The following is a 51926-nucleotide window of genomic DNA, read 5'->3' as shown; positions in this document are numbered from 1 at the left end:
GAACTCAAAGCATTTGACCAAATCCCTCTCAAAAACAGAGCAAAAAGAGGACAATACAGACTAAAAAGCCCAGCAATATTCCGACAGAAAATATACATAAACAGAAACAATATAGAAAGCATATTTTCAGCAATAAAGAGAAAATTTAACGGTACAAACTATAGTAGAAGCACACAACTATCAAACAAAGAAACCAAACTCAAAAACACGATATACAACATCTACAGATCAACACAAATCAACTAAAAAAAGGGTTTCTACAAAGCCAAAAATTTTAAAAAATTCTTGAATATTTTTTTAATTAAAATTAAGTCTTAAATTATGACAAATTCTCTTTATTAATCACATTCGAAGTTGAGTATTAATCGTAGATTGAATTCCTGATTTTTTATTGAAATGTATAAAATTTCTTAACGATAAATAAATATTTGTAAAAAAGATCATATTGATCATAAAATTACATTATAATCATTATAATTCGGATATTTTCGATACGTTTATATTATCCTATCGATATAGAGTTATGAACATAATAAAAAAAATAAAAAAGAGGTGAAAATATGAAAAAACAAATTATGATGATTTTGGTGATGTTAACTTGTACCATAACTATATCTGGAGTCGTTTCAGCAGCAGATCCCTATGATATTGGTGTTAACGTCACACAACAAGCAATGGCAAACACGAACCTAGGATTAAACACATCAGAAAGCAACTTACTAATCACCACAGCCAGCACCGCCCACCTAAACGGACAAACAACCGAAGACAGTGTACAAGGAATAGTAGACACCGCCAACACCCTGCCAAAAAATAGCCAAAAAATCACCTACGGCCAAGGAAACTTACTCGTCCTTAACGACCCTAACGGACCATTAGAATTCACTTTCGTCTCAAAATCTACCAACCAAGCCCTCAGAGCACAAAAATACACTGTAGACTCAACAGGAACAATAAACTTTGGAGACGTAGTTTACATCCTTACAGACCCTAACATGAGCCAAGAAGCATGGAATTACGCCATCCAACAACTCGGAAACAATGCATACGACATAATGGCAATAGCCAACCTATGGTCACAAGGAGCACCTGCAGACCTACTAGCAACTACCTACAGCACCAAAACCATTGGCCAGGGAAATATGATCAACTACGCAATTGTCAAACAATTCCAACAAAATTATCCAGTCAGCACGGGAAAATGTAACTACATTTTCAGCAGTGCCGGCGGTTATAATGACGAAGCAGCGCTTCAAGGAGAGTTTGATTTCAGTTATGAATTATATCTCCTTAATGGCGGTGATCCTAATAAAGTTGGTATAATGCAGTACGACAGCGACACTAAAACTGGTCTTTTTGCCTTGCTGAAAATGAATGATCTAAGAAGCACTTATGGTACCGTAGTTAGTGGAACTTTAAGCGAACTTTTATTCAACAACTGGCTCTATAACAACTATCTGAAGGCCAACCGCTTAGATCAGTTATACAATGTTTTGATGTTGAAACAGATTGGGGAATCTGACTACAAATATCTCTGGTACGATCCAATAACAGGATCTGGTCATGGACTCGATGAAGCCTACATTTCCAAGCTTGGTAACTTTGCAGGTACCTTTGATCAAAGCAAAACTGTAATACCAATAACTGACATCAACACAATGAATCAGATTGGAAAGAATTCATTCACACTAGCATCAACTGACCCGGCCTACCTTGCAAACCTTGGATACACTGGTACACTTGTAGAAATGCAAACAACGTTTATGAAAGACCTTGTAAATGGCAAAATTGGCGTTATTGCAACTCCTTACTACCAAAATTTCAACGGAGTGTCCTTAGTGGGATTATTGGATGGAATAAATCAGGACAATGTATTCAACATACACACCCTAATGACCGATACCCACCCCTGGAACCATGCTCAGGGATATTTAGGTATACTGTTCTTCAGACTCGTCAATGTTGATCCTATCAACTCTGCTAACACTGTGATTAATAAATTGATGATCAAAGTCGAACCAGATGGTTTTGGAGGATTCACATACACCAATGGTACAAGCGGACCCGGATATATTAACATGATGCCCCTTATGTTTGCTCAGAAAGCACCATGGAACTTTTTAAGAGTGTTCATGAAAGTCGGTTGTCCAAGATGTTTGCAGGAGGATTTAGACGCAGCAAAGTTTGGTCTTGGAAAATATCCCCTACAACAGTTCGAACAGTACATTCTAATGAGTATACCTGTAACTGCTGCCAGTTCTTCAGAGGGAAATTGGGGTAAAAACGCTGCAGTTAGAATGGGATTATTTGGTGTTTCACCATCATTAGGCACCTACCTATCATCAGGAGGCCCAATGACTACTACAAACCAACCAACTCAATATCCAGAGTACATACTCATTAAATGGAATTACAGGACCAGTACCGGAATCGCAGCACTAATACAATACGATTTGTCAGCGATGAATGTGTTAATGGCTGCAGATGGTTACAGCAACAGTGGAAATTGGCATTTAGATAAGGTTTACCATGACACGGGTAACAATTACTTGAATGCCATGTTCTGTGTGGTCCGTGAAATACCATTGACCCAGGATTCCTACGAAGCTTTGACTGCAGTTGGTGGTGACCCAGTTGATTTCCTGTTGAACTACGTAGTACCTGTAACCCCAACCCCAATTACACCAACACCATCTACTCCAGGAACTTCTGGAAATGGATTCAACACAATCAACGGGGCATTAGCAAATGTGTGGAACAGTTTAGAAAGTTCCAGTACATCAACCAATGAAATCACACCAAGATTACCATTAGAACAGAACATTCCCGCAACAACTACAACAACTAATTCATCAACTGCAAGTTTACCTATTGCTACAATATTAGGAATTATATTCCTCATTATCGCAGCGATACTCGTTTACTTGGGAAAAGACATCATTGTTGCAACCTTTAAAGGACACAAAAGACCTGGAAAATAAAACTTTCCCCCCTTTTTTTTCAAAATCGTTCTTTAAACATTATAGAGGTGAGAATAATATGAATAAAAACGCAAATATCGATTTAAAAAATGATATATCTCAAATTGATTTTCCTGAAGAAATTTCTATGATAGATTCTATAATGGATGGATATAAATACTACCAGATGATATATTCAGCATTAAAACTTGGTTTTTTTGATAAAATGATTGAAATGGGGCCTGCATCCCCACGTGAGATTGCAGAAACTGCTTCTGTAAATGGAATGTTTGTTAGAAGCATTCTCAGTGCATTGGAAGATATTAGTTTTGTTAAATCCGATGAAGACGGTTATATGCTAACTGAACAGGCAGAGACATTTCTTTCCAAGAAAAGCCTCTTTTATCAGGGAGATTTAATCATGGATCTTGGGAGAGATGAATCACCATGGAATGATTTAGAAACCGTGCTAGAGAGGAAAGGATCTCCAAAATTAATCCAAAAAGAAGTTGATGAACTACAAATCCGATCCCTAGCCCAACAATGTATTAGAGGAGAAGTTCAGAATGTATTACGTGGCATAGTTTCACGTCCAGAATTTTCAGAACATGAAAAACTTTTGGATATAGGTGGAAGCCATGGTCTTTACTCCATAGGCCTTTGTCAGGAAAATAATGCCCTTTCAGCCACAATCATAGAACATCAAGAAGTTGTGCCTTTAACTTCGTCTTCTATATCTGAATACTGGATGGATGATAGGATTACAGTACAGGAAGGAGATATTGAAAACTTGAAGGCTGTACCTGAAGATGGATATGATATTATTCTCCTTTCCCACCAACTGTACCAGTATCGTAGAAAAATGGATGAAACACTGGAGAAAATTGTGGAAATGTTGAATCCTGGAGGTACCCTAGTGCTTAACCATCGTTTTTGCAGCCCTCAATGTGAAATTAAACCCGGTGATGGTATTCGTGAAATTGATCGGGCTTTAACCAGTTTTGGCCATCCATTATGCCATCCCGAAGGCCTTAAGGATGTTTTAGAAAAAATAGGATTCGTTAATGTATCATTAATCCCACACGAAACAGCTTTGGGATATGCAGTTCTCTGTATTGGAACTAAAGAAGGTAAACCCTTGGAAAAAACATTAGATGCAGAAAAAAAACTTGTTTCTAATTATTCATCAAATGGGGAGGATAGATGTTGTTAAATAAAACAATTAAACCTTCAAAAATTCTTGAAGAAACAATAAATTATGTTAAAAATGGTTTAAACGATATTATCTATGATATAACTATTGAAAGAGCAGTTATTGGCATATTTTTTTCTGGAGTAATTCTTAACACCGGTCACGCAGGTATCAGCGCCACACCCATAAAGGAAATTCCTGAAGCAGTTTGCTGCCCCAGTTCAGCCCGATCAATGCCCAATGCTGGACACTTAACAGAAAGATCTGTAGATAGATACCTCAAAGATGCCACTTCCAATATACCCATGAAAAAAGCCATGGGAATAGCTGTCCTATCCGCACTCTCAAGTTACTGCCGAGAAATAGGGTTAACTGAGGATTATGATATGAAAGTGGGTGTTGACGCATTAGACTGTGTTGATTTAAAAGATGATACTTACCCCGTGCTTATCGGTGCAATAGGACCCTTTTTAAAGGTTTTAAAAAGTAGAAAAAAACCTTTTTCAGTTGTGGAACTTGACACTAAGACTCTCAAACCTGATGAATTACCTTTTTATGTCCCACCAGATAAAACAGGAGAAATAGTACCCAAAGCAGATGTGCTAGTGATAACTGGAACCACACTGATTAATGGAACATTAGAGGGAATATTAGAAATTGCCCGTCCTGATACCAAAGTAGTGGTGGTTGGGCCCACTGCAAGTATTCTCCCGCATGCTTTCTTTAAAAGAGGTGTTGATATTCTGGGTGGTGATATCATCACCCACCCCCAAAAAATGCTTGACACACTAGCAGAGGGAGGTTCAGGATACCATCTTTATGGACACTCCGCAGAACGTGTGCTGGTAACACCAAAATCCCCTGGTTTTAATCCATAAAATCTGCCAACAATTCAAAAATGGGAAAAAGTAAGGACAAATACGGATTTAAATATTGCATAATTTCTACCTCAAAAGTCAAAATTAATTATTGGACAGCCCCTAACAAAATAAATTGAGTACTATTTTTTAATAACTCGGAATATTACTTATTGCTTTTTTTGTATATTTATCGAATTTTACGCGATTCTAATCAGTATAAACATATAAATAATTAGATTACCAATACCAAAACGAGATGTTTATATAGTCATTTCGAATAATGTGAATAGTGTTATTTAAGGAGGTGAAAAAATAAAAAAAATAGGAAAAAACGTTAATAATCCTTTAAAAATAAATTGGAATTATTTATGGGATGAATCATTGAAAAAATTGCCTGAAAAAAAAAATTCAGCTACTTGGGATGATATAGCCCCTAAATTCAACCAATGGATGGAAAAAGATGATTATCCTAAGAAGGTTCTTCAAAGAATAAAATGTGACGCGAATGATAGTGTTTTAGATATCGGATGTGGTAATGGAGTTATCACTATTCCTCTTGCTAAAAAAGCAAACAATGTCACTGCAATGGATATTTCTGGCAAAATGCTAGAAATACTGACTCAAAAGGCTGAAAAATCAGGTATTAAAAATATAAACACCATAAAAAAGCGTTTAGAAGACACAACCGTAGATGAAATTGGTAATCATGATGTAGTAGTTGCTTCACGCTCTCTAAACGGTGTTTCAAACATCCAGAAAGAACTTGAAAAAATAAATGAAATAGCCGAAAAATATGTTTATATCACTATTTGGGGCGTTGATAACCGGAAATTTGAAAGAAAAATATCTGAACTTTTAGGAAAAGAGTCACACAGCCATCCAGATTATATTTATGTCTATAATATGCTCCATCAAATGGGAATTTATGCTAATGTTGAGATGCTAAAATGTAACACTCGCAACCATTATTCAAATATCGAAGAAGCCGTGGACAGGCTCAGGTGGAGAATTGGAGACTTAAATAAGGATGATGAATCCATTTTGAGAGAATATCTAGAAAAAACTATGATCAAAACGTCTGACGGGACCATGAGTTATGTTAAAGGGAAAGCAGACTGGGTTTTGATCTGGTGGGAAAAATAATTGAAAAAATTTTCATTAAATCGAGGTGAAACAATTGAATAGTAAAAATAAGACCATAATCGCCATAATTGTTGTTATTGCCATTCTTGGCATTATAGGTACTTATATAACATATTATGCACCGAGTAGTGGTGGTACAAAACAGCTGACGGACATGGTGGGGAGGAATGTCACTGTTCCTACGCAGATTAACACCGTGGTGGCTACATCACCCCCTACTACAAATATGATCTACATATTAGCTCCTGATAAGTTAGCAGGATGGAATTTCAAGCCCACTGGGCAATACATGGACCCTAAATACAAAAACCTTACAGAAGTGGGTGGTTGGTTTGGGAAACAGACTGGGAATTACGAAACCTTCATTTCAATAAAACCAGACATTGTATTGGAAGGTTCCAGCCCTCTTGCAAATGCCAATGATACAGTAAACGAAAGACAAACCAAATTTGGTGCTATACCAGTTGTAGCAGTTCTGGATGTTTCAAATGTTACCAAATTTACTCCATCAATTAAATTCATGGGACAGGTCTTAGGGGTTGAAGATAGGGCAGATAAATTAAACTCTTTCTATGAAAAGGTTTACAATAAAGTTAACAGCACTGCATCCCAGATTCCGGACAATCAAAAGAAAAAAGTGTATTATGCCGAGGGTCCAGAAGGATTACAAACTGATCCTAGCGGTTCACAGCATTCACAGTTAATCGAACTGGCTGGTGGCATAAACATTGCTGACGTTCCACTAAAACAAGGCATGGGCATGTCAGATGTTTCTATGGAACAAGTACTGAAGTGGAATCCTGATGTTATTCTGGTAGGAGATCCTTCATTCTACAAGAAAGTCTACATCGACACTAAATGGCAGAATGTAAAAGCTGTTAAGGAAAAACAGGTTTTCTTAATACCTCAGGATCCTTTTAACTGGTTTGACAGACCTCCGGGTGTTAACATAATTCTGGGAATACCATGGACTGCTAAGACATTGTATCCAGATAAATTCCAGGACTTGGACATGAACAGTTTGACCAAAGAATTCTACTCTGAATTTTACCATTACCAGTTAACTGATGAAGAATTGAACAATCTGTTAAATCCTCAGCCATAATCAATTAACAGGTGATGGAAAATGGCTATATATAGGAAAATCTGGCAGAATATGCCTCTTACTACGGTCATAGTAGCTCTGCCAATTTTCTTATTTTTTATTTCTTTTCTTATTGGACGATACCCCCTATCCCCTGCTGAAGTACTTATCGCATTATTATCAAAAATTTTACCAGTCAAAGCAGCTTCACCGGCAGTATATTCTATTGTTTGGGAGATACGACTGCCCCGCATAATGGCCGCCCTTTTGGTAGGAGCTGCACTGTCCATATCAGGAGCTTCCCTCCAGGGAATATTCCAGAACCCCCTGGTTTCTCCAGATATATTGGGAGTAACCTCTGGAGCTGGTTTTGGTGCTGCTTTAGCTCTTCTTCTATCAGGCAGCCCGTTTATAGTTCAATTATCTGCATTTTGTTTCGGTTTAATTGCCGTGACTCTTACCTATACTATAGGTAGTAGTTTCAGAGGATCGAAAACCTTGGTTATGGTTCTCTGCGGAATAGCGGTAGCTGCCTTATTTTCAGCTTTTATATCCATAACCAAGTATTTAGCTGACCCTTACGATAAGTTACCAGCAATTGTATACTGGTTAATGGGCAGTCTTTCCAATACTTCTTTAGATGACCTCTATCTAGTATCAATTCCTATGATTATTGGATTTTCATTACTTTTAATTATACGTTGGAGGATTAACATCCTGGCCATGGGAGATGAAGAAGCCAAATCCCTGGGAATTGATGTTTCAAAACTCAGAATGATTATTATTATTTGTTGCACGCTTTTAACCGCAGCAGCAGTAAGTATCAGTGGAATTATTGGTTGGGTTGGACTGGTTATTCCCCATGTAACTCGAATAATAGTTGGACCGGACTATAAAAAATTATTACCTGCTACTATATGTACAGGGGGTTTTTTTCTTCTTTTAGTAGATGATGTAGCTCGAAATCTGTCTCAGATGGAAATTCCTCTGGGAATATTAACTGCCCTGATAGGAGCACCTTTCTTCTTATATCTTCTTAGAAAAGGAAATGAGGGTTGGTCATGAAAAGTCATGTCAAAGTAGTTGATGCTAGTTTTGCCTATAATGGCAGTGGAAATGTTTTTGAAAATATCAATTTCTCCATTGGAAAGGGAGAAGTTTTGTGTATACTTGGACCCAATGGCACTGGTAAAACCACGTTAATTAAATGTTTAAATCGTCTTTTAAAACTTAATTCTGGTGATATTTTCTTAAAAGGTGAAAATATTTACTCCTTAAACAGTAAAGATCTGGCACGGCAAATTGGATACATACCCCAAGGACATAGGCCTGTTTTCCCATTCAAAGTTTTGGATGTGGTTTTAATGGGCCGAGCACCCCATTTAACATCTTTATCTTCACCATCAGAAGCTGATTTGGTAATTGCCCAGAAAGCCTTGGAAAAACTGAACATTGACCACATGACAGATAAGCCCTACACCGAATTAAGTGGAGGAGAAAAACAGCTAGTATTCTTTGCACGTATTTTAACCCAGAAACCTGATGTTTTACTGCTGGATGAACCAACATCACACTTGGACTTTGGAAATCAGATGCGCACCCTTAATATTATTGATAAACTGGCTGAAGAGGAATTTACAGTCGTTATGTCCTCTCATTTCCCTGATCATGCATTTATATCCGCAGATAAAGTAGCTATAATGAAAGATTGCCATATTATTGATTATGGGACTCCAAATGAAGTTATTACGGAAAAAAACTTAGAAAAAGCATACAATATTGGAGTTAAGATTATGGACCTTGAAGAAGAACGAAAAATATGTATTCCTCTCGTTTAATCATGTTTTTTGAGTTATTAATTCATTAATTTCATTACAAGACAAATAAGGAGATAAATTATGGATAATATAAACCGCTATTTAGATAAAGGAAAAGAATTTCATGGTGATGTTTGTGCAGGGATAGTTATTGGCACTAAAATTGCATTGACAGGCTTGAAAGAACTGGGAATGAATCCTGATGAGCATAATCGAGATTTGATGGTGTACGTGGAGATAGATCGTTGTATGGCTGATGCTGTTCAAGCAGTAACTGGGATTACCATGGGACATCGTACCCTTAAATACAAGGATTACGGTAAATTTGCTGCTACTTTTCTGGATCTATCAAATGGAAAGGCAGTACGAGTTTCTGCAATTGAAAATCCACAATCAACTCAATCGAATGAAAAATCTGATGATGAAAGACCAGATATGAAGAAAATGGTTGAAAAACTCATCAAAACCCCAGAAAAAGATTTATTATTGATTGAAGAAGTTGAAGTTGATGTGGGTGAGCATGAAATTCCAGGATTCCCGAAATTCCGAGCATACTGTGAAGAGTGCGGTGATAAAGTGATGGATCGTAGGGAAGTGATAGTTGATGGGCGAACACTATGTAAAGCTTGTGCAGAAGGTCCTTACTACCGTAAAATATCAGAAAGTAAGTGAAATGTGTTGAACAATTTATGTGTTTGCAAATTTGGACAACATTAAATGTGTGAATAAATAAAATTGAGTGAATTTATGAAACTAATTAACGAATTGCTGGAAGTTTCAAGTGAAAATGATTCAGATGTGAAGGATGTGCGAGTTGGAGTATCCTGGACTGGTGTTCATGGAAAATATGGCGGAATCTCCAAAACATACGGCATCCCTGTAGTTCATGGCAACTATACTCGAAATATGGGTGAATTAAGCAATACAACAACCCTGAAATTGGCAGAGTATGTTAAATCTTGGAATTTGGTTGAGGCAAGTATTGGAGTGGCTGCCCTGAATTCTATGATGAAACCTCGTGGAAAAAAGGATTTCAATGCCCAGGATTGGATCATTGAAGATAGCCATGGAAAAAAAGTGGTTATGGTGGGTAAATTTCCAAAAATAGATGAGATAAGGGCCGTTGCCAAGGAGTTTTGGGTATTAGAATCTAATCCAAATCTCACCAACCCCAAAGAAAGAATTGTCACTGATGCAGCTGCTGAATACGTGTTTCCAGGAAGCGATATAATCATTATTACCGGTTCCACCCTTATTAATAAAGGATTAGAACGTTATTTGAGATTGGCCAAGCAAGAAAATGCCTACACCATAATTATGGGACCCAGTACAACAATGTGTGATGTGTTTTTCGATTATGGTGCTGATATGTTAGCAGGAGTTGAAATATTAGATTCTGAAGCCCTTCTCCAGAAGATCAGCCAAAGTGGTGGGATGATCAACGCTAGAGTTTGCAAGAAGGAAATAAGGTATAGGGTGCTGGAAAGTTAATTATTATTCACAGTTTTGAAACCTTATTAAATGATTATTCCAAATTTGATGATTCTATGTTAATAAATAGGACCCGTGTACCTATATATCCCTTGATAGCCAATCAAATCACCCGTAAATTCAACATAACAGAGGGAACTGCCATTGATGTAGGTGCGGGTCCTGCATCCCTATCAATTGCAATGGCAAGAATAACGCATCTTGACATATATGCAATGGATATTTCCAGAGAAATGTTAGAAATTGCACAAAAATCAATTGAAAAAAATTCTCTCAAAAAACGAATAACCTTAATAGCAGGCGACGTTAACCAGATGCCTTTTCAAGACGAATTTGCTGACCTCATTTTCAGCAGAGGTTCCATGTTTTTCTGGAAAGATTTGTCTAATTCGTTTAAGGAAATATATCGAGTTTTAAAGCCTGGCGGTGCAGGATACATAGGTGGGGGATTTGGTAGTGCTGTGTTGCGGAGAAAGGTTAAAGAAGAATTTAAACACACAGAAGGCAAAACATGCCAAAAACCTCCAAAAATACAAGTTGATGCTCTTGAAATAGCAGTTTTAGAAGCTGGAATTACCGATTATCTTCTAATTAATGATGAATCAGGATTATGGGTTTTATTTGAAAAAACAGGATAATTTTATTCTATAAATCTATTGAAAGAATGTTTTTATTCATAACTCAAATTAAATTGAAGTAAGTAATTTCGAAAATGCCTATAAAAAATGAGGGTTATTAATTCTGAAGAAAAATCCTGCAAAGCTCATATATTGATAAATAGAAATTATTAATTGAAATTACTTGGAGTGAAAAAAATGTCAAATGATACTGGATTGTACCCATCCAATGGCCATCGTATCAAAGGGAGAACTAGTGAATCTTTTATAGATGCAAGAGACGTTATTTCTAGACTAAATCTTAAAGGAAATGAAGTATTCATGGATGCAGGTTGTGGTGATGGTCATGCAGCTATGATAGCTTATGATATGATGGATTCTGAGGCAACGATATATGCTGTGGATGATTACCAACCTTCCATTGATGATTTAAAAAAAGATCTAGAAAAAGATGGGATAACCAATGTTATTCCTATTCAGTCTGATATAACCAAAAAAATCTACCTTGATAACGACACTGTGGATGTATGTCTATTAATCAATGTTTTCCATCATTTTGTAGCCACAAAAAGCACTGATGAGGCCATTAGTGAGCTTAAGAGGATCATGAAGCCAGATGGTAGGATAGCTGTTATGGATTATAAAAAAATGGATACTGGATATGGGCCTCCAGTAAAATTCAAAAGAAGTCCAGAAGAAATTGAAAAAATGTTCCTTAAACATGACTTAACAATGGTTCAATTGGACACGGAAACCGGCGAAGATTTGGAAGATGGGACAAAATCCCATTATTTAATAGTATTCAAAAAATAGGTCTAGAAAGAATCTAAAAATTGTTGGTGTTAAAAATGGACGAAATTATTGCTAAAATAGACGACCAAGAAATGTTATCCCAGATAGAAAAAGTGGTCCCTTTTCATGGTTATCTCAGTACTGGGGCCTTTATAGGCTTACAGATGCTAGAAATAGCCAAAAGATTATTGGACATTAAAGATGGGGAGAGAATTTTCGTGACTTGTGAAACTCTTAATTGTTTGCCTGATCCATTTCAGATTCTTTGTGGGTCTACCATTGGCAACAAGGGACTCAAAATCCTTGATTATGATAAAATGGCCATTACCATTAATAAAGGAGCTAAACCAGGGCAAGACCATGTTAAAGGTGTGAGGATATTCTTAGACGCTGCAAAAACTGTTAAATATCCAGTATTCCATGCATGGTACATGAATGAGAGAAAAGTCCCCCATGAAGAGGCTATTTCAGAACTTATCCGGGCAGGGGATGATGTTTACTCTTGGGAATTTGTGGATGTGATTGTTCCAGTAAAGGCCAAGAAAGATGTTCGTTTATGCAAAGTTTGTGGAGAATCATTCGTAAGTAAGGACGGATCTGATGTCTGTAAAGGTTGTGTTGAAGATTAATATTAGTCCCAATCTTTGATTAGATAGTAACTAGTGTGGTGAAATTTTTAGGAGATTGAAACAGTGGATTTTATTGTTTATGTTTTAATTCTTCTAATTACTGGTGTTTTTGTTGGATTTTTATCTGGTCTTCTTGGTGTTGGCGGAGGATTTGTCATGGGGCCAGTTCAGTTCTGGCTTCTTCTTTTTTTGGGTTTTGAACCAAACATGGCCATTAGAATAGCATTTGGCACAAGTTTAGCAGTAATTATTCCGACAGCCCTTAGTGGTTCTGCAGGACATTATATTAAAGGTGCGGTGGAGATTAAACCCGCCATGATAATAGGATTATCAAGTATTATAACTGCATACATAGGCGGCGTTATAACTGCGAACACCCCTGCTTACGTCTTGAGTACCCTATTTGGAATCGTAATAATATTTTTGGCAGTTTGGATGCTAAGTTCCCAATATCCTCACTTTTCAGGACAAATTAAAGGAAATACATTTATTTTAATAGTTTTAGGCTTAGTTACTGGTTTATTATCTGGAATACTTGGAATTGGTGGTGGGACAATATTAATACCATTTTTGATCATTTTAATTGGTTGTAGTGTCCATAAAGCAATTGGAACTGCATCAGTGGTAGTAATATTCACGGCCATGGGCGGAGTTATTTCATACATTATTAATGGGATAAATGTGGCAGGGTTACCTACATTCTCGATTGGTTATATTAATCTAATAAATCTCATTATTTTAGCATGTGCAACTGTGCCCCTTGCCCAAATAGGAGTAAAAATATCTCACACGCTACCTGCAGAAAAATTGAAATATATTTACTCTATACTAATTATTTATATAGGTTTACGGATGATTGGAGTTTTTTCATGGCTCCATTTACCAATTTAAATGAAAAATAGGAATCATTGAAACATATTTCATGACATGTGGAATAGATTTAGGTTTACTAAATTTAAATTTATTTTTCATTAGAAAGTTAAGATTTAATCATTTTTTGAGTAGTATAAAGAGATTAATCATTTTAAAATTAATTTTGAATAATATTTTCTGGAGATACACAGTTAAATATTCGTTACCAAAATATCGATATTTTTATATGTGCATATCGATTATAGGATGTATAGATTGCATGTCTCAGTGATGGGATTATTGGAGGTATAAAAAAAATGGAATTAAAAAACATTATGATTGTAGCAGTAGTTGCCATTTTGATTGTAGCTGCAGGTTTATATGCTAGTGGAATTTTCACTGGTGGAAACAGTGCTAAAGGAAATCTAACAGTTCTGGCAGGTGCTGGAACAAAACTAGCTATGGATGATCTGAAAGCCAACTACGAGGAAAAAAATCCCGGAACTACCATCAACATACAGTATGGTAACAGTGGAGAACTATTTACCACGTTAAATACACAAAAAAGTGCAGATATGGTTGTTCCTGGTGATTTGACATTCATGGAGAAAGCTGAAAGTAAAGGTTATCTTGATAATGGCACCATAAAACCCATAGTTTACCATATTCCAGTCATTGCTGTTCAGAAAGGAAACCCTAAAAATATCACTTCAGTGAAGGATTTAGGTAATCCAGGACTCAAAATCGGGTTGGGAGACACGAACGGCACAGCTGTAGGGAAACAAAGCATAAAAATTCTTAATAAAACAGGCAATTTAAAAGCTGTTAAAGAAAATGTTGTAGTTTATGCACCTACTGTAAACCAACTTATGACTTATCTTACATCGGGACAAGTGGATGCAGTTATATTAATGGAAGACATTGCAACCACTGGTAAAGGGCAAGATAAAATTGAAGTAATTCAAATTCCAGAAGACCAGAATGCTATCGCTACCATTGGGGTTGGTTTGACTGTTTTCACACAAAACAAAAACTTAGCCACCCAGTTTGAGGACTACATAACTTCCCCTGAAGGTCTGGAAATTTGGAAAAAACACGGCTTTAAACCAGTGCAGTGATGAAAAATATAAGTGATGTGAAGATTAAGTCAGCTTGATAACTATTTATCAATAACCATTAGATCAATTATTTATGGGGATGAGCATGAGAAGTAAGCTGGAAATAATCTTCATATCAATATCCTTTATTTTTACAGCCTTTTTATTTATCATTATAGGTACTTTATTCATAATGCCCTCTGCTGAAGGTTTTTTATCAGCTATTTTTTCAAATGAAATGATTACCTCAATTAAATTAACTTTATCTACTTCAGTACTTGCCGCGTTTTGTGTAATATTGGTGGCTGTTCCAACTGCTTATTCCTTATCCAGATACTCGTTTCCATTAAAAAGTTTAGTAAAGAGTATTTTAGATCTTCCCATGGCCTTCCCTGAAATTGTGTTAGGTATTGCATTGCTGATGATTTTCGGAGATCAATTCCTTGGAAATTCGCTTGAAAACTTAGGTATTGACATTGTTTTCACAACAACCGGGATTATTATTGCCCAATTCTTTGTTGCCCTTCCTTATGCCGTTAGAATACTTTACTCCACATTCAATTATGTCAATCCCCGTTACGAATTTGTTTCCAGGAGTTTAGGATATGGGGAATTTGAAACATTTAGAAAAATAACCTTGCCACTGGCTAAAGGAGGGATATTCGCTTCTGCTGTGGTTACGTTGGCCCGTTGCATAGGAACTTTTGCTGCAGTTCTGTTGGTGGGAGGTGGAACCTACTTAAAAACTGAAACACTGCCTATTGCCATATACTATAATTTATCCTTGGGAAATATAGATACAGCAATTACTGCAGCTATTATTTTGGTTTTAATATCCTTCGGCGCCATATTCATTCTGGAAAAATATGCTCATGAAAACTTGGAAGGAGTGAACTGATCTTCATGTTTTTAGATGTTCAGAATTTAAGTGTGAAACTGGGGCAGTTCCATCTGAACGATGTGAACCTTAGTTTAGAGAAAAATGATTATCTGGTTATTATTGGACCTACAGGATCTGGTAAATCTGTCCTTTTAGAAACAATTGCTGGTTTTTTCACCCCAGATAAAGGCGAAATTATTATGGAAGGGAAAAAAATAACCAATCAAAGCCCTGAAAATAGGGGTATAAGCATAGTTTATCAGGATTATGTTCTTTTCCCACATATGAATGTTTTTGAGAATATTTCTTATGGTTTGCAAAAAAAAATCAATGCCAAAAAAATTATACAATCAAAAGTTGAAGAAATAGCTAAACTCCTGAAAATTGATCATCTTCTAGAGAGAAACCCTGAAACATTAAGTGGTGGTGAAAAGCAAAGAGTTGCAATTGCCCGATCACTTGTGGTAGAGCCTAAAATTCTTTTAATGGATGAACCGTTTGCAGCTCTAGATGTAAACACTCACGCCTATCTTACTTCCCTCATTAAAAATGTAATAAACAAACACCAAACCACGTGCATCCATGTTTCACATAATTTTAATGATGTTTACAACTTAGCTGAGAAAGTAGCAGTGATGAAAGAAGGCAAAATTCTTCAACAGGGTACCACTGATGAAGTGTTTACCAAGCCATCACACAACTTTGTTGCAAACTTTGTTGGTGTTCACAATGTATTCCAAGGTGAAATTGTAGGGCATGACAAATCCTTACTCCAGATAGAGATAGATCCTGGAATTATCATCCACAGTTCAGACAACTTCCAACACGATTCTAATGAAGTAATGGTGGCAATACGTCCAGAAAGCATCATATTTTCCAATGAAAAATTTGTGTCATCTGTTAGAAACCAGCTGAAAGGAGTAGTCAAGGACATGTTTGAAGTAGGACATACAGTATGGATAGAAGTTCAAGTGGGAGATGTGACTTTCAAAGGAGTTTTAACCCCAAATTCCTGTGAATCATTAGGCATAGAAAGGGAAAAAGAAGTTTATTTGAGTTTTAAATCCTTAAATGTTAACTTAATAGAGTGTCATGATGCTTATCACTCTATTTAAAAACAAAAAAATCCCATTAAGAAAATAAAAAAAATTATTGGATTTCTTCTTCGCAAGTGTCTATAACTATTAATACTTCTTCACCGTCTTTAGGACAGTGCCTTACCTCAATTAAATCATATTTAATTTCTTCAAGGTCAATATCTACCGTACTATGGATAGTATCTCCATCAAGGTGAACCATAACAGTACAGCTTTTTCTCCCATCTTTGAGAACACAATTTTCAACATTTATAACCTCACCAGGAGTGAAAACCCGATTATAAGACATTTCAACCTTGTCAAACGGTTTAACGTACTTTTTAACGTAGTCAATAGCTTCTTCACAATCCATAGTTAGTTTTTTTGCCATTGTAACACCAGAACTTAATTAATAGTTTTTTAATTAATCTTCCACCACGATAACCTTCAACTCATCTCCCTGAATATGTCTAATCTCAATCAGGTCATCCATAATGGCATGCATGTTGATTTTTACCGTTTGATTAACCAGTTCTCCACTCAAATGTAAAGTGAGTTCCAAGAATTCTTCACCGAATTCTTGCTCCATTTCAAGTCCTAAAACTTCTCCAGGAGCATAAATACGATTATATGAAATTTCCAGAATATCATGCATTTCAACATTATCTTTGATATATTCAATAGTTTCGTCAGCTTTTAGAAATATTTCTTCTTCCATAAAAATCACATGATAAAATAATATCACTTGCACTGTTTAAAAAAATTTGGGTATTAAAAAAAAAATATGTGAAACAGAGATTATAAATATTCTCTGTTTTTCTCTGCGTTGAGGTAAAGTGAACCTTTACCATTTACAGCTATATCCCCATTATATTTGATGTATTTACCAGAGAAGCTTTTTCCATCAATTTCAGGATCAACAACTATGCTATCATAGACAAATCCTTCCAGAAGGATTCCTAGTTTTCCTTTGATGAGGATGTTTCCGTTTTTCATCTGACCACCTGGCCAGCGAGTAACGTCCCCGTCAATCTGGATGAAACCTTTGTTCATGTGGATTCCGGCTAAAATATCACAGTCTCCTTTAACATAGATTTCTCCTCCTGATAGACATTCTCCAAGTTGTTTACCTGCGTTTCCATGGAGGATGATTTTCCCACCACTCATGCCTCTCCAGTCACCGATGTAGGAGCATCCGCAGAATTCTCTAGTGCTGCCCATGATTTCAAGTTCTCCACCTTCCATTTCACGACCAGCATAACTTTCAGCGTCACCATTAACGGTAATTTTACCGCCTTTCATTTCTGCTCCGCAGTGCAAGTCAGCATCTCCGTTAACAATGATCTCTCCAGCGCCCATCTTACAACCGATGTATTTAACTCGGCCGAAGTCACCATCAAGAATCATTTTAACTTCTTCAGGACCAGTTGCTTCTCCTTCTACTTCAATATCGAAGTAGTCGGTTAATGGGAATCTTCTGTTTCCAACTGGTACTTGGTATTTTTCGAAGTCTGCTTTCTCCCAGTTGAACACTTTATCTGGGATTAGTTCATCGAATTCTAGGGCTATTTGAGATTTTTTCTTTAGGGTTAATGTTATTGTTTTCACTCTTAATACCCCCTTATTTACCTGCATTGACCTCTGTCACTATTGGATTAGGTGTGAAATGGTCTTGTACTTGATAGTTTTCGAATTTAACTGTGTAGAAACGTGTGAATGTAGGCATAACTTCCTCCATCACTGCTTTTTCTTGTTCTTCGAAACCTTTCACATCAGTCCATAATGTATGACTTGGAACCACTTTTACAACCTCTCCATCTTTAACCAGTATCTGGCCATCTTTGATGGTGTACATTGCGTTTCCAAATGCGTGTTCTATTGCTGCAGGTTCTTTGGATGGGTCTATGTCGTTGGGGTTCAGGTCATATACTGCTATGTCTGCATTATATCCTGGAGTTAATTCTCCCCTGTCCTGATATCCGTAGATTTTAGCGGCAGATGCCCGGGTAATGGTGGCTATTTCATTGAAATCATATTCTCTGTCCAGAGTTCCTAGTCCAGTTCGTTTGTATGACCATACTCTTACTTCTCCGTTATCCATCATTTCCTGTCGGCGCTCATTACTCATGAGCCAGGATATGATTCTAGGGTATCGGATGAATGGACCAGCATTTGGGTGGTCAGTGGTTAAACATACTTGCCAGGGGTCTTTGATTCTTAAGAACAGTTCAAGTCCTACACCCCATTGGAAGGAAGGGACTGGTGCTTTTCCAGAGTATATAAATGGAACAATTCCAGATCCTGTTTCCAATTCAATGTCCTTATTAGCCCATTTAAGACCATTGAGTTCATGCAAGTCGAATTCCATTGGCCCGTCTGCCGTCATGGTAGTGGTTTCATCTAAAGTAACTTGACCTATATCACAAGTTACGTGTTTGTTGTTATTTATATAATCGGCAACTTCTTTGGCCCCGGATTCTACATCCCTCCAGCTTGTCCCAGCATAGGAGTGGAATTGGGCGTGGGTTAAGTGAATTGTCTGGTTTCTTTTTGAACCATTCTTGGCGATGTCTTTGACACAGTCCAAGGTGTTAACTGTGGTTGGATAGTTTCCTGGGTGTCCCAGATCGTTAGGATGTACATGTATTGAGTGAGGTAGTCCTAACTTTTCATTGGCTTGTGCAAGAGCTCTAACCACTTCTCTAGCTGTTACGTCAAAGAAGGGCACAGGATCATCAATACCGTGGACATTGCCACCCCAACCCCATGCTTCTGTTCCGCAAGGGTTCACAATTTTTATTCCGTAACCTTTGACTATTCTGAGCCATGATGCCACAAATGCAGCTATTTCATCGATTTTTCCTTCTTTGGCCCACTGTAATACAAACCAGTTGTTACCAAAGAGAGGTAATGGCGTGATGTCAATGTTTGGAATAGCCATTATTTCTTCGTGAGTGTGTTTAGCTTCCAGAGGGGGTACTGCAGCTTCGGTCACTGTTCCGTAACCCATCCTTGAGTACCGGTACCCAGTTGCTGGGCAGCTGGGTATGGAAAATCCTGATTCTGATCTGCAAACATCAGTTTTAGATGTAACGCCCTTTCTTGAGTCTTCTGGTCTGTAAATCCTTCCAACAACAAGTTTTGGCCCTGCTACGTGGGCGTGAGGGTCCACACCGGCAGGCATGACTATTTTGTCAGTAACGTCTAAGACTTTTGCATCAGAAGATACTTGTTCAACGATTTTTCCATCCTTGAACATGACATCCTTCTTTTCACCAGCTATGTTGTTGGCCGGGTCGTAAACTATACCGTTTTTTAGTATGTATTCCATGATATCACCTTATTTACTAGCTACTGCGGCCTCTTTAGCTTTGATTTTTTTAACCCTTTCGTGCAACTCTTTAATGATCCATTCGTCATCTCTGCAAGTTTCAGGTTTGTCAATGGCTTTTTTCATGTAGATAGGTACACCATCCATTCGGTAGCTGGTACCAGCACATTCTACACCTATAAATGATCCTGGAAGCACTACATCAGCTATTTCAGTGGATGGTCCCCAGTGGATGTCTACTTGGATTACAGGGATTTCTGCCAAGTGCTTAACTGCCCCTCCGGGGTAGTGAGCTCCTGGGTCTGCAGCTATCACCATAAATACATCACATTCTTTCCGAGTTAACAAATCAATGGTGTTGGTTTCACCATTCATGTATCGGGGGTATCCGCGGGCAAAGTCTACACCATATGGGAATCCCATTTCATATGCCATGAATATGTTAAATCCATTAACATTGAAGTGTCCTCTCATAGGAGTTAACACCCATTTTGTGTACTTGTTTAGGTCGGCTAACATTTCAATAGCCATGTCAATGTTTCTTTGCTTGGATAATGTGTGTGTCAGCCCCAGTCCAAAGTATAATGCTCCGAACTGAACGTTTTTCATGGCTTCAGCTAATTCCATTATGTCTTCTTTTGGTATGCCAGAAACAAAGTCTTGATCGATTTCTTTTCCTCTTAAAGCTGCCCGTATTGCATTATAGAATCCATAATCCCCGTTCTGTTCAAAACCAATCCATATGTCAGACATTTTGGCAGTGTCGCTGTATTTAGGATCCATTGTGACCACTGTACGGTCAAATCGTCCTCTTTGTCTGAACCATCCTCTGGGGAAGGTACTGTATCGTGCCATGTGTCTTGGGTGAGAGTTCATTGGGTTACTTCCAGTGTAAACAATCATGTCTGCACGGTTTTTAACTTCTCCCAAGGTTGCGACAGGATATCCTACGTTTTGTACAGCTTGTAATGATGGTCCATGACAGATAGTAGCTTGGTTGTCAAGAACAGCTCCCACTAGTTCACCTAGTCGGATGCCGTGTTTCATAGTTTCAATGGATGTTTCACTCCAACCGTAAAATATGGGTCGGACTGAGTTAGCTATGAGTTCGGCTGCTTTATCCAGGGCGGTGTCCCAATCAACTTCTTGTAGTTCACCGTTTTCATCTCGTATCATGGGGACCAGGAGCCTTTGATCCATGTCCTCCATGACTTTGCTGGCGCCGAGTCGACAGGCGTGTCGTACCCCGACTACGTGCCCATCTTTTATTAAGAAATCTAAATCGTCACAGTTACATCCGCAAAAGGCGCATGTTCCATTTTCGACGATTTCATCATAATCAGTTACTGGTGGTTCGTATGCCACTTTAATCGGCCTCCTTATTTTTTCTTGTAGACGGGCATCTCACCGAGTGATTTTAACTCAGGGATGGTTTCTTCGTCTTCAACATATTTTTTGTAGACTGCTCTCATGAGGTCAGCCATTAATAAAACTGGTTCATCAGTTTTTTCTACAGTACAGTAAATCCCTTTGTAAGTGGGGTCACAACAGCAGTATGTTTCGTGGCTAGTTATTACGTTGGCCCAGGGGCCTTTTGGAATGAATATGGTTCCTTCGTGAGGTGCGTCCCTTGAGTGAACTGAAGATACTATTACCTCTCCCCAATCTGTGGTTACTTTCACACTATCCCAATTAGCAACGCCAATTTTTGCCATGTCTTTAGGATCCATGTAAGCAACTCCGCAGACTTTTCGGTATTCATCCTTACAAGTTGAACCTCTTTTTTTACATGCACCCTGATAGATGTCTGAGCCGGTGTTCAGCATCATGTCCAATATTCTTCGTTCTTTGGCTGTTGGTTCTTCTAATTTAACAACTTTTGGAACGACGGGTTTTTCTATATAAGTCATTTTTACACCTCATTCCAGCCATATTGCATCTGTAGGGCAGAACAATTGACATGTTCCACATTTTGTACATTTTTCTGGGCTGAAGAGTTTGATTACTCCGTTTTCTACCATCATGATTACTTCTTCAGTTTTGGATCCGTGACCACCTGCTACTTCAGGACTGATGGAGACGTTTATCGGGCATGCGACAACACATACTCCACATCCCAGGCAGTTATCTTGTTCTACTTTCAATTCCATAATTTATCACCTAAAATTTTAGGTTTTAAGAGATTCCATCTTGTTTTTCCATGATTTGGACTTGGTTGGTGTGTAGTCCACATCGGTTCTCTTGACTTTAATGGCGTCTACTGGACAGACATTTTCACATGCTCCACAGTAGATGCAATAGGTCTCATCTTTAAACACTTTGTCTACGATTTGTCCTGATTCATCTGGCTGAGGGAAAGAGTAGACATCACATGGACATATATCCACACAAGCACCACAAGTGGAACACTTGTCCTGATCTACTGTTATTTCGCCTTTGAAAGGTTTTTTAACTTTGGCAGCGTCTACTGGGCAGACTTCTTCACACCATCCGCACCTAACGCATAGATCATCATCAATGAATGAGCTTCCTTTGATTTCGGCGTCTGCAGGGTCTAAGTCGTATTCCCCATATGAACATGTTCTACATGCTGCCATTATGGCATCAACTGGACAGGCTTTTTTACATACCAAACAATAGACACATTTATCTGTGTCCACGTTTATGTCTGAAGCCACTGAAGGGTCAGATGAGGTTGGGATTTTACTGTCCATAGTAATTGCATCAGCAGGGCACACTTCTTCACAGACACCACAGTAAATACAAGTATCTTTGTCAATTTCTATTTCACCGGTTACCAACTTGGCTCGTTCTGGCAGTTCACGGGCAATGGTGATTGCTTCTCGAGGACATGCCACTTCACATGCTTTACAATAAATACATGTTTCATCGTCGATTTCAGCAGAAGACAGATATTGTGGATAAACATCCATGTTCTTGATTGATTCACCGTCAATGGTGAATTCTAGAGCATCAACAGGGCATCCCACGCTGCACATACCACATAGAACACATTTGTTTTCGTCAACGCATATTTTTGCTTCATCGGCTTCTGTTCTGACAATAGCCCCGACATCACCGAGTTCGATTGCTTCTACTGGGCATACTTTTTCACAGATACCACAGCCAATGCAGACTTCGTCTTTGAAAGCCAGCTTACGCTCTTCGTCGGCTGATCTTGTTACATCAAAGTCCAAGTCTTTGACTTCTTTCGTATTAGAAACCATTTTTTACCTCCATATTTCTATTGAGCAATATGGAATTAATCCCATTATGGAATTAATTCTAAATCAAGACACGCACAGCACCAATATGATCATGTGAAGATTTTATACTGATTTTTTGATAATTCAAAAGCTTTGTTTAATTTAAATTTTTTAAATTGTTTCAATGAAATTCCTTGAAAACATATAGTTGGCACTAAGTGTGTTGATTACACATAAATCATCCAGTATATTTATACATTCCTACTAAGACTAATCCGGCATCCTTATATACTAATGTGCAGTAAATACACATATATCTGTGTATCAGTGGTTCATTATATTAGATTTAAAACCAGATACCCCCATCATTTCGGCTTAAAAATCATAAAACTAGAATTATGGAGTAACAAGAGGAAAAAATCAGACAGACATAATCTTATGGATTGAAAAAAGTGATTTAATGTTTACTATCTCACACTGCAATCCCCCTATCAAATTAAACAACATTCATTAAGAAAGTTGGAATAAAAAAAAACTGTTTAAAAAACCCCATAAACCCCATAAAAATAACACTCCACATAGCAAGTAATAGATATAATAAGTTTGATCACTAAATTAGTTTAAGGTGCGACATATGGATAGTTCAAAAGATGGACCACAATACCGATTGAACTTGGATGACAAGATAATACTGCTGAATAAAAAGAAATTCGAGCTTTTAAAGTACATTGACCAATGTGGATCCATAACACTGGCTTCAAAAAACGCCGAAATACCATATCGTAGCGCCCTTAAATATATTGAAAACTTAGAAAATGATCTCAACAAAACAGTCGTGTCAACAAAAAGAGGCGGAAAAGGAGGAGGTGGCGGAAGCACACTAACAAAAGAGGGAAAAAAAGTATTAAGAGAATATCGCAAAGTTGAAAGTATATTGAAGATGCATGCCGATGTTAATGAGATTGAAGGAGAAATTTCGCATATTGATACCGAAAATAGAATTGCCAACATTTATTTAAATGGGAATAAAGTCATACTCCCTCTACGAGGGAATTTTGGTGTTGGAGACAAAGTACTGGTTTTAATCAGCCCAGATGACATATTTGTAATGTTAAAACCACAAGAATCAAGTGTACGTAATATTTTTCCAGGAAAAATCACTCGCATGGAATTAAAAGACAACCTTATTAGGCTAAATGTGGATTTAGGGGAAATAAGCCTTTTTGTAGATATAACTGAATATGCCCGGGAACAATTAAATTTGAACCTTGGAAAAGAAGTATATATAGGATTTAAAGCAGCGGCCATTGCCATGGTAAAAGTCTGATTAATTTATTTTTAAATGAATCCCATTAGATAACCACACGCTTACAATATAATTACACGAATTATTATGTAAAAAAAACTTGCATTTGACGTTAACACTCCCTCCTATTTGGACACTTCAATACCTCATTATTGCTCTAAAAACTAAAAAAAATGTAAATATGCCCAGAAATACAGTGCGGCAGCAATAAAGTAAAGTTGAATATTTATTCACCATAAAAAGGTGGAATCATGAAGATAATAACCGTGGTAGGAACAAAAAACACTGGCAAAACAACCCTTGTAACCATGATAGTTAAAGAACTATCTAAAAGAGGTTACAAAGTAGGTACCATTAAACATACACACCATGACTTTGATTTAGAGGGAAAAGATACTTGGAAACACCGGGAAGCAGGAGCAAAAATAGTTGTTGGTTCGGGAAAGGGCACTTTCTTTTTTATAAACAAATTATTATCATTGAAAAATATCCTTAAAATCGTTTCAAGCACTGAAAATCCAGATTACGTTGTTATTGAAGGATTCAAATCATCTAATTATGCTAAAATTTCAACTACAAGTGAAAAAGATGATTTTACTATCGCTAATATTGATGTTTTTAAAACCAAACCAGAAAATGTGGTTGACTTGGTTGACTTGGTTGAAACACGGACGTACAGCATTATCCCGGAAGGAAACTGTGGTGAATGTGGTTTTAAAGATTGTATAGAAATGTCTAAAGCCATTATACAGGGAAAAATATCTGAAGATAAGTGCAAGATGAGGAAATTAAAGGAAGTTGAACTGTACATTGGTGATAAAAAAATTCCTTTAAACCCTTTTGTGCAAGATATCATTAAAAAGAGCATTATGGGCATGATTAGCACTCTGAAAACTGATCAAATAGCAACTGATGAAGATGAAAACATTTACAAGAACATAGAACTATGGATTAGAAATAGCGAAGACTAAAAGTAAACCAAAAAAAAATGAAAATTGAAATGCTAAGTATGGTTGAAGTTTTATGAATGATTTAAAGACAGACAATTTTCAGAGGCCAATTATTTCCCTCCGCATATCCATAACTAATCGTTGCAATATTCACTGCTTTTATTGCCACCATGACGGTATTATTCCCCAGGAATATGAGATGAACTCTCAAGAAATAGAAAGAATTTCTTTAATTGCTAAAAATATTGGAATAAAGAAAATCAGACTATCTGGAGGAGAACCACTAATCAGAGAAGATATTATTGATATTGTCAGAAGAATATCAAAAATAGGATTTCAAGATGTTTCTTTAACCACTAATGGAATATTACTGGAGAAATATGCTCTTTCACTGAAAAATGTCGGGTTAAACCGGGTAAATGTCAGTTTTGACACCCTCAACCCACAAACTTACCAGTTCATAACCAAAAGCAACTACCTTGAACATGTGAAAAGAGGGATAAAAAAAGCAGTGCAAGTTGGACTGTACCCAGTTAAGGTAAATATGGTGGTGATGAAAGGATTGAACCATAATGAGATATGGGACATGTTCCATTTTTGCAAAGAATATGGAGTAATTCTACAGATCATTGAGCTCTTAAAAACTGAAAGCTGTCCTGATTCTGATTTTTTCGATGAATATTATTATGATATGAAGATTATAGAAGAAAAACTTAAAAAGAAGGCAACAAACATTAAAACACGTGCTTTCATGCAAGATAGGAAAAAATATTTCCTTGAAGGAGGGGAAATAGAAGTCGTACGTCCAATGGACAACACTGAATTCTGTAAAAATTGCACAAGACTGAGAATAACTCCTGATGGGAAAATTAAACCGTGTTTACTTAGAAACGACAACCTTGTAGATCTCATAGATCCCATGAGAAATGGAGCATCAAACAGGGAACTAGAAAAACTATTCTTAGAGGCAATTAATAAGAGAAAACCTTATTATAATGGTTGTTAAATAGAAAAATAAAATTTTTAGGGATATAATTCTTTTACGAATGTTTAGACCCGTTTACTTATACAATGCATTTTTCAATCCTAACTACACAATATTTGAATTCAGGAGTCTTGGTTACAGGATCACATGCCGGGCTGGTTATAATATTAGTTTTAGTTTCAGGTGAATGGAATGCCATGAAAACCAAGCCTTCGGGTGATCTATCAGTAATTAAAACTGGAGATTTAATTTTCCCTCTGCGAGAAATAACCCATACCCAGTCCCCATCAGAAACACCAATTTTTTCAGCGTCTTCAGGACTCATTTCCACTGGATCATGATCATAGAGTTCTTTCAGCCCTTCATTCACACCCGTCATTGTACTAGTGTGATAATGAAAAATTCTGCGACCAGTAGTAAGTACCAAAGGATATTGTTCATCTGGTAATTCAGCTGGCTGCCTATAACTTAATGGAACAAACTTAGCTTTACCGCTTTCAGTGGCAAAATGTTCCTTGTGAAGAATTGATGTTCCTTCATGTTCCTCATGATAACAGGGCCACTGTTTACTATCTTCTTCAAGACAAGAATAGTACATTCCACCATAAATTGGGGCCAGTCCAGCTATTTCAGCAGCAACATCTTCAGAGCTCTCATAATCAAAGCCTTCTATTCCCATTTTTTGAGCTATTTCGGAAATAATCTGCCAATCTGGTTTAGAATCGCCAACCGGTTTTATAACTTGCCTCACTCTTTGAACACGTCTGTCAGCATTGGCAAAAGTTCCATCTTTTTCAGCGAAAGAAGCACCTGGTAAAACCAGATCTGCCCTGAGAGCAGTTTCCGTCATGAACAGATCTTGCACAATCAGAAATTCAGTTGATTCTAAAGCCTGGATAATGTTGGAAGAATCTGGTTCTGAAAGTGCCGGATTCTCACCCATAATATACATGGCTTTTATTTCGCCTTTGCGGACAGATTCCATCATTTCAAGAATTTTTAATCCTACATTAGGGCTGAGTTTAGAATTCCAGGCCTTTTCAAATTTCTTCTGAGCCTCTGGATTTTGAACCTTCTGATAACCCGGATAGGAGTCTGGTAAACATCCCATATCACACGAACCCTGAACATTATTCTGACCCCGGATAGGATTAACCCCTGAATATGGTTTGCCAAAGTTTCCAGTTAATAATGCCAAGTTAGATAGGGCAAAAACATTATCAGTACCATGAGAATGTTCAGTTATCCCCAATGAATAAAATATAGCAGCATGATCTGTTGTAGCATACAATCGTGCTGCATCAACTATTTTTCGTTGAGTTACTCCGGTGATTTCTTCCACAGTTTCCAAGTCAAACTCATCCAGAGATTCCAGCAATGCTTCGAAGTTTTCACATCGTTCCTGGATGAATTCCTTATCTATGAGATCTTCATGGATTATAACTTGAATCATGCCCATTATTAGAGCCACATCAGTTCCGGGATTGTGTTGGATGTTTATATCCGCATGACGAGCAATATCAATGTTTCTAGGATCGGCTACAATAATTTTAGCCCCATTTCTAACAGCATCCATTATTCTCATACTTAAAACAGGGTAACTATCAGTAGGATTGGTACCTATCAAAAAAAGACATTTAGCATGCGGTATTTCATCTATTGAGTTGCTCATTGCCCCACTACCCAGACTTTCTGCCAGTGCCGCTACTGAAGGTGCATGACATGACCGAGCTGAGTTATCAATATTATTTGTTCCCATAACTAGCCGAGTGAATTTTTGCAAGACGTAATTATCCTCATTCGTACAACGGGCAGAAGATATAGCTGAAAATGAGTTATTACCATACTTAGAAAGTTTTTGTGCGGCAAATTCAAGAGCTTCATCCCATTCCACCTCTTCAAAAGCTCCATTCTTCTTTATTAGAGGTTTATTTAACCGGTCTGGATGATTAATAAAATTAAATCCATATCTACCTTTAACACAGAGATTACCCTTACTTAAGGGGTGTTCTGGGTCGCCTCTTGCACTAATGATTTTTTCACCTCTTACACCCAAGTACAGTCCACATCCAACACCACAATAAGTACAAGTGGTTTTTACTTCTCTAGAGGGTTTTTGATTTTCTTTAGGAACCAGAGCCCCTACTGGACAAGCCACAACACATTCTCCGCATGATACGCAGTTTGATTCTAGGATTGGTTTGTCCATTAATGTGGTGATACGAGTTTCATATCCCCTGAAACCAAAATCTATGGCACTGACGCCTAAACGATCTCTACATGTCTGCACACAAATGCCACATAGCACACATTTCTTTAAATCACGAGTAAAAAAAGGATTTGATTCATCAACTGGGACTTCAAGTAGTGAATGTCTTAGATTGGAAATATTTTCATTTTCAATTCCAAAAAAAGATGCTATTTCTTGTAACTTGCACTGATTGTTCTGTGCACAAGTAAGGCATTCTGATTCATGGTTGGCAATGAGGAGTTGTGCTACCATTTTTCGGGAATTTTCAACACGTTTACTGGTTGTTGAAACTGACATTCCTCCTTTTACTAGGGTTTCACAAGAAGTTACTAGGCGTCCATCTTCATTTTCAACCAAACATAACCTACAAGCACCCCTAGGTTTAAGATCAGGATGATAACAGAGATGAGGAATATAAATTCCATTTCTGGTGGCAGCTTGGAGAATTGTGTCTCCCTCTTGGGCTTTTACTTGTATCCCATCAATAGTGAATTTTATTTCATCCATTTAAAATGCCTCTAAATTTATGTTTTACGTTACTTTTAGTATAATTGAATTATCGTGGTTCTAAAATCAGATTTTTTTATTCTATGGGTGGGGAAACCCGTTTTATTGAATCAAATTTTCCTTGACATAAATCCATGCAACTACCGCATTTTATACATTTTTTCTGGTTGATGAAATGAGGTTGCTTTTTTTCCCCAGTTATTGCATCTGCAGGGCATGACTTCAGACATAAACGACACCCCGTACATTTTTCAGGTATGATAACGTAGGAAATAAGTTCTTTACAATGGTTGGCCGGACATGCTTTATCTTGAATATGAGCCTCATATTCTGGCATGAAGTACCTTAAAGTGGTTAAAACTGGATTTGGAGAACCCTGACCAAGTCCGCATAGTGATGAATCTTTTATGGCATGGGCGAGTTCTTTCAGAAGATTTATATCATCTTTCCTGCCTCTTCCTTCAGTTATGTCAGTTAGTATGTCTAACATTTGCTTGGTTCCCAGTCTGCAAGGTACGCATTTTCCACATGACTCATTTTGGGTGAATTTTAAAAAGTAATGTGCTACATCCACCATACAGGAGTCTTCATCCATAACTACCATACCACCAGAACCCATAATAGCCCCCGCCACATTTAATGAACTATAATCTATACGAGTGTCCACGAATTCTTTAGGGATACATCCTCCAGAGGGACCACCTACTTGCACTGCTTTAAACTTTTTACCATTGGCAACTCCACCTCCAATGGCAAATATTACTTCTCTGAGTGTTGTTCCAAGGGGCACTTCTATTAATCCAGTGTGATAAATGTTACCCACCATTGAAAATGTTTTAGTGCCTTTACTGTCCTCTGATCCCACTTTACTGAATTCTGAGGGGCCTTCCTGCATTATCAAAGTAACGCTCGCCATGGTTTCCACATTATTGATGACAGTGGGTTTGTCCCATAAACCAGAAGTGGTGGGAAATGGCGGTCGTGTGCGTGGGGTTCCTCTTTTACCCTCAATTGAAGCTATAAGAGCTGTTTCTTCACCGCAAACAAAAGCTCCTGCCCCTACTTTTATTTTTAGGTCAAAATTAAATCCAGAATCTAAAATGTTTTCTCCTAAAAATCCTGCATCTTTCATTTGAGAGATGGCATGATTTAATGTCTCTAAAGCAAGGGGATATTCCGCCCTGCAATATATGTAACCTTCTTGGACTCCTATGGCATAGGCAGCTATGACTATGCCTTCTAATATTGAATGAGGATCGCTTTCTAGGAGTGAACGATTCATAAACGCACCGGGATCTCCTTCATCAGCATTGCAAATCAAGTATTTAGTGTCTGATTTTTCATCACGACATAGTTGCCATTTCATGCCAGTGGGGAAACCTGCACCCCCTCTTCCCCTTAACCCTGATTTTTTAACCTTTTCAACGATAACTTCAGGCTCCATTTTCAGGGCCTCGTTTAATCCACTATATCCCCCTTTAGCCAAGTAGTGATTGATATTACGAGGGTCAATTAGGCCACAGTTGCGGAGAATTCTTCGGACTTGTGGCTTCAGAACCGGTAATGTCCATAGATTAGGAATATTTTCCATCTTTCCTTTGCCAATTGTTCCAAGTGCATGATCTTCCAGGGGGTCTTCACCATCTATATATTTGTGAACCAATTCTTTGGCCAGTTCCACTGTGACATTTCCATAGAAAACTGGTGGATTATTGGCTTTAATTATGGTTATAATTGGTTCTGCATAGCATAATCCAATGCATCCCACCTTAACCAGTTTGCATTCAATATCATTTTTAATGCATTCTTCTTGAATTGCGGATGAAATTTCCTCAGAACCGGCAGATTTACCACAAGTAGCTGAACCTATCAAAACAACTGGTTTTTCACTATTATAAACCAAGTTCAATTCTTTTTTGGCATTATCAACCAGTTTATTAAAATCCATACTTCGTTTACTCCTATTTACATTCTGATTAATAGATAAAATCCACAATGCTCATGAAGTTCCATTTTTCCATGATTATGATTAAAAAGGCATAACCACTGCAAGAAAATTTATTATTCCACTTTTTTACATTTTTTGAAAAATTCAAATAACTCCATACACAATTATGGGTGGAAGTTTTATCATTTTTACGGTAATTTTCTTTTCTAATTATTAGCATTTTATTTCATATAAATTGATATTGATGAAGAGAATAATGGTATTTATTGCTTTATTGTATGATTAAATCATTTAAATCTAGTTATAACTAATAATAAGTAGTTATGTGGTTATAGTGATAAAATATATTTGCTTCAACTACGTTATAATAATGTATAAGATTGAGTGTAGGAGGTTGGACATGTCAAAAAAATTACCAAAACATTATATGAATATTAGAGAGCGGTTCCCAGAATATGGTGATGCACTGAGCAAGCTAGGAGAATCAGTTCGAAATACAGGCCCCCTTGATGAAAAAAACGTTCAACTAATTCAATTAGCAGCTTCAGCTGCTATTAGATCTGAAGGTGGGGTTCATAGCCACGTCAGAAGGGCTATTGAAAATGGAGCTTCTGAAGAAGAAGTATATCAGACTGTGATCTTGCTTACCAGCACTATTGGTTTTCCCAATGTAGCAGCAGCTATTTCATGGGTAAATGATATTGTAGAAGGATAGTATTGACTTATATATTCTTTTACATCCTTTTTTGGGGACTATTATGAGTAAAATGTTCAAAAAAACTAAAATTATTAGAGTTAACAATCAAGTTCGCGATATAGAAGATTTAATTGCCCTAGATTCTAAAATAGAATTAGATGTCAATGGGAAAAAACTGGGAAAGTTTTATTTAAGCCCTTTTAACCTTGAAGATTTCACTCTAGGCTATTTATTGGATGAAAGATACATAAAATCCCTGAAAGATGTGAATAAGATTGAATTTAAACCATCATCAATCCAAGTTTTTTTGAAAAACTTTGAATCCTATGAAGACAGCGATTTAGATTGTTATAATGGCTGGTTTCATAGAGATCAAACCATAAGTTTCGTGAAATCTGATCTCAAGGTTGGAAAGGAGACAATTCTCCAAGCGTATGATCATTTAATTGAAAAAGCAGAAGTTTGGTCCAAAACTGGTGGCACCCATGTTGCTGCATTAGTGGATGAAACACATTTTATCGTCCGTGAAGATGTAAGTAGACATGTTGCCGTGGATAAAGTAATTGGTGCAGGTTTAAAAAAAAATATTGATTTTTCAGATAGTTTTCTCCTTTGTAGTGGTAGAATTCCCCCAGATCGTGTGGTTAAACTTGCCAATGTGGGAATTCCCATCATGATAACTAAAGCCGCACCAACAATGGAAGGATTGAAAATGGGAGAAAAAGCTGGGATTACCTTGGTAGGATTCCTGAGAAACGGCAGATTTAATATTTACACCCACCCTCACCGGATAATTATTTAGTTAATTCTAGGGTAACACTTCCATTCTCTATTTATGCTGACTCAATGGTCATAACTGTATAGTGAATTCTGGGATTACAACAATCCCTAAACTATAGTTTTCACTCGATTAAAGTGTGTCTAGCCTTCATATCTTCTTCAGTTTTTCCCATTTCAACCATTAATTGAGCTATTAATCCATCAAGAAATATAAGGCTGGTGACCTCGAATAAAGTACCCATTGGCGATAAAGACTGATGTTTCCCATTTATCTGGCGGGTGATATAGTTTTTTTCAGAATCAATCTTGGTGCGGCCCTTAATATGCACTATTAAATCTGCCATTTCCCCCAAGGTAGAGTCCACATAAGAAGTCACAGCAATAATTTTGGTTCCTCTTTTATGGGCAATTTCCGCAGCACTGATGATGCTGAAGGTTTCACCCGAACCGGAAATTGCTAATAGACAATCTTCAGGTGATAAAGCTGGAGTTGTAGTCTCTCCAACAACATAAACGCTTATTCCAAGGTGCATTAGGCGCATGGCAAAAGCCCTGGCAACCAGCCCAGAACGCCCCAATCCCATGACAAAAACATTTTTAGATGACCGTAATAATCTCGACATTTCTTCTATGTTCTTAGGATCGAGTTTTCCAGAAACAGAGAGTATATTATCGATTATTTCTTGTATGGCCTCGTTTAAAATCACTTGTTTCACCGTAATCACATTATTTCGTGGTGTATATCTATCTGGTTTGATATATATAATTTCTACAAGTAATCTTTGTTCAATATGGAAACTCGCCTAATAACCCCTAAATCAGAGATAAAAAATCATGAAAGATAAATTAAGCCCATTTAAGTTTAACCCCACATTAAACTTGGAAATAAATGATGTAAAATTCACTTTCCGGCTTTTTGATGCTTTAGAAAAAATTTCAGAAACTTGGTCTCAGAGAGAAGCTGCTAAAAGCCTAAATATATCCCATGCTGTATTAAATCGTAGAATTCGAGATGCAGAGAATAAACTTGGATTTAAATTAGTGTACAGTACTGGAGCAGGTTCTGAACTCACACATCAAGGATTTTTGATACTTGAAAAATATCAAGAATACCAAAAAAGACTTAAAGAAAGCTCCATTCCATTAATTTGTGGAGGCCCAATCTCAACCGGCTTGATAGATATTTTATCCAAACAGTACGGTCTTGAAACCGTGATTAATAGTGTGGATGATTTAAGTGCGTTGGAAATGGCCAAGAAAGGTTTAGTAGACATTCTTCTTCTAGATGATCCCGTGCATGCATTAATGAATGACTTGGATTTTACTCCCATTGCAAAGGATCATTTAGTGTTAGTTTCTGGATGTGATGAACACCCCAAAACCGTTCAGGAACTTAATGGAAGTAAATTCGTTGAAATTCCATTCTCCGCCCAACGACTGGCTTGGAACACATTAGATCATTTAAGAATTGATTATGAGATTGTTGAATTATGTAATTCACCTAATAACGCGTTGAAAATGGTTAATGCTGAGGAAGGTCTGTTAACCTTCCTAAACAAAAGTTATGTGTCAGGCATTACTACAGGGTCTAATCTTCTTGCAGAAGACACCATGCACATTATTAGTATGGTTTTATGGAATTCAAACCCTCAGTTGGAGGGGTTTTTAGAATTTATCGTGAGTCAAGGGCAGAACTTAATTGATAAATGGGGTTTTGAAAGAATTGATTAAAATTAAATGTTTTGAATACTGATTTAAATTCATTTAACAAGTATTAATCTTATAATCAGTTAATCTTAAATAATGCTAAAATAGAAATATGGCAGGTGATTGTTCTGAGGGAAAAAAGAGATTTATTAACTATTGGACACACGGCTATGGATTATATTATCCAAGTTAATGAATTTCCCGTGCCCAATTCTGCTTCTACTATAAAAAATATGCGAACATTCCATGGAGGGGCTGCTGCTAACGTTGCAGTAGTAGCATCATCATTAGGACTTAAATCTTCCCTTGTATCTGCAGTTGGGGGAGATTTTGAGGGATCTGATTATCAAAAACACTTGCAAAATGTAGATATTGATATGCGAGATATGATAGTTGTTGAAGATGATAAAACTCCTACTGCCTTCGTTTTAACTGACAACAACCATGATCAAATCTTTTACTTTTACTGGGGCGCTGCAACCCGATTTAAAAAATCTGAAATTCCCCATAATGCCATAAAAAATACTAGATCGGTGCATTTGGCAACTGGTGACCCTTCATTTAATTTAAATTGTGGGAAATTCGCAAGAAAAGAAGGAAAGATAATATCTTTCGACCCTGGACAAGATTTACACATGTACTCCCCCAATGACCTTTGGAAAGTTTTAGAAGTGTCAGATATTCTTTTCGGTAACCATCATGAGGTGAAACGGATATTGAAGACTTTGGATATGAGTGTGGATGAATTGCGAGAATTCGGGCCATCAATTGTGGTTGAAACCAGAGGTAGAAATGGCAGTGTTATTTACTCTGATGAAACCAACAAAGTAAATGCTTTAGAGCGTGACCCTGTAGACCCCACAGGTGCGGGGGATTCTTACAGGGCAGGGTTCCTGAAATCATATTTGGAAGGTAAACCATTATTATACTGTGGTAAATTTGCTTCTGCTGTATCTTCATTTATTGTGGAAGCAGAAGGATGTCAGACAAATGTCCCCAACATTAAAATGGTTCATGAACGGATGAATGAAATAGATTATTAATATATGTAGTTCACTGCTTTTTTCCCACCTTTCAATTTTCGAAAATATATCCCCCCATCAAACTAAAACCACTATCTATTTTTATGGGGAATATAAAATCAAATTAATATTTGTATTAATCAGTAGTTAAGGACAATTTATAACAAAAAAGAAATTGTCAATGTAAACAATACTTTTCTAAAAAAAGCTTACACGGTGATTCTATGACACAAATGGACGATGCGAGAAAAGGGATAATAACCGATGAAATGAAATCCGTCGCAGAAGCGGAAAATGTCGACGTTGAATTCATCAGAAAATCTGTAGCCCAAGGTACCATTGCCATTCCCAGTAACACTGGACGGGAAGTAAAAGCTGTTGGTATTGGATCCGGACTCAGAACAAAAGTTAACGCCACTATCGGTACATCCACAGACATATGTGATTTTGATATGGAAGAAGAAAAGGCCAAAGTTGCCATAGCCAACAACGCTGACACTTTGATGGAACTATCTGTTGGTGGAGACCTAGATGAGATTCGCAGAAGAATTTTAAAAATATCTGACATTCCTGTGGGCAGTGTGCCTGTATATCAGGCTGCCTTTGAAACCATCCGTGAGAAGGGTGCTGCCATTTACATGGATGAAGACATAATGTTCAAAGCCATCGAAAAACAAGCAAAAGACGGCATAGACTTTATGGCAATTCATTGCAGTGTGAATATGGAAACCCTTAAACGTCTGAAAAGACAAGGACGTGAAGGTGGACTAGTGAGCCGTGGAGGTGCATTAGTATCTGCATGGATGGTGGAAAACGAAATAGAAAACCCATTATACAAAAATTATGATTATATCTTGGAGATCGCCAAAGAATACGATTTTGTGATGTCCATGGCCAATGCAATGAGAGCAGGAGCTATTGCCGATGCCACCGACCGTGCAGGAGTTCAAGAACTCATAATTCTGGGAGAATTGATCGACCGTGCCCGGGAAGTAGGAGTGCAGACCATTGTAGAAGGCCCAGGACACATACCATTAAATGAAATCCAAGCCAATGTAACCATGCAGAAAAAACTCTGCCGTGGTGCACCATTCTACATGTTAGGGCCTATTGTAACTGACATAGCCCCTGCCTATGATCATATAGTGTCATCCATTGGTGCCACGCAGTCGGCTGCTGCCGGAGCAGATTTCATCTGTTATGTTACCCCTGCTGAACATTTAGCACTGCCTGGACCCGAAGATGTAAAAATGGGAGTTATTGCCAGCCGAATCGGAGCATATGTTGGGGACATGGCCAAGGGAATTCACAAGGGTGAAAAGGACTTAGAAATGGCCAACGCCCGGAAAAAACTAAACTGGGAAGCCCAATACGATGCAGCGATATGTCCAAATGATGCTCGTGCCATAAGGGATAACCGCCCACCAGAAGACCCTGACACTTGCACCATGTGTGGAAGTTACTGTGCCATTAAAATCGTTAACGAATGGTTGGATGAAGCCCCAACTAAAGTATTTGAATAACTTCATCCCCATTTTATTATTTATTTTATTAAATAACCCCTTTTTTTATTTTCACAATAGAAGGTGAATTGATTGAAACATTGGACTGAACGAATTGCATCTGATCTAACTAACTGGGACGTGGACCGACACGTGGTAGCCAGTGGAACTTCCATATCTGGATCCATACACATTGGAAATTCATGTGACGTTTTCATAGCTAATGCAGTGGGTAAATCCCTAAAAAAACTTGGTGAAGACACTAAGACTATTTGGATAGCTGATGATCATGACCCCCTACGTAAAGTTCCATATCCCCTCCCTGAATCTTATGAAAAATATTTGGGTATTCCTTATTCCCAGATACCTTGTCCTGAGGGTTGTTGTGATAATTTTGTGGAACACTTCCAGAAACCATTCCTAAAAACCCTCCCAGAATTTGGAATTGAACTTGAAACTTATTCTGGTTTTAAAATGTATCATGACGGAGTTTACAATGACTCCATTAAAAAGTCACTGGAAAGAGCTCCCAGAATTAGGGAGATATTCAACCAGTACCGAAAACATCCCCTAAAATCTGACTGGTTACCATACAATCCCATCTGCAGTGAATGTGGAAGGGTGAACACCACCACAGCCTATGATTACCAGGGAGACACAGTTTTTTACAGATGTCAGTGCGGCCATGAGGGTGAAATGGATATTAAATCCGGTGCAGGTAAACTCACTTGGAGGGTGGAATGGGCTGCGCGATGGAAAATTTTCGGTGTAACTTGCGAACCATTTGGAAAAGATCATGCTGCCAGTGGCGGCTCCTATGATGTGAGTAAAATTATATCAAATGAAATATTCGATTACAAAGCTCCTTATCCTGTTCCTTATGAATGGATAACACTTAAAGGCGAGGCTATGAGCAAATCTAAGGGTGTTTTCTTCACTCCGGGCCAGTGGTTAGAGATTGGATCTCCGGAAACATTAAATTACTTTTTATTCCGAAGTAAACCATTGAAACATAAGGATTTTGATCCTGGAATGCCCTTTTTAGATTTTATCGACCAGTATGACCGTGTGGAACGAATTTTCTATGATGTTGAAGAAGCTGCCTCTGAGAAAGAAATGGAGAAACTTAACAAAATCTATGAAGTATCCCAGATCAACTCTTCAGATTCTATGCCCTTCCATGCATCCTATCGTTTCCTTACTGTAGTCCGGCAAATAACTGATGATCCTGATAAGATCTTCCAGATACTGGAACGTAACTCTCAGTTACCAGCAGATATGGAATGTGCAGAATATGGGAAATTAAGTGCTGATAAAAAAGATGACTTGGACACCCGCTTAGTTAACGTTGAAAACTGGTTGGAAAAATTTGCACCAGAATTTGTGAAATTCAAAGTTCAGGAAAAAATGCCAAAAGTAGAGATAAACGATAAACAAAAAATATTCCTACTGAAAGTGGCAGAAGTCCTGGAAAATAGGGATTACAATTCACAAGAACTACATGACGAAATGTACACCATACTAAAAGAACTTGGATTAAAACCACAAAAAGCTTTCCAAGCCATATACAAAATGATAATTGGGAAAAAACAGGGACCCAGAGCAGCGTCATTTGTTTTATCCTTGGATAAAGATTTTGTTATTAAAAGATTCCGGAATGAATCTTAAAATTCCCACCTAATAAAGGCAAAATCTTTTTTTAATAAATGAAATGAAAACTAATTGAGGGACCTATATTGAGGGTGAAATTAACAGAAAAGGAAGTTTTAAACCCATTAGGAGAAGTTGAAAATAAGAAAATCGAGTTGAATCCACTTCCCTATGACTTTGATCAGGTTTCCCTAATTGATAACACCAAACCAGGAACCGAGATAATATTAAAAGTTCTTGCAGAAACTCTGGGAAACAGAGAGTTTTTATATATTAAAAAACCCGCAGGAACACCGACATCTGAACAAAAAATCATCAAGGCATCCTCATCAGAACTCGCAATTTTAGCACTGGGAGACTGCGGTTCTTGCGCTAGCTGGTTAGTTTTAGATGCTATACGACTTGAAAAGATGGGAATCCCTACTATATCCATTTTTTCGGATCATTTTGCATCTTTCGCCAGACAACTAGCTGAATCTCATGGAATAAGCGACCTAAGAATCCTCGAAGTGGAACATCCCATAGCCGGACTCAACAACGATGAAATTGAAGAAAAGGCACTGAAAATAGTTCCCAATCTCCTTTACATCCTCCAAATACCCTAATCTTGAGATCTGAATATGACTAGAAAAGATGAAAAAACAGTAAATAAAAATTCCTGTGGATGTCTAACCGACGATTTATTTGACAAAAAGCCCAATTGTGAAAATAAAAAGATAATAATTGATAACGACCGTCTTTGTAATGCTAGAAACAGTGATATGGAATTTTTTGTAGACCCTGACCCTGAAAAAGTCAGTCTTAACTTCTATCAGAACCGCTTTACTGATGGTTTGCCCATAATTCCACCTACCACAGAAAGAGTGAAACGTTTTCTAAATTCTACTTTTCACAACCCTGAAGATGTTTTAGCTATTCTTCCACCTAAAATGGGCCAAGCAACCCCTGAAAAAATTGCAATAAACTCCGTTATGGCTGGTTGTCTTCCTCAATTCCAACCAGTATTGGAACATGTGATAAAAGCTGTTTCTAGAGATCAATTTAATTTGGCAGGGGTGAATGCAACTACTCATCCTATATCGATTTGCATCATTATCAATGGACCATTAATAGACGAAATTGAAATGAATACCTCAGTGGGATGTTTAGCACCAAGTAACATTGCTAATGCAACTATTGGCCGGGCCCTTCGCCTGTGTCTTATAAATATTGCTGGTGCTATTCCTGGAGTGGGTGACCATGCCACACATGGCTCCCCAGCCAAGTATAGTTACTGTTTTGCTGAAAATCAAAAAGAAAATCCCTGGGAACCATTACATGTTGAAAGAGGTTTCAACTCTCATGAGAGTACAGTGACAGTTATGGCTGCTGAATCACCACATAACGTTAATGACCATCGCAGTCAATCTGCAGAAGACTTGCTGGACACTATAATTCACACTGCAACAACTGCCGGGTGTAACAACAGCCATGTGCCAGGAGAACTTCTAATAATAATGAGTCCTGAGCATGCTACCACCATCAAACAGGGAGGATGGTCAAAAAAAGATGTTCAGAATTATATACATGAAAATTCCCATTTATCATCAATTCTGGCTGATCGTGGCGGTAGGAAGTTGGATGAAAAAAATATAAATAACGGTCAAGTTCGGATAACCCGCTCCCCTCAAGATGTGGTTGTAGTAGTTGCAGGAGGTCCCGGCAGACACACCATGATTAGTCATGGCTTCGGAGGAGGATCTGAAAGTGTAACCATACCAATAAAACTGAATAATGGGTTCAATCCTAAATCAGTTGATCATCATGAATAAAAAAAAACAATTCTCTGGTTTTATTGTTATAATGGCATGACCCTTCAAATTTAAAATAAAAATAATAAAAAGAATGGTTTAGTTTGAAAATTCTGTTTTAAGTTACATCTTCGGACATATGTTCTGAATTTTCTATATTCGAATGGATTAAGCCTTTTTTATCCATGTAAACATAAGTTAAAACCAAAGTCAAGAATGGAGTTATTAAGCAAGCTACAATCACTTGCAATATTATGCTAAAAAGAGATCCAACTATTGGTATTAAAGATAAAAGCATTTTTATAATTCCAACAACAAAGAAAATACAAAACGCAATAATTATATTTATTACAATTACTATTATTACGTCAGATATGTTTTCTCTGAGCACCCTAATACTGTCTTTTATAGAGCCAATAACTGATTCTCCACACACCACTATTGACTGAGAAGTGAATATTAACAGAATCATTGTAACTACCCATAATACTAAACTAACCAATACACCGATTAAGGTCAAAGCCGGTGCCATACCATAAGCATAATCAGCAAAAACCCCACTAATTAAAGGGATAGCAGAAACCATTAACAAAATTAACCTTATTATCGAAACAGCGATGATTTTCAAGAAATATTTATTACCATTTCTAAATCCCAAGCCCAAATCAGGTTTTTCACCAAAAACTATGCTTTTTGACATTCCAATCGTAGCGGCAGATACATAACTACTGATGATCAATAAAATCATCCAAATAATGGAAAAAATAATAAAAAGAACAATTAAAGCAGAGAGATTGGTTGAATTAGCAGAAATTTTACCAGTTGTCAAAAATTCAGGGCCTAAAACTGAAAAAAACAACAAAATCATTGCTAAAAATGTGATTATCATTATAAATATTTGCTCAAATAATGTGGGTAATGCCAATTTGGGATTCTCAGAAATCCATTGAATGCTCTAGAATAATAATCCCCAATATCCATAAAATACCTCCATTTCCTATTTAATTTTAATATCAATTATCTGATTAATCAATTAATATATAAAGTATTATACTATTATCAAAAATCTAAACAGTGACAATTAATCTGTAGAAAATCCAACTTTCTCCAATTCCGTTTCCCATGTCTCTTTATTTTCTTCAATGAATTTTTTTAATAGTTTTCTACACTCAACAACTTGCATAACTGTAACTTCAATTCCATTACGCTTAAGAAGTTTTTCAGAGCCTAATAATGTCGTATTCTCACCTATTACAACACGAGGTATGTTGTAAAGCAGGACGGCACCAGAACACATAGTACATGGAGATAAAGTAGTGTAAAGAGTGCATTTTTTATAATCAGTACCTTTAAGGCGTCCAGCATTCTCTATACAATCCATCTCACCATGAAGAATAGCTGAATCATTTTGAATCAACCTATTATGACCCCTACCCACAATAGTTCCATCCTTCACAAGTACAGCGCCGATAGGAATTCCACCTTCCTTTAAACTCTTTTTCGCTTCTTTTATCGCTTCAGCCATGAATTTAGAATCTTGAGATACCATTGATCTCCCCATCGACAGTTAAATTTCCGTAGAAAAACAAGAAAATAGCATTATATGATTGAATTATAAAAATAAAAAAATAGTGGAAAAGGTATTTAATACCTTCTTCTATCCATTAACTCTTTCATTTTACCCGGATTCCATCCTCCACTGGCTGATTTGGATCTTCCGACTTGTTGCACATATCCTGTGATTCGGTCGTACCATTCTACTTCTTTTTCCTCTCCACAAGTAGCACAGTTGGGTTGTAATCCTTTCATCAGAGTCTTACATTTAATGCAGAAGCTGAGGGCACTGCTGTATGCCCAGAAACCAATATCAGATTTTCGGGCTATTTTATCAGTGAGACTCATGAGAGATTGGGGATCGCTGTGTGATTCTCCCATGAATGCGTGGAAAATGTGTCCTCCCAAAGTGAGGGGGTGGAATTTTTCTTCAATACGGATTTTCTCAGCAAAACTCACATCAGAATTCACAGGCACGTGATTACTGTTAGTGTAGTAAGAGGCTTGTTCATCACCTTGGGTGATTGTGGTGTCACCGAATTTTTCCCTATCCAACGTAGCGAATCGGTAAGCAGTAGATTCGGCAGGAGTCTGCAGCACAGTCCATCTATAGCCAGTTTCCTCTTTTAATTCATTAGCACGTTGATTCATGAACTCTAAAACTTTAATTCCAAGTTTTCTGGCGTCATCATCATCAATGCCAACACCACAGTGATGGAGAAGCATCTCATTCAAGCCTACAAATCCAAAGGACAAAGTAGAGTTTTCAACACGGTAATACCGTTCCCCATCTGTTTCCTGGGTGAGGAAGGGGAGGAGGTTGAAGTCATCCAGACAGTTCATTGCCTGTTCTCTGCGCAGATGGAGAACTTGCTCAGCAAGTCGCAAGTGACCATCCAAGTATTCGAAGATATCTGCTTCATCACGAGATTGGTAAGCAATCCTTGGTAAGTTAAGAGTTACATATGCAAGGTTACCTGTCCTAATACAGTCCTGTTCCCAGTTCCCAGTCCAGTTGTCGCCTAAACTGGTACGACAACCCATGTAATTGGCCAGATCACCCCTGTAATCAGGTAACATGTTCACGAAGTAAGCACTACCATATTTAGCAGACAACTCATGTACCAATGCAATGTCTTCGGCGTATTCATCTTTGAGGATTTCATCTCGTAACACGTAGATAGTGTTGGGGAACAAGTGAGGTTTGCCATCACTATCTCCAGCAAGCAATGTTTCGGTGAATGCCCTCTGCAACATGCGAGTTTCTTCTTCAAACTCGCCATAAACTCCGGCAAGTTTTCCTTTAGGCCCATATGCCTCAACATCTTGCAAAAAGTCAGGCACTCCAAATTCCATGTTTATACTGGTAAATGGTACTTGGCTTCCCCTGGCAGCATATGCCATGTTCAAATTATAGATGAACATTTGCACTGCCTGTTTTACCTTCTCATAAGGCAGTCCTCTGGCGAATGGTGCGACGAAAACATTCCAAAGACACATCGCCTGCCCACCACTCATGTTTTGTTGGGCAGCTAGCATGATTTCACCAGAATGGTTCATTAGGGTTTCAATATGGTTTGGTGGTCCTGCTACGCTGGTGTGATCTCCAGTTCCATCCACTTTAAGCCCATGTTTTATGAAAAATCGCAAGTCATGTTGCAAACAGTTTAGTGGTCTTCCTGCAAAGAATTCCAAATCATGAACATGGATATCTCCACCCATATGGGCGTCTGCTAGTTCATTAGGAAGTATGTGTAATAGTGCGTATTGTTTAAGAGCCTCATCAGCCACATATTTATGTACAGTTTCAGGGTTGTGTATCATATTAGCGTTATCACGACTTCCATTCTCAATGAGGTTGGTGATGTTATATACTGGTATCCCTAGCCTGGTGTAGCGACGTCTGTATGTTTCCAAGCCGTGTTCTACTAATTTAGTGTTAACCATTTCCCTGAGCATGGGAGCTGTGAGATATTCAACGTCCAGTTTTTTAACTTCCTTCCAAACCTCGGTGGCTATTTTATCAGCCAGTTCAGGGGATGCACCTGTTTCCACAATCAGGGTTTTCTCGATCTTTGCCTTGTCAAAACTTTCAATAGTATCCCGGGACGTACGAACTCTTAATTGATTGGTTCTCAAATACTTGTCAGCCATTTCATTGTCCACATGCTTCAATGAGTCGTATACCCACATTTTGATTTCTTTGGTGGTGACACCATCATAAGCAGCAGTTGCTGCTTGAGATGATATTTTTTCGGCTGCCCATAATGGAGCACCTGCCATGAGGCAGGATTTTAATATTTTTTCGTGACTGAACTTTTCAAATATTCCATTGTTTTTTAAAACACAATTTTCCGCCTTGGTTGGTATGGCGGCGATTATACGCGCGTCTTTCATCCTTTACACATCCTCCGCCTTTAAAATTAATATTATAATAATTAAAATTTCCCCATTAACCCCCGTTTTTATGGGTTTTTAACTTACATTTTATTTCTATTTGTATCTTATAAAATAGTTTCTATTATCCAAACTGTTCTGATAAAAAAAACTGTTTATCTACCTCACTATTTTAGTTATAACGTTATTGTTATTCTAATATTATTTCTACAAAAACACGTCAAGTGAACTCTGCTTGGATCGGTCACTTTCAAAGAGGGAGTTAATACTTGACTCAATTAGTTCAATTCTCTGTACAAGGTAAGGATCTATGGGGTATCTTCCAGCTAATTCCTTGGAAATTTCAAGATATTTAGTCACTGATCCTTTGGAAATACTGAGTATCAGGTTCCCGCCACAAGTACATTTCCCGCTTAGTGGTATTCGCCGATATTTCTTGTTACACTTTGTGCATCGTACTTTTTGCCTGGCGAAGGCCCGTATGTTTCCTGCCATGTCCGGTAGGAAATGGGAGTTTAAAACTCCTTCCACTACTCCTTTCTGGTCAACTGCCCGTATCCTTTCAGCCAGCTTGATCTGTTCATCTACCTTTTCTTTCATGGTTGGGAGTGTTTTGTAAAGGCATACCTTGGGTCCCTGGTGAATGTTGGATGTTTCATGAGAATATATTAATCCATGATATTGTTCATCCTTCCCTAGTCTTTTATGGACATTATTCACTAAATCAAGTGCTTCTGAGGGTTTAACTTTTTCCAGAGTTTTTTGGTAAAGTTCCAGTGGTAGTAGTTCCATGGTATCCAAGTTATGGGATTCATCGTCGATTTCTTCAGGATCTATCCTGGAAGAAAGAACCAATGGTGCGTCCATTCGTCCACCCCTACTGCTTGGCAGGTAAACCTTAGAGAAGTTAAGTAAAGCGTCCATCAGTAACATTACTGAATCTTCGTCACTATCACAGTTCCTTCGTTTGGCTGAGTGGAAGTATGGGTGAGCATAACATGCTGCTGCCTTGGTGAATCCTAAAATTCGGCCAAGAACACCTGCCGAGGTGTGCGGCGCTAGACCAACTGCTAAATGTCCGACTAAGTCTTCTTTGGTTTTAACTTTGTAGTAAGGTTCCATTTGGTAGAATTGTTTCAGGAGATCATCAATGAAATGTGATACTCTCATAAGGTACTCGGCACAAGCCTCAGAAATTACCAAGTCTTGTATTTGAATTTCAACCACTTGATCATCATTTTTCAGTTCTTCACCATGGATGTCATGGGTATAACCTAGTTTTTGGAGTCTTTGAGGACTTACACCGATCTCTTTGGGTATGAAATGAGTGAGCGGTAAATCTGTGGAGTCATGTCTAATAGTGGCGTCTTTAAATGTGTAAACTCCATTTTTTGCTCGGAGTATACCCTTTTCAAGAGGCTCTGGGAATTTATCCTCGGATATCATTCCTTGAACTCCTTTGATCTCGTCCAGTTTCCGTACTCCTGAGTTTTGGTAAGCTTTTCTCAGTAGATTGGCCAAGTTTATGCGTTTCTTTCCAGAGCTACTAGGTACTGTGCGAGAGCCACAAACAGGACAAATAGCTTGCATGGAACCAACACCACATTCTGGGTTGGTGCATTTGCATCGCCCAATTTCTACTGTTATATTTCCTTTTTTAGCTGCATCGATGATGTTTCTTCGGTTACCCCCATGCATACCAATGGGGAACAATGCGTGGGGTGCTGGTTTCATCATCCTTTCCTTTGTTTTTTCAGGCCTTCCAACCCTACCTCCAAGATATGTGGGTGCTTTTGCCATTATTTCAACTGGAGAAACTTGGTTCAATGCTTCTAGGGTAGAAATATTCTTTTCATCTTCTAATGGTCGTGTTAAAGTGTGAATTAAAGCGTATGCCTCATCAGGGCCTAAAATTATTTTTCCATTTTTAACTTGATGTGGAACTCCTAATGCTTCCAATATCCGTTTTTCAGGCCTTATATCTAACTCTAAATTAGTACCTATATCGAAATCCTCAATTTCTGTATTTAGCCATTGCCTTAGGTTGTTAAGATCTTTTATAGTTAGATCATGATAGAAATAAGTGTATTCTGGATGTAATGGTATTTCATACTTTTTAGAGAGATTAAAAGCCATGTTTGCGCTGATTTTATCATAGTGCAAGAATCGTTTCAGTTCTTCTTCTTGGTTTACATCATAGTGAGGTGATTTTTCTAAAAGTTGAATCCACCATTCCGGGCACCAACCAGCTGGGAGCAGTTGATGGTTGTTTCGGAGAAATTCACCAAATGCCACTAACATGTCCCCTAAATAGATTATTTCAACCACTTGTGACTTAATTTTACGAGCTTCACCTACTGATTCTACTTTTACTACGCTTCCATCCCTTAATTTCACAATAGGACCATCAATACTGTCACATGGGACAACACAGTTCCCCTTGCCAGGCCGCTCAATTTTCATTTGGGTTCCAACTGCCAAAAATTCAACGATTTCCATTGTTGCAGGGTGTACACCCATTGCTGCCAGCCCAGTGTTCCTGGATCGGCCGTACCTTAAACGAAACCCACCTTTAGCTTGCGGATAGGCTAATACTGGCCTGCCACCAATAATATCTTTCATGTACTTGTCATCAACTTCTGGTTCTTCATTTTTAGAATCTTTCTCAGTTTTATCATCGTTATATGATTTTTTAGTCTTTGAAAGATCATCCAGCCATTCCCATCCATCTATTTTGAGTTTTTTAGCATATTTCAATACCTTAGGAGCTTTTTGAATAACACCTTCTACCAGTGCTAATAGGGCACCACCACGTAAATTGTTAGTTTCTACTCTTTCCAAGTCCCGGTGTGAAACTTCAACTTGATCTGTGGGTTCACCTGTTACTTCCACCGGTATGTTCTGGGCTGCTGCTCGTACTTCATCTGGTGAAGGAGAATATTGAAGATTTGTCACTTCAGATTCGTATAGTTCAGCTTCCTCAACGTAACGTTCAATTTCGCTTTCAATCGGCTTGTAAGGATTTAAATCCATGTTAATCCTTATATAATCCGCAATTAATACTGCAAGTGCAGATGCGGTTCCCCCTGCACTACGAATAGGTCCTGTAAAATAAACTGCCAAATACCATGTTTGGTCGAAGTTTCTTTTAATTGCAATTCGATCTATTCCTTCTAATGGTGCAGCCACAACTCCCTCAGTTAAAATGGATAATGCAGTTCGTATAGCCTGATCTGCAGCGGCTTCCATAATTTTATACTGATCTTTGTTTCCAGGGTCGGCCTTCGTCACTTGATCCGAGGTAACAATCTCTTTAGCCACATGAAAAGCTACTTCTTCCCGTGACATTTCCTCTTCTAGTTCTTTGATGTGTGTTGCTATTCCTGGAGGACCAACTAACCCTTCAACACGTTCTGCAAGGTTTTTTGCCAATGGAATTTCTGGTTCAGTTTCTATATCCAGACCTCTCTTCCTAGCTTCCCTTGCTACATCATAAGCCCGTTTAGTTTCCTTTTCTAAGCTTTCAAAGTATCCCATAATAATTCCCTATTATTTTGTTTATTCTAAAACAATTAAACCAATATTAAGTCATTAAACCTAGTTATAACCCTAAAAATGGATTTAGATGATGTTTAAAGCCCGTCTTTGGTGAACACGACTTATCATTACTAAATATTATTGTGTTGGAGGTAATTTATACTTTTTCAAAGACTTAAAAAAAAAATCATCCAACCTACTTATTTTTTAAAATCTCAATCACAGCATCACCACTACAAATATAAGGCGGTAGAAAGTAACATAAACATGAATAAAAATTTCATGAATATTACTCTTTAGAGAATTCATAAATGAATATAATCAAATAAATTTCGATATAACATTTATAAAGATTTCATGGTGATTTAATATGGCAAAGAAAGAAAAAAAATACCTCCCACCAAGTGGGGCGGGCTTGGTAAGATACTTTGAAGAGGAAACCAAAGGACCAAAACTCAGCCCAGAACAAGTTGTTATCATGAGCATTATTCTGGCTGTTTTATGCATTGCTCTACAGTTTTCCTGATTCTAAATAACCCCTATTTACTTTATTTTTAACTGTAAATCTTTTGTTTGAAGAGTGAATTTAGTAATTACTATCCCAATTTGAAGTTTTTAGTTATATGGTATGAAAATTAGAGTTACTATCTTGATAATTAAATGAAAATAAGGAGTTTGACCATGGCTATCCACCCTATAGAATTTCGTTACGGAACCCCAGAAATGAAAAAAATCTGGGATGCAGAAAATAAACTTCAAAAAATGCTGGAAGTTGAGGCTGCCCTTGCAGAAGCCGAATCCCAGTTGAAATTAATACCCAAAGAAGCTGCAGAAGAAATAAAAAATAAAGCAAACACCCAATACGTTACCAAACAAAGGGTGGATGAAATTGAAAGGGAAACTAACCATGACATTGCCTCAATTGTTAAAGCATTAGCTGAAGTGTGTGAAGGAAATGCTGGGGAATATGTACACTTCGGTGCCACGTCAAACGACATCATTGACAGCTCCCAGTCATTATTGCTTAAGGAATCCATTGAAATAATACAAGAAAAGGTGAAACGTCTGGCCAAGATCATCCTGAAACTCGCCAATGATCATAAGAAAACAGTTTGCATTGGCAGAACCCATGGACAACACGCCCTCCCCACCACTTATGGAATGAAATTCGCAATTTGGGCAGATGAACTACACCGACAGTATGATCGGCTAGAAGAATGCAAAGGAAGACTTTGCGTAGGCATGATGACTGGTGCGGTAGGAACCAGTGCCGCATTAGGTGAAGATGGATTAAACGTACACCAAAAAGTGTCAGAAGTCCTGGGACTTCCACCAGTTCTAATATCCAACCAAGTGGTGCAAAGAGATAACCATGCAGAATATATTATGATTTTGGCCAATTTGGCCAGTACTTTGGATAAAATAGCTCTGGAAATAAGGAATCTGCAGAGAACAGAAATTCGGGAGTTGGGAGAAAGTTTTGACCCTGAAAAGCAAGTTGGATCCAGCACAATGCCCCATAAGATGAATCCCATAACTGCAGAGAGGATATGTGGTGTTTCAAGAGTAGTCAGAGCCTACACTTCGCCAGCTCTTCAGAACAATTCATTATGGCATGAAAGAGACCTAACCAACTCTTCCTCTGAACGAATAATGCTACCCGAGTCATCAATACTTACTGACTACATCCTGAATTTGACCATCAAACTCATGGAAAAACTGGTTTTTTACCCGGAAAACATAGAAAAAAATCTCAACCTTACAGGTGGACTCATCATGGCTGAACGTTTCATGGCTGAACTCACCCGAAGAGGCATGGGAAGACAAACTGCCTACGCCTTGGTAAGAAAGTGTGCAATAGAAGCAAACAAACAGGGTATCAGCTTAAAAGATGTTATACTTCGACAGACAGAGATCCATGATTATCTAAACCCTGATGAGGTGGATGAAATTATGGACCCCCATACCTATCTGGGATCTTCTGTTCAGATGGTTGAGAATGTTCTGAATGAATCTGAAAGATGGTTTGAAACAATCTAATCAATTTTTTTTTTTGTGAGTCCATTTTTTTAGTTAATTTCCATTTTTATTATTTTATTTGAAGATGTTTCATAGTTTAGATCCTATTTTTTTAAAGGTTTTATCTGGGAGTAAATTATACTTTATTTAGTTATATTGTAGTTTCTTTGTGGTTAAGGGGGAGGATCGTGTTGGTCGGACTTGGTTGGTCTTAGGCGTGTCACGGATTTTATTCCAGAGAATCATATCTGTTATTTTATCACTAACCTGGTGGAAGAATATGATTTAAAAAAATAATTGACTGAGAATACAGGCATGCTAGAGGGCAAAGCTGTTTATTCTCATAAAATGTTGCTTCATATAGTAATAATGGCCCCTATTGGCGGTGCGTTCTCTTCTTGATGTGTTAGACAGTTTTGCAGGAGAAAATAGGGTTTATATGTATCTTTCCAGGAATAATTAAATTTCATTTAGGAAACAACCACAAAATAAAAAAAGGAAAAAAAGAAAATGGGGGTTTTTTTAGTGTTTTTTGGGGGTTATTAGTCCTCCGAGTATCATTAGAATAGCGAGTACTATTCCAATGAATGGTGCTCCAGTTTTTTGCATTCCCACAGTCTGAGCATGCACAGTTTCGGATGGTTCTCCGGCAGCTTGGACATTTACAGTCACAGTTTGGATGTTGCTTTCAATGTTGGGATCATAGGTGTCTGTTGTGAGTGTGGGTCGGAATATGAAACTACCCACATCTAAAGCTCTCACACGAACCCAAGCATAAGGATCACCAACAACCACATCACCTAAACTCCATGTAATCGTCCTAGTAGCAGGATCATAGCGTGCTGTTCCCTGATCGACTTCTACACCAACAAATTCCACACCACTTGGTAATGGTAAGGTAAATACCACATTTTCAGCAGTATTTGGTCCCCTATTACCTAATTTAAAGGTAATAGTGAAAATTTCACCCAACAAAGGATTATTTTTACTAGACCAACTGTTGATATACAGATCAGCCACAGAATTAACCACAATACTCGCTGATGCAGATTGAGATTCCTGGTTCAGCTCATCTTGTGTTTCAGTAACTGTGTTTGTAAGAGTGGTTCCAGCCATAGTAGTTGTGATTAATCCACTGATAGACAAGGTTGCACTGTCACCATTATTGAGTGTTCCCACACTCCAAGTACTGGTTATTGGGTTCCATGATCCCACAGAAGGAGTCACAATCCAACCTGTAGGAACATCTATATCAGTAACTGCCACGTTGTGAGCAGCATTTGGCCCATCATTATGCAGAGAAACAGTAAAAATACCTGTATCACCCACATTCAAAGGACCATTACCAGTCTTAGAAACAATCACATTCGCCAGAGGATTAACTGTGATGCTAGCTGTTGCAGTTTGAGTTTCCTGGCTCTGTTCATCCTGAGTTTCAGTAACTGTGTTGGTGAGAGTAGTGCCAGCCATTGCAGTGGCAACCAGTCCACTAATAGTTAGGGTTGCACTGTCACCATTATTGAGTGTTCCCACACTCCAAGTACTGGTTATTGGGTTCCATGAACCCATAGAAGGAGTCACAATCCAACCTGTAGGAACATCTATATCAGTAACTGCCACGTTGTGAGCAGCATTTGGCCCATTATTATGCAGAGAAACAGTAAAAATACCTGTATCACCCACATTCAAAGGACCATTACCAGTCTTAGAAACAATCACATTCGCCCGATCCACTGTTCTAAACTTAGCCACAAAAGCATCTTCGTAACCTCCTGCATGGCTGGTTTGGTATGCACCAAGTGTTGTTGGGAAATTCGTGGAATAGGTTTCTCCGGTGATGTAAGCATTACCATCACCATCCACAGCAACACCATAACCATAGTCATAGTCGGTTCCTCCGAGATAGGTAGAATAAACCAGTCCAGTTCCACTAGGATTCAACTTAGACACAAAAACATCCCAACCTCCTGCATAGCTGGTTTGGTATGCATCAGACGTGGTAGGGAAATTCGTTGAATAGGTGTATCCGGTGATGTAAGCATTTCCATCCCCATCCACAGCAACACCAGAACCATAGTCATAATTGTTTCCTCCGAGATAGGTAGAGTAAACCAGTCCAGTGCCAGTAGGATTCAATTTAGACACAAAAGCATCATAACCTCCTGCATAGATGGTTTGGTATGCATCAGACGTTGTAGGGAAATTCGTTGAATAGGTGGATCCGGTGATGTAAGCATTTCCATCACCATCCACAGCAACACCATAACCATACTCATAGTCGGTTCCTCCGAGATAGG

Annotated in this window: 45 protein-coding genes; 29 read left to right on the top strand and 16 right to left on the bottom strand. The window is 37.8% G+C overall.

Annotated elements, in window-relative coordinates:
- The first annotated feature begins 560 nt into the window (after positions 1 to 560).
- From GXZ72_04865 to GXZ72_04790, 16 genes are all read left to right on the top strand, one after another.
- The gene (locus GXZ72_04865) at positions 561 to 2981 is read left to right on the top strand and encodes a hypothetical protein (protein ID HHT18871.1); all 2421 of its coding nucleotides are present in this window, start codon (positions 561 to 563) and stop codon (positions 2979 to 2981) included.
- A 58-nt stretch (positions 2982 to 3039) separates the two neighbouring features.
- Entirely contained in the window at positions 3040 to 4173 is a 1134-nt protein-coding gene (locus GXZ72_04860; protein ID HHT18870.1) for a methyltransferase type 12, read from the top strand.
- On the top strand, positions 4164 to 5030 hold the full coding sequence (locus tag GXZ72_04855; protein HHT18869.1) for a DUF364 domain-containing protein: 867 nt from the start codon (positions 4164 to 4166) through the stop codon (positions 5028 to 5030). The genes GXZ72_04860 and GXZ72_04855 overlap by 10 nt, the downstream gene beginning before the upstream one ends.
- A 363-nt stretch (positions 5031 to 5393) precedes the next feature.
- On the top strand, positions 5394 to 6155 hold the full coding sequence (locus tag GXZ72_04850; protein ID HHT18868.1) for a methyltransferase domain-containing protein: 762 nt from the start codon (positions 5394 to 5396) through the stop codon (positions 6153 to 6155).
- Between the two features lie 34 nt (positions 6156 to 6189).
- Positions 6190 to 7260 carry an ABC transporter substrate-binding protein gene (locus tag GXZ72_04845; GenBank protein HHT18867.1) on the top strand — a complete coding sequence of 357 codons (1071 nt, stop codon included), beginning with the start codon at positions 6190 to 6192 and terminating at the stop codon, positions 7258 to 7260.
- 21 nt (positions 7261 to 7281) lie between these two features.
- Entirely contained in the window at positions 7282 to 8304 is a 1023-nt protein-coding gene (locus tag GXZ72_04840) for an iron ABC transporter permease (protein HHT18866.1), read from the top strand.
- Positions 8301 to 9077: an ABC transporter ATP-binding protein gene (locus GXZ72_04835; protein ID HHT18865.1), complete on the top strand. Its 777-nt coding sequence runs from the start codon at positions 8301 to 8303 to the stop codon at positions 9075 to 9077. Before GXZ72_04840 ends, GXZ72_04835 begins: the two co-directional genes overlap by 4 nt.
- Before the next feature lie 60 nt (positions 9078 to 9137).
- Positions 9138 to 9728: a formylmethanofuran dehydrogenase gene (locus GXZ72_04830; GenBank protein ID HHT18864.1), complete on the top strand. Its 591-nt coding sequence runs from the start codon at positions 9138 to 9140 to the stop codon at positions 9726 to 9728.
- 75 nt (positions 9729 to 9803) lie between these two features.
- On the top strand, positions 9804 to 10547 hold the full coding sequence (locus tag GXZ72_04825; protein ID HHT18863.1) for a DUF364 domain-containing protein: 744 nt from the start codon (positions 9804 to 9806) through the stop codon (positions 10545 to 10547).
- A gap of 56 nt (positions 10548 to 10603) precedes the next feature.
- Complete coding sequence (locus GXZ72_04820; protein ID HHT18862.1) at positions 10604 to 11185, top strand: class I SAM-dependent methyltransferase; 582 nt, start codon at positions 10604 to 10606, stop codon at positions 11183 to 11185.
- Between the two features lie 177 nt (positions 11186 to 11362).
- Entirely contained in the window at positions 11363 to 11977 is a 615-nt protein-coding gene (locus GXZ72_04815) for a class I SAM-dependent methyltransferase (protein HHT18861.1), read from the top strand.
- Positions 11978 to 12012: 35 nt separating this feature from the next.
- Positions 12013 to 12585, top strand: coding sequence for a formylmethanofuran dehydrogenase (locus tag GXZ72_04810; protein HHT18860.1), 573 nt, complete (start codon positions 12013 to 12015; stop codon positions 12583 to 12585).
- Positions 12586 to 12648: 63 nt separating this feature from the next.
- Positions 12649 to 13476, top strand: coding sequence for a sulfite exporter TauE/SafE family protein (locus GXZ72_04805; protein HHT18859.1), 828 nt, complete (start codon positions 12649 to 12651; stop codon positions 13474 to 13476).
- Positions 13477 to 13754: 278 nt separating this feature from the next.
- Positions 13755 to 14555, top strand: a complete 801-nt coding sequence (modA, locus tag GXZ72_04800; GenBank protein ID HHT18858.1) for a molybdate ABC transporter substrate-binding protein — start codon at positions 13755 to 13757, stop codon at positions 14553 to 14555.
- Positions 14556 to 14640: 85 nt separating this feature from the next.
- Positions 14641 to 15432, top strand: a complete 792-nt coding sequence (locus GXZ72_04795) for an ABC transporter permease subunit (GenBank protein HHT18857.1) — start codon at positions 14641 to 14643, stop codon at positions 15430 to 15432.
- A 5-nt stretch (positions 15433 to 15437) separates the two neighbouring features.
- Positions 15438 to 16529 carry an ATP-binding cassette domain-containing protein gene (locus GXZ72_04790; GenBank protein ID HHT18856.1) on the top strand — a complete coding sequence of 364 codons (1092 nt, stop codon included), beginning with the start codon at positions 15438 to 15440 and terminating at the stop codon, positions 16527 to 16529.
- Between the two features lie 34 nt (positions 16530 to 16563).
- Here GXZ72_04790 and GXZ72_04785 read toward each other — a convergent pair whose 3' ends face one another.
- The 8 genes from GXZ72_04785 to GXZ72_04750 all read right to left on the bottom strand — a co-directional run bounded on the left by GXZ72_04785 (position 16564) and on the right by GXZ72_04750 (position 23048).
- Positions 16564 to 16881 (bottom strand): DUF2097 domain-containing protein, encoded by a 318-nt coding sequence (locus tag GXZ72_04785; GenBank protein ID HHT18855.1) that lies wholly within the window; start codon positions 16879 to 16881, stop codon positions 16564 to 16566.
- A 33-nt stretch (positions 16882 to 16914) separates the two neighbouring features.
- A complete protein-coding gene (locus GXZ72_04780; GenBank protein ID HHT18854.1) occupies positions 16915 to 17208 on the bottom strand; it encodes a DUF2097 domain-containing protein in 294 nt (97 codons plus the stop codon).
- A gap of 80 nt (positions 17209 to 17288) precedes the next feature.
- Positions 17289 to 18125, bottom strand: coding sequence for a formylmethanofuran dehydrogenase subunit C (locus GXZ72_04775; protein HHT18853.1), 837 nt, complete (start codon positions 18123 to 18125; stop codon positions 17289 to 17291).
- Positions 18112 to 19821, bottom strand: a complete 1710-nt coding sequence (locus GXZ72_04770) for a formylmethanofuran dehydrogenase subunit A (GenBank protein HHT18852.1) — start codon at positions 19819 to 19821, stop codon at positions 18112 to 18114. Before GXZ72_04770 ends, GXZ72_04775 begins: the two co-directional genes overlap by 14 nt.
- Positions 19822 to 19830: 9 nt before the next feature.
- Entirely contained in the window at positions 19831 to 21186 is a 1356-nt protein-coding gene (locus GXZ72_04765) for a formylmethanofuran dehydrogenase subunit B (GenBank protein ID HHT18851.1), read from the bottom strand.
- A gap of 14 nt (positions 21187 to 21200) precedes the next feature.
- Complete coding sequence (locus GXZ72_04760) at positions 21201 to 21731, bottom strand: formylmethanofuran dehydrogenase (protein HHT18850.1); 531 nt, start codon at positions 21729 to 21731, stop codon at positions 21201 to 21203.
- 9 nt (positions 21732 to 21740) lie between these two features.
- On the bottom strand, positions 21741 to 21971 hold the full coding sequence (locus GXZ72_04755; protein ID HHT18849.1) for a 4Fe-4S binding protein: 231 nt from the start codon (positions 21969 to 21971) through the stop codon (positions 21741 to 21743).
- Positions 21972 to 21989: 18 nt separating this feature from the next.
- Complete coding sequence (locus GXZ72_04750; GenBank protein ID HHT18848.1) at positions 21990 to 23048, bottom strand: 4Fe-4S binding protein; 1059 nt, start codon at positions 23046 to 23048, stop codon at positions 21990 to 21992.
- 613 nt (positions 23049 to 23661) lie between these two features.
- Between GXZ72_04750 and GXZ72_04745 the strand changes: the two genes are divergently transcribed.
- From GXZ72_04745 to moaA, 3 genes are all read left to right on the top strand, one after another.
- Positions 23662 to 24354 (top strand): TOBE domain-containing protein, encoded by a 693-nt coding sequence (locus GXZ72_04745; protein ID HHT18847.1) that lies wholly within the window; start codon positions 23662 to 23664, stop codon positions 24352 to 24354.
- A gap of 230 nt (positions 24355 to 24584) precedes the next feature.
- The gene (mobB, locus tag GXZ72_04740) at positions 24585 to 25304 is read left to right on the top strand and encodes a molybdopterin-guanine dinucleotide biosynthesis protein B (protein HHT18846.1); all 720 of its coding nucleotides are present in this window, start codon (positions 24585 to 24587) and stop codon (positions 25302 to 25304) included.
- A gap of 52 nt (positions 25305 to 25356) precedes the next feature.
- Positions 25357 to 26289, top strand: a complete 933-nt coding sequence (gene moaA / locus GXZ72_04735; protein ID HHT18845.1) for a GTP 3',8-cyclase MoaA — start codon at positions 25357 to 25359, stop codon at positions 26287 to 26289.
- A 58-nt stretch (positions 26290 to 26347) separates the two neighbouring features.
- On the opposite strand, the gene fdhF is transcribed toward moaA, so the two are convergent.
- Together fdhF and GXZ72_04725 are read right to left on the bottom strand one after the other, a co-directional pair.
- Positions 26348 to 29026 (bottom strand): formate dehydrogenase subunit alpha, encoded by a 2679-nt coding sequence (gene fdhF / locus GXZ72_04730; protein HHT18844.1) that lies wholly within the window; start codon positions 29024 to 29026, stop codon positions 26348 to 26350.
- 76 nt (positions 29027 to 29102) lie between these two features.
- Positions 29103 to 30974, bottom strand: coding sequence for an NADH-quinone oxidoreductase subunit NuoF (locus GXZ72_04725; GenBank protein HHT18843.1), 1872 nt, complete (start codon positions 30972 to 30974; stop codon positions 29103 to 29105).
- Between the two features lie 400 nt (positions 30975 to 31374).
- Between GXZ72_04725 and GXZ72_04720 the strand changes: the two genes are divergently transcribed.
- Positions 31375 to 31689 carry a carboxymuconolactone decarboxylase family protein gene (locus tag GXZ72_04720; GenBank protein HHT18842.1) on the top strand — a complete coding sequence of 105 codons (315 nt, stop codon included), beginning with the start codon at positions 31375 to 31377 and terminating at the stop codon, positions 31687 to 31689.
- 43 nt (positions 31690 to 31732) lie between these two features.
- Positions 31733 to 32473: a formate dehydrogenase accessory sulfurtransferase FdhD gene (gene fdhD, locus GXZ72_04715; GenBank protein ID HHT18841.1), complete on the top strand. Its 741-nt coding sequence runs from the start codon at positions 31733 to 31735 to the stop codon at positions 32471 to 32473.
- Positions 32474 to 32573: 100 nt separating this feature from the next.
- On the opposite strand, the gene hxlB is transcribed toward fdhD, so the two are convergent.
- A complete protein-coding gene (gene hxlB, locus GXZ72_04710; GenBank protein ID HHT18840.1) occupies positions 32574 to 33158 on the bottom strand; it encodes a 6-phospho-3-hexuloisomerase in 585 nt (194 codons plus the stop codon).
- A 127-nt stretch (positions 33159 to 33285) separates the two neighbouring features.
- Between hxlB and GXZ72_04705 the strand changes: the two genes are divergently transcribed.
- From GXZ72_04705 to GXZ72_04680, 6 genes are all read left to right on the top strand, one after another.
- Positions 33286 to 34182: a LysR family transcriptional regulator gene (locus tag GXZ72_04705; GenBank protein HHT18839.1), complete on the top strand. Its 897-nt coding sequence runs from the start codon at positions 33286 to 33288 to the stop codon at positions 34180 to 34182.
- A 104-nt stretch (positions 34183 to 34286) separates the two neighbouring features.
- Complete coding sequence (locus GXZ72_04700; GenBank protein ID HHT18838.1) at positions 34287 to 35201, top strand: carbohydrate kinase family protein; 915 nt, start codon at positions 34287 to 34289, stop codon at positions 35199 to 35201.
- A 203-nt stretch (positions 35202 to 35404) separates the two neighbouring features.
- Positions 35405 to 36703, top strand: coding sequence for a phosphomethylpyrimidine synthase (thiC, locus tag GXZ72_04695; protein HHT18837.1), 1299 nt, complete (start codon positions 35405 to 35407; stop codon positions 36701 to 36703).
- A 72-nt stretch (positions 36704 to 36775) separates the two neighbouring features.
- Positions 36776 to 38350, top strand: coding sequence for a lysine--tRNA ligase (locus GXZ72_04690; GenBank protein ID HHT18836.1), 1575 nt, complete (start codon positions 36776 to 36778; stop codon positions 38348 to 38350).
- Positions 38351 to 38418: 68 nt separating this feature from the next.
- Entirely contained in the window at positions 38419 to 38937 is a 519-nt protein-coding gene (locus tag GXZ72_04685) for a hypothetical protein (GenBank protein HHT18835.1), read from the top strand.
- Between the two features lie 15 nt (positions 38938 to 38952).
- Complete coding sequence (locus tag GXZ72_04680; protein HHT18834.1) at positions 38953 to 40143, top strand: hypothetical protein; 1191 nt, start codon at positions 38953 to 38955, stop codon at positions 40141 to 40143.
- A 97-nt stretch (positions 40144 to 40240) separates the two neighbouring features.
- Here GXZ72_04680 and GXZ72_04675 read toward each other — a convergent pair whose 3' ends face one another.
- The 4 genes from GXZ72_04675 to polC all read right to left on the bottom strand — a co-directional run bounded on the left by GXZ72_04675 (position 40241) and on the right by polC (position 47610).
- Complete coding sequence (locus GXZ72_04675; protein HHT18833.1) at positions 40241 to 41047, bottom strand: hypothetical protein; 807 nt, start codon at positions 41045 to 41047, stop codon at positions 40241 to 40243.
- Between the two features lie 156 nt (positions 41048 to 41203).
- Positions 41204 to 41671, bottom strand: coding sequence for a nucleoside deaminase (locus tag GXZ72_04670; GenBank protein ID HHT18832.1), 468 nt, complete (start codon positions 41669 to 41671; stop codon positions 41204 to 41206).
- A 95-nt stretch (positions 41672 to 41766) separates the two neighbouring features.
- Positions 41767 to 44073, bottom strand: coding sequence for an anaerobic ribonucleoside-triphosphate reductase (gene nrdD, locus GXZ72_04665; GenBank protein ID HHT18831.1), 2307 nt, complete (start codon positions 44071 to 44073; stop codon positions 41767 to 41769).
- Between the two features lie 207 nt (positions 44074 to 44280).
- The gene (gene polC / locus GXZ72_04660; protein HHT18830.1) at positions 44281 to 47610 is read right to left on the bottom strand and encodes a DNA polymerase II large subunit; all 3330 of its coding nucleotides are present in this window, start codon (positions 47608 to 47610) and stop codon (positions 44281 to 44283) included.
- Between the two features lie 370 nt (positions 47611 to 47980).
- Here polC and GXZ72_04655 point away from each other — a divergent pair, with 370 nt between their 5' ends.
- Together GXZ72_04655 and GXZ72_04650 are read left to right on the top strand one after the other, a co-directional pair.
- Complete coding sequence (locus tag GXZ72_04655; protein ID HHT18829.1) at positions 47981 to 48136, top strand: preprotein translocase subunit Sec61beta; 156 nt, start codon at positions 47981 to 47983, stop codon at positions 48134 to 48136.
- Positions 48137 to 48291: 155 nt separating this feature from the next.
- Complete coding sequence (locus tag GXZ72_04650; GenBank protein HHT18828.1) at positions 48292 to 49650, top strand: adenylosuccinate lyase; 1359 nt, start codon at positions 48292 to 48294, stop codon at positions 49648 to 49650.
- Between the two features lie 501 nt (positions 49651 to 50151).
- Here the strand turns inward: GXZ72_04650 and GXZ72_04645 are convergent.
- The coding region (locus tag GXZ72_04645) for a DUF11 domain-containing protein (GenBank protein ID HHT18827.1) at positions 50152 to 51926 on the bottom strand (1775 nt) is incomplete at its 5' end.

This window comes from Methanobacterium sp. (assembly GCA_012838205.1).
Lineage (GTDB): Archaea > Methanobacteriota > Methanobacteria > Methanobacteriales > Methanobacteriaceae > Methanobacterium.
This window is presented reverse-complemented; position numbering and strand designations above follow the sequence as displayed.

Bases quoted from the DNA above. Each gene is read 5' to 3' on its own strand.
- GXZ72_04825 (HHT18863.1), top strand. From the start codon at position 9,804: ATGAAACTAATTAACGAATTGCTGGAAGTTTCAAGTGAAAATGATTCA.
- moaA (HHT18845.1), top strand. From the start codon at position 25,357: ATGAATGATTTAAAGACAGACAATTTTCAGAGGCCAATTATTTCCCTC.
- GXZ72_04780 (HHT18854.1), bottom strand. From the start codon at position 17,208: ATGGAAGAAGAAATATTTCTAAAAGCTGACGAAACTATTGAATATATC.
- fdhD (HHT18841.1), top strand. From the start codon at position 31,733: ATGAGTAAAATGTTCAAAAAAACTAAAATTATTAGAGTTAACAATCAA.
- GXZ72_04860 (HHT18870.1), top strand. From the start codon at position 3,040: ATGAATAAAAACGCAAATATCGATTTAAAAAATGATATATCTCAAATT.
- GXZ72_04795 (HHT18857.1), top strand. From the start codon at position 14,641: ATGAGAAGTAAGCTGGAAATAATCTTCATATCAATATCCTTTATTTTT.
- GXZ72_04855 (HHT18869.1), top strand. From the start codon at position 4,164: ATGTTGTTAAATAAAACAATTAAACCTTCAAAAATTCTTGAAGAAACA.
- GXZ72_04680 (HHT18834.1), top strand. From the start codon at position 38,953: ATGACTAGAAAAGATGAAAAAACAGTAAATAAAAATTCCTGTGGATGT.
- GXZ72_04760 (HHT18850.1), bottom strand. From the start codon at position 21,731: ATGACTTATATAGAAAAACCCGTCGTTCCAAAAGTTGTTAAATTAGAA.
- GXZ72_04810 (HHT18860.1), top strand. From the start codon at position 12,013: ATGGACGAAATTATTGCTAAAATAGACGACCAAGAAATGTTATCCCAG.
- GXZ72_04655 (HHT18829.1), top strand. From the start codon at position 47,981: ATGGCAAAGAAAGAAAAAAAATACCTCCCACCAAGTGGGGCGGGCTTG.
- GXZ72_04865 (HHT18871.1), top strand. From the start codon at position 561: ATGAAAAAACAAATTATGATGATTTTGGTGATGTTAACTTGTACCATA.
- GXZ72_04830 (HHT18864.1), top strand. From the start codon at position 9,138: ATGGATAATATAAACCGCTATTTAGATAAAGGAAAAGAATTTCATGGT.
- nrdD (HHT18831.1), bottom strand. From the start codon at position 44,073: ATGAAAGACGCGCGTATAATCGCCGCCATACCAACCAAGGCGGAAAAT.
- GXZ72_04790 (HHT18856.1), top strand. From the start codon at position 15,438: ATGTTTTTAGATGTTCAGAATTTAAGTGTGAAACTGGGGCAGTTCCAT.
- GXZ72_04815 (HHT18861.1), top strand. From the start codon at position 11,363: ATGTCAAATGATACTGGATTGTACCCATCCAATGGCCATCGTATCAAA.
- GXZ72_04770 (HHT18852.1), bottom strand. From the start codon at position 19,821: ATGGAATACATACTAAAAAACGGTATAGTTTACGACCCGGCCAACAAC.
- GXZ72_04835 (HHT18865.1), top strand. From the start codon at position 8,301: ATGAAAAGTCATGTCAAAGTAGTTGATGCTAGTTTTGCCTATAATGGC.
- fdhF (HHT18844.1), bottom strand. From the start codon at position 29,026: ATGGATGAAATAAAATTCACTATTGATGGGATACAAGTAAAAGCCCAA.
- GXZ72_04745 (HHT18847.1), top strand. From the start codon at position 23,662: ATGGATAGTTCAAAAGATGGACCACAATACCGATTGAACTTGGATGAC.
- GXZ72_04720 (HHT18842.1), top strand. From the start codon at position 31,375: ATGTCAAAAAAATTACCAAAACATTATATGAATATTAGAGAGCGGTTC.
- GXZ72_04750 (HHT18848.1), bottom strand. From the start codon at position 23,048: ATGGTTTCTAATACGAAAGAAGTCAAAGACTTGGACTTTGATGTAACA.
- GXZ72_04705 (HHT18839.1), top strand. From the start codon at position 33,286: ATGAAAGATAAATTAAGCCCATTTAAGTTTAACCCCACATTAAACTTG.
- GXZ72_04820 (HHT18862.1), top strand. From the start codon at position 10,604: ATGTTAATAAATAGGACCCGTGTACCTATATATCCCTTGATAGCCAAT.
- polC (HHT18830.1), bottom strand. From the start codon at position 47,610: ATGGGATACTTTGAAAGCTTAGAAAAGGAAACTAAACGGGCTTATGAT.
- GXZ72_04840 (HHT18866.1), top strand. From the start codon at position 7,282: ATGGCTATATATAGGAAAATCTGGCAGAATATGCCTCTTACTACGGTC.
- GXZ72_04650 (HHT18828.1), top strand. From the start codon at position 48,292: ATGGCTATCCACCCTATAGAATTTCGTTACGGAACCCCAGAAATGAAA.
- GXZ72_04725 (HHT18843.1), bottom strand. From the start codon at position 30,974: ATGGATTTTAATAAACTGGTTGATAATGCCAAAAAAGAATTGAACTTG.
- GXZ72_04670 (HHT18832.1), bottom strand. From the start codon at position 41,671: ATGGTATCTCAAGATTCTAAATTCATGGCTGAAGCGATAAAAGAAGCG.
- modA (HHT18858.1), top strand. From the start codon at position 13,755: ATGGAATTAAAAAACATTATGATTGTAGCAGTAGTTGCCATTTTGATT.
- thiC (HHT18837.1), top strand. From the start codon at position 35,405: ATGACACAAATGGACGATGCGAGAAAAGGGATAATAACCGATGAAATG.
- GXZ72_04785 (HHT18855.1), bottom strand. From the start codon at position 16,881: ATGGCAAAAAAACTAACTATGGATTGTGAAGAAGCTATTGACTACGTT.
- GXZ72_04775 (HHT18853.1), bottom strand. From the start codon at position 18,125: ATGCAGGTAAATAAGGGGGTATTAAGAGTGAAAACAATAACATTAACC.
- mobB (HHT18846.1), top strand. From the start codon at position 24,585: ATGAAGATAATAACCGTGGTAGGAACAAAAAACACTGGCAAAACAACC.
- GXZ72_04755 (HHT18849.1), bottom strand. From the start codon at position 21,971: ATGGAATTGAAAGTAGAACAAGATAACTGCCTGGGATGTGGAGTATGT.